The organism is Methylocystis echinoides (assembly GCF_040687965.1).
Classification (GTDB): Bacteria; Pseudomonadota; Alphaproteobacteria; order Rhizobiales; family Beijerinckiaceae; genus Methylocystis; species Methylocystis echinoides_A.
Genome location: NZ_CP156084.1, coordinates 3216041 through 3271636, shown reverse-complemented (window position 1 = coordinate 3271636; position 55596 = coordinate 3216041). Strand labels below are relative to the sequence as shown.

General features: G+C 66.6%; 54 protein-coding genes and 1 pseudogene (2 of these 55 only partly in view). 26 read left to right on the top strand and 29 right to left on the bottom strand.

Features of this window, described 5'->3' with window-relative positions:
* Nucleotides 1–859 carry the 5' end (the start) of an ABC transporter transmembrane domain-containing protein gene (locus RVU70_RS16005; protein ID WP_363348048.1) on the bottom strand. It extends 956 nt beyond the left edge of the window, so 859 of the gene's 1815 nt are visible here — the first part of the coding sequence; it begins with the start codon at nt 857–859; the stop codon falls past the left edge of the window.
* A 380-nt stretch (nt 860–1239) separates the two neighbouring features.
* Here RVU70_RS16005 and RVU70_RS16000 point away from each other — a divergent pair, with 380 nt between their 5' ends.
* Nucleotides 1240–1407 (top strand): hypothetical protein, encoded by a 168-nt coding sequence (locus RVU70_RS16000; protein ID WP_363348046.1) that lies wholly within the window; start codon nt 1240–1242, stop codon nt 1405–1407.
* 170 nt (nt 1408–1577) lie between these two features.
* Here the strand turns inward: RVU70_RS16000 and RVU70_RS15995 are convergent, their stop codons facing one another.
* The 3 genes from RVU70_RS15995 to RVU70_RS15985 form a co-directional block, all read right to left on the bottom strand.
* Nucleotides 1578–3236 carry an acyl-CoA synthetase gene (locus tag RVU70_RS15995; RefSeq protein ID WP_363348044.1) on the bottom strand — a complete coding sequence of 553 codons (1659 nt, stop codon included), beginning with the start codon at nt 3234–3236 and terminating at the stop codon, nt 1578–1580.
* A 94-nt stretch (nt 3237–3330) separates the two neighbouring features.
* On the bottom strand, nt 3331–4047 hold the full coding sequence (locus RVU70_RS15990) for a cell cycle transcriptional regulator TrcR (RefSeq protein WP_363348042.1): 717 nt from the start codon (nt 4045–4047) through the stop codon (nt 3331–3333).
* Between the two features lie 204 nt (nt 4048–4251).
* Nucleotides 4252–5328, bottom strand: a complete 1077-nt coding sequence (locus RVU70_RS15985) for a hypothetical protein (protein ID WP_363348040.1) — start codon at nt 5326–5328, stop codon at nt 4252–4254.
* Nucleotides 5329–5483: 155 nt separating this feature from the next.
* Between RVU70_RS15985 and purM the strand changes: the two genes are divergently transcribed.
* The 3 genes from purM (at nt 5484) to RVU70_RS15970 (ending at nt 7987) form a co-directional block, all read left to right on the top strand.
* The gene (gene purM / locus RVU70_RS15980; RefSeq protein WP_363348038.1) at nt 5484–6548 is read left to right on the top strand and encodes a phosphoribosylformylglycinamidine cyclo-ligase; all 1065 of its coding nucleotides are present in this window, start codon (nt 5484–5486) and stop codon (nt 6546–6548) included.
* Nucleotides 6549–6618: 70 nt separating this feature from the next.
* Complete coding sequence (purN, locus tag RVU70_RS15975; RefSeq protein WP_363348036.1) at nt 6619–7284, top strand: phosphoribosylglycinamide formyltransferase; 666 nt, start codon at nt 6619–6621, stop codon at nt 7282–7284.
* A complete protein-coding gene (locus RVU70_RS15970) occupies nt 7277–7987 on the top strand; it encodes a glutathione S-transferase family protein (protein ID WP_363348034.1) in 711 nt (236 codons plus the stop codon). The genes purN and RVU70_RS15970 overlap by 8 nt, the downstream gene beginning before the upstream one ends.
* Nucleotides 7988–8104: 117 nt before the next feature.
* Here RVU70_RS15970 and ndk read toward each other — a convergent pair whose 3' ends face one another.
* Together ndk and tpiA are read right to left on the bottom strand one after the other, a co-directional pair.
* Nucleotides 8105–8527 (bottom strand): nucleoside-diphosphate kinase, encoded by a 423-nt coding sequence (gene ndk / locus RVU70_RS15965; protein WP_281927358.1) that lies wholly within the window; start codon nt 8525–8527, stop codon nt 8105–8107.
* Between the two features lie 92 nt (nt 8528–8619).
* Nucleotides 8620–9393, bottom strand: coding sequence for a triose-phosphate isomerase (gene tpiA / locus RVU70_RS15960; protein ID WP_363348032.1), 774 nt, complete (start codon nt 9391–9393; stop codon nt 8620–8622).
* 468 nt (nt 9394–9861) lie between these two features.
* Between tpiA and RVU70_RS15955 the strand changes: the two are divergent.
* Nucleotides 9862–10157, top strand: a pseudogene (locus RVU70_RS15955) (arsenic resistance protein); the annotation flags it as partial.
* Here RVU70_RS15955 and RVU70_RS15950 read toward each other — a convergent pair.
* Both RVU70_RS15950 and ppk2 read right to left on the bottom strand, forming a co-directional pair.
* Nucleotides 10151–10522: a hypothetical protein gene (locus RVU70_RS15950; RefSeq protein ID WP_363348030.1), complete on the bottom strand. Its 372-nt coding sequence runs from the start codon at nt 10520–10522 to the stop codon at nt 10151–10153. The pseudogene RVU70_RS15955 and the gene RVU70_RS15950 sit on opposite strands and share 7 nt — an antisense overlap.
* A gap of 363 nt (nt 10523–10885) precedes the next feature.
* Nucleotides 10886–11899 (bottom strand): polyphosphate kinase 2, encoded by a 1014-nt coding sequence (gene ppk2 / locus RVU70_RS15945; RefSeq protein WP_363348028.1) that lies wholly within the window; start codon nt 11897–11899, stop codon nt 10886–10888.
* Between the two features lie 222 nt (nt 11900–12121).
* On the opposite strand from ppk2, the gene RVU70_RS15940 reads away from it, so the two are divergent.
* Genes RVU70_RS15940 through RVU70_RS15930 form a run of 3 tightly spaced genes read left to right on the top strand, consistent with a single transcriptional unit; the run spans nt 12122 to nt 16128 of the window.
* A complete protein-coding gene (locus tag RVU70_RS15940; protein WP_363348026.1) occupies nt 12122–14026 on the top strand; it encodes a SurA N-terminal domain-containing protein in 1905 nt (634 codons plus the stop codon).
* Nucleotides 14023–15558 carry an anthranilate synthase component I gene (gene trpE / locus RVU70_RS15935; protein ID WP_363348024.1) on the top strand — a complete coding sequence of 512 codons (1536 nt, stop codon included), beginning with the start codon at nt 14023–14025 and terminating at the stop codon, nt 15556–15558. The genes RVU70_RS15940 and trpE overlap by 4 nt, the downstream gene beginning before the upstream one ends.
* 54 nt (nt 15559–15612) lie before the next feature.
* Nucleotides 15613–16128, top strand: coding sequence for a DUF6163 family protein (locus tag RVU70_RS15930; protein ID WP_363348022.1), 516 nt, complete (start codon nt 15613–15615; stop codon nt 16126–16128).
* 61 nt (nt 16129–16189) lie between these two features.
* Here RVU70_RS15930 and RVU70_RS15925 read toward each other — a convergent pair whose 3' ends face one another.
* Nucleotides 16190–17197 (bottom strand): bifunctional nicotinamide-nucleotide adenylyltransferase/Nudix hydroxylase, encoded by a 1008-nt coding sequence (locus tag RVU70_RS15925; RefSeq protein ID WP_363348020.1) that lies wholly within the window; start codon nt 17195–17197, stop codon nt 16190–16192.
* A 266-nt stretch (nt 17198–17463) separates the two neighbouring features.
* Here RVU70_RS15925 and ldtR point away from each other — a divergent pair, with 266 nt between their 5' ends.
* The 9 genes from ldtR (at nt 17464) to RVU70_RS15880 (ending at nt 25484) form a co-directional block, all read left to right on the top strand.
* Nucleotides 17464–17973, top strand: a complete 510-nt coding sequence (gene ldtR / locus RVU70_RS15920; protein WP_363351369.1) for a transcriptional regulator LdtR — start codon at nt 17464–17466, stop codon at nt 17971–17973.
* A gap of 153 nt (nt 17974–18126) precedes the next feature.
* On the top strand, nt 18127–19230 hold the full coding sequence (locus RVU70_RS15915) for a site-2 protease family protein (protein WP_363348018.1): 1104 nt from the start codon (nt 18127–18129) through the stop codon (nt 19228–19230).
* 83 nt (nt 19231–19313) lie between these two features.
* Nucleotides 19314–19928, top strand: a complete 615-nt coding sequence (locus tag RVU70_RS15910; RefSeq protein ID WP_363348016.1) for an aminodeoxychorismate/anthranilate synthase component II — start codon at nt 19314–19316, stop codon at nt 19926–19928.
* 9 nt (nt 19929–19937) lie between these two features.
* A complete protein-coding gene (gene trpD / locus RVU70_RS15905; RefSeq protein ID WP_363348014.1) occupies nt 19938–20957 on the top strand; it encodes an anthranilate phosphoribosyltransferase in 1020 nt (339 codons plus the stop codon).
* A gap of 139 nt (nt 20958–21096) precedes the next feature.
* On the top strand, nt 21097–21888 hold the full coding sequence (gene trpC / locus RVU70_RS15900; RefSeq protein WP_363348012.1) for an indole-3-glycerol phosphate synthase TrpC: 792 nt from the start codon (nt 21097–21099) through the stop codon (nt 21886–21888).
* Between the two features lie 28 nt (nt 21889–21916).
* Nucleotides 21917–22399 (top strand): cyclic pyranopterin monophosphate synthase MoaC, encoded by a 483-nt coding sequence (gene moaC, locus RVU70_RS15895; RefSeq protein WP_363348010.1) that lies wholly within the window; start codon nt 21917–21919, stop codon nt 22397–22399.
* A 210-nt stretch (nt 22400–22609) separates the two neighbouring features.
* The gene (glp, locus tag RVU70_RS15890; RefSeq protein ID WP_363348008.1) at nt 22610–23827 is read left to right on the top strand and encodes a gephyrin-like molybdotransferase Glp; all 1218 of its coding nucleotides are present in this window, start codon (nt 22610–22612) and stop codon (nt 23825–23827) included.
* Nucleotides 23828–23953: 126 nt separating this feature from the next.
* Nucleotides 23954–24652, top strand: coding sequence for a phosphatidylserine decarboxylase (locus tag RVU70_RS15885; protein WP_363348005.1), 699 nt, complete (start codon nt 23954–23956; stop codon nt 24650–24652).
* A gap of 13 nt (nt 24653–24665) precedes the next feature.
* Entirely contained in the window at nt 24666–25484 is an 819-nt protein-coding gene (locus RVU70_RS15880) for a phosphatidylcholine/phosphatidylserine synthase (protein WP_363348003.1), read from the top strand.
* A gap of 6 nt (nt 25485–25490) precedes the next feature.
* Here RVU70_RS15880 and RVU70_RS15875 read toward each other — a convergent pair whose 3' ends face one another.
* The 3 genes from RVU70_RS15875 to RVU70_RS15865 form a co-directional block, all read right to left on the bottom strand.
* Nucleotides 25491–25883: a type II toxin-antitoxin system VapC family toxin gene (locus RVU70_RS15875; protein ID WP_363348002.1), complete on the bottom strand. Its 393-nt coding sequence runs from the start codon at nt 25881–25883 to the stop codon at nt 25491–25493.
* The gene (locus RVU70_RS15870; protein WP_363348000.1) at nt 25883–26095 is read right to left on the bottom strand and encodes an AbrB/MazE/SpoVT family DNA-binding domain-containing protein; all 213 of its coding nucleotides are present in this window, start codon (nt 26093–26095) and stop codon (nt 25883–25885) included. The genes RVU70_RS15875 and RVU70_RS15870 overlap by 1 nt, the downstream gene beginning before the upstream one ends.
* A 74-nt stretch (nt 26096–26169) precedes the next feature.
* Nucleotides 26170–27366 (bottom strand): alpha/beta hydrolase, encoded by a 1197-nt coding sequence (locus tag RVU70_RS15865; RefSeq protein WP_363347998.1) that lies wholly within the window; start codon nt 27364–27366, stop codon nt 26170–26172.
* Between the two features lie 213 nt (nt 27367–27579).
* Between RVU70_RS15865 and pqqB the strand changes: the two genes are divergently transcribed.
* From pqqB to pqqE, 3 genes are all read left to right on the top strand, one after another.
* On the top strand, nt 27580–28509 hold the full coding sequence (pqqB, locus tag RVU70_RS15860; protein WP_363347996.1) for a pyrroloquinoline quinone biosynthesis protein PqqB: 930 nt from the start codon (nt 27580–27582) through the stop codon (nt 28507–28509).
* Nucleotides 28506–29261: a pyrroloquinoline-quinone synthase PqqC gene (pqqC, locus tag RVU70_RS15855; protein WP_363347994.1), complete on the top strand. Its 756-nt coding sequence runs from the start codon at nt 28506–28508 to the stop codon at nt 29259–29261. Before pqqB ends, pqqC begins: the two co-directional genes overlap by 4 nt.
* Before the next feature lie 142 nt (nt 29262–29403).
* Complete coding sequence (pqqE, locus tag RVU70_RS15850) at nt 29404–30861, top strand: pyrroloquinoline quinone biosynthesis protein PqqE (RefSeq protein WP_363347992.1); 1458 nt, start codon at nt 29404–29406, stop codon at nt 30859–30861.
* A 184-nt stretch (nt 30862–31045) separates the two neighbouring features.
* Here pqqE and RVU70_RS15845 read toward each other — a convergent pair whose 3' ends face one another.
* On the bottom strand, nt 31046–36514 hold the full coding sequence (locus RVU70_RS15845) for a GH36-type glycosyl hydrolase domain-containing protein (RefSeq protein ID WP_363347990.1): 5469 nt from the start codon (nt 36512–36514) through the stop codon (nt 31046–31048).
* 214 nt (nt 36515–36728) lie between these two features.
* On the opposite strand from RVU70_RS15845, the gene RVU70_RS15840 reads away from it, so the two are divergent.
* The gene (locus tag RVU70_RS15840; protein ID WP_363351368.1) at nt 36729–37436 is read left to right on the top strand and encodes a hypothetical protein; all 708 of its coding nucleotides are present in this window, start codon (nt 36729–36731) and stop codon (nt 37434–37436) included.
* Here the strand turns inward: RVU70_RS15840 and RVU70_RS15835 are convergent.
* A complete protein-coding gene (locus RVU70_RS15835) occupies nt 37421–38317 on the bottom strand; it encodes a metallophosphoesterase (protein ID WP_363347988.1) in 897 nt (298 codons plus the stop codon). The genes RVU70_RS15840 and RVU70_RS15835 overlap by 16 nt on opposite strands.
* An 82-nt stretch (nt 38318–38399) precedes the next feature.
* On the opposite strand from RVU70_RS15835, the gene RVU70_RS15830 reads away from it, so the two are divergent.
* Both RVU70_RS15830 and RVU70_RS15825 read left to right on the top strand, forming a co-directional pair.
* A complete protein-coding gene (locus RVU70_RS15830; protein WP_405044817.1) occupies nt 38400–38897 on the top strand; it encodes an NUDIX domain-containing protein in 498 nt (165 codons plus the stop codon).
* Nucleotides 38898–38923: 26 nt separating this feature from the next.
* Nucleotides 38924–39400, top strand: a complete 477-nt coding sequence (locus RVU70_RS15825; protein ID WP_363347986.1) for a hypothetical protein — start codon at nt 38924–38926, stop codon at nt 39398–39400.
* Here RVU70_RS15825 and RVU70_RS15820 read toward each other — a convergent pair.
* The gene (locus RVU70_RS15820) at nt 39369–39968 is read right to left on the bottom strand and encodes a GNAT family N-acetyltransferase (RefSeq protein WP_363347984.1); all 600 of its coding nucleotides are present in this window, start codon (nt 39966–39968) and stop codon (nt 39369–39371) included. The two genes, RVU70_RS15825 and RVU70_RS15820, sit on opposite strands and share 32 nt — an antisense overlap.
* Before the next feature lie 59 nt (nt 39969–40027).
* Here RVU70_RS15820 and RVU70_RS15815 point away from each other — a divergent pair, with 59 nt between their 5' ends.
* The gene (locus RVU70_RS15815) at nt 40028–40525 is read left to right on the top strand and encodes an N-acetyltransferase (RefSeq protein ID WP_363347982.1); all 498 of its coding nucleotides are present in this window, start codon (nt 40028–40030) and stop codon (nt 40523–40525) included.
* 2 nt (nt 40526–40527) lie between these two features.
* Nucleotides 40528–41661: a cell division protein ZapE gene (zapE, locus tag RVU70_RS15810; protein ID WP_363347980.1), complete on the top strand. Its 1134-nt coding sequence runs from the start codon at nt 40528–40530 to the stop codon at nt 41659–41661.
* A gap of 19 nt (nt 41662–41680) precedes the next feature.
* On the opposite strand, the gene RVU70_RS15805 is transcribed toward zapE, so the two are convergent.
* The 4 genes from RVU70_RS15805 to surE all read right to left on the bottom strand — a co-directional run bounded on the left by RVU70_RS15805 (nt 41681) and on the right by surE (nt 45302).
* Complete coding sequence (locus RVU70_RS15805; protein ID WP_363347978.1) at nt 41681–41974, bottom strand: hypothetical protein; 294 nt, start codon at nt 41972–41974, stop codon at nt 41681–41683.
* 149 nt (nt 41975–42123) lie between these two features.
* Complete coding sequence (locus RVU70_RS15800; protein ID WP_363347976.1) at nt 42124–43650, bottom strand: LysM peptidoglycan-binding domain-containing M23 family metallopeptidase; 1527 nt, start codon at nt 43648–43650, stop codon at nt 42124–42126.
* 201 nt (nt 43651–43851) lie between these two features.
* Nucleotides 43852–44532, bottom strand: a complete 681-nt coding sequence (locus tag RVU70_RS15795) for an rRNA adenine N-6-methyltransferase family protein (protein WP_363347974.1) — start codon at nt 44530–44532, stop codon at nt 43852–43854.
* Nucleotides 44529–45302, bottom strand: a complete 774-nt coding sequence (surE, locus tag RVU70_RS15790; RefSeq protein ID WP_363347972.1) for a 5'/3'-nucleotidase SurE — start codon at nt 45300–45302, stop codon at nt 44529–44531. The genes RVU70_RS15795 and surE overlap by 4 nt, the downstream gene beginning before the upstream one ends.
* A gap of 130 nt (nt 45303–45432) precedes the next feature.
* Between surE and RVU70_RS15785 the strand changes: the two genes are divergently transcribed.
* Nucleotides 45433–45720 (top strand): hypothetical protein, encoded by a 288-nt coding sequence (locus RVU70_RS15785; RefSeq protein ID WP_363347970.1) that lies wholly within the window; start codon nt 45433–45435, stop codon nt 45718–45720.
* Between the two features lie 57 nt (nt 45721–45777).
* Here RVU70_RS15785 and serS read toward each other — a convergent pair whose 3' ends face one another.
* The 10 genes from serS to argS all read right to left on the bottom strand — a co-directional run.
* The gene (serS, locus tag RVU70_RS15780; RefSeq protein ID WP_363347968.1) at nt 45778–47118 is read right to left on the bottom strand and encodes a serine--tRNA ligase; all 1341 of its coding nucleotides are present in this window, start codon (nt 47116–47118) and stop codon (nt 45778–45780) included.
* 318 nt (nt 47119–47436) lie between these two features.
* Nucleotides 47437–48225, bottom strand: a complete 789-nt coding sequence (tatC, locus tag RVU70_RS15775) for a twin-arginine translocase subunit TatC (protein ID WP_363347966.1) — start codon at nt 48223–48225, stop codon at nt 47437–47439.
* The gene (locus RVU70_RS15770) at nt 48222–48758 is read right to left on the bottom strand and encodes a preprotein translocase subunit TatA (protein WP_363347964.1); all 537 of its coding nucleotides are present in this window, start codon (nt 48756–48758) and stop codon (nt 48222–48224) included. Before RVU70_RS15770 ends, tatC begins: the two co-directional genes overlap by 4 nt.
* A 96-nt stretch (nt 48759–48854) precedes the next feature.
* Entirely contained in the window at nt 48855–49085 is a 231-nt protein-coding gene (locus RVU70_RS15765; RefSeq protein WP_363347962.1) for a twin-arginine translocase TatA/TatE family subunit, read from the bottom strand.
* A gap of 144 nt (nt 49086–49229) precedes the next feature.
* Nucleotides 49230–49982 (bottom strand): SMC-Scp complex subunit ScpB, encoded by a 753-nt coding sequence (gene scpB, locus RVU70_RS15760; protein WP_363347960.1) that lies wholly within the window; start codon nt 49980–49982, stop codon nt 49230–49232.
* Nucleotides 49983–49997: 15 nt separating this feature from the next.
* Entirely contained in the window at nt 49998–50807 is an 810-nt protein-coding gene (locus tag RVU70_RS15755; RefSeq protein WP_363347958.1) for a ScpA family protein, read from the bottom strand.
* Between the two features lie 140 nt (nt 50808–50947).
* Entirely contained in the window at nt 50948–51541 is a 594-nt protein-coding gene (locus RVU70_RS15750; protein WP_363347956.1) for a Uma2 family endonuclease, read from the bottom strand.
* 9 nt (nt 51542–51550) lie between these two features.
* Entirely contained in the window at nt 51551–52555 is a 1005-nt protein-coding gene (nagZ, locus tag RVU70_RS15745) for a beta-N-acetylhexosaminidase (RefSeq protein WP_363347954.1), read from the bottom strand.
* Between the two features lie 104 nt (nt 52556–52659).
* Nucleotides 52660–54051, bottom strand: a complete 1392-nt coding sequence (locus RVU70_RS15740; protein WP_363347952.1) for an SPOR domain-containing protein — start codon at nt 54049–54051, stop codon at nt 52660–52662.
* 80 nt (nt 54052–54131) lie between these two features.
* Nucleotides 54132–55596, bottom strand: the 3' portion of a protein-coding gene (argS, locus tag RVU70_RS15735) for an arginine--tRNA ligase (protein ID WP_363347950.1). 317 nt of this gene lie beyond the right edge of the window; 1465 of the gene's 1782 nt are visible here — the last part of the coding sequence; the start codon falls outside the window, past its right edge; its stop codon occupies nt 54132–54134.

Here is a 55596-nt window from a genome sequence, read left to right as displayed (position 1 = left end):
CGTCCTGCGCGCCGAGCCAGAGAACGGCGACAATGCTGGTGAAGACGACGAGAATGACGCCCGCCGTCACGAAGGCGCGCATCAGCGTCGCCGCCTGCGCGGCCTCATAGGCGGTCTCCACTGCGCGGCGGAACCGGGAGACGGTCGAGGCCTGCGCGCCATTGGCCTGCATGGCGCGCACGGCGGACAGGTTCTCGCCGGCATAGGCGGCCGCCTGGGCGAGCATGTCCTGGGCATGTTTCGAGCGCCGCCGCACGCTGCGTCCCGAAGCAATGAGCGGCAATACGATCACCGGGATCGCCGCCAGCGCCAGTCCCGCGAGCTTCGGGCTCGTCGCGAACATCATCACAACGGCCCCGATGAACATGAAAATGTTGCGCAAGGCGACCGACGCCGAAGAGCCGAAGGCGGATTTCAGCAGCGTCGTGTCGGCGGTCAGGCGGGACAAAAGCTCGCCGGTCTTGGCCGTGTCGAAAAAGGCGGCGTCGAGCGCGGTGAGATGCTTGAAGAGATCGGCGCGCAGGTCGGCGACCACGCGCTCGCCGAGCGTCATCACGAAATAGTAGCGCGTGGCGGAAGCCAGCGCGAGGGTCGCGGCGACGCCGATCATCGCGCCGAAATAGGCGTTCACTGTCCCCGCGCTGTCGGCGGTGAAGCCATGGTCGATCATGCCGCGCACGGCCGCGGGCAAGGTCAACGTCGCCCCCGCCGCGACGATGAGCGCCGCGAAGGCGAGCGCGATCGTCTGCTTGTATCGCAATGCGTAGGGCAGCAGCGGGCGCAGCGGCGCGAGAATCGCGCTGAAGCGTCGCGAATCGGAAGAGGGGGTCGAAGCGGCGGCGGATTGGGTCTCTGTCATAGGCCGTCCCTATAGCGCCCGCCGGGAATGAAAACGACTCTCAGTTTTCACGGCGCCCAGGGCGGCCCCGCTCCGTCCGCCGATGTCCTCGCGCTCTCGGTTCAGCGCCGCCCGGCGCGAACTTTGTGCGGCGGCGACAAAATTTTTTTCCGCCGCCGCGACAGATTTTGCGCTCCACAGCCTCGCAGAGGCAGTTTTTTCAGGGTGTTACGATCTGCGACATGTTGTCGCGGAAAAATGCGCTCCTGGCTGGACAGCGGCGAAACTTATGATACCTTTTGCCTGCGTCGAAATGACGCGTCCGCCGCACGGTGGGGGGCAAAGCGCTAGAAAAACAGAAAATAAGGCGCGGCTCTGGGAACGAAAGAGGAGTGACGAAAATGGCTGACAAAGAACTCGAAATCACGACGAACACCTACATCTTCGCTGGCGTCGGCGCCGTTCTCCTTGGCGGCCTCGCGGCTGCTGCGCTCGGCGGTCTGCCGAACACCATCGCGGCCGCCGTCGTCGGCGCGCTCGCGGGCGGCTGCCTGGGCCTGTTCTTCTAAATCGACAATTCGGCGGAACGCGGGTCTGGCCGCCAGCGTATCGCTAGTCGACACCAGCCAGCAGTCGCGACAGCGGTTGCTGGCTGTGCTGTTTTCAACAGAGCTTTAAAGTAGCCATTTTCAAGAAGCGCGCTTTCCGGACTTAGGCCTCGGGAAGCGCTTTTCATTTCTTACAGGCTCGCCGTCGACGCCCCGCCCGGCCACATCTCGCGCGCGCGATTGCGCAAAATATATTTCTGGATCTTGCCCGTGGAGGTCTTCGGCAGCGGCCCGAAGACGACATGGCGCGGGCATTTGAAATGCGCCAGATGGGTGCGCGACCAGGCGATGATCTCCTCGGCCGTCGCGCTCTCCCCGTCCCTCAACTCGACGAAGGCGCAAGGCGTCTCGCCCCATTTGTCGTCCGGCGCGGCGACGACCGCGGCGGCGCTCACCTTGGGATGCTTGAAGAGAATATCCTCCACCTCGATCGAGGAAATATTCTCGCCGCCGGAGATGATGATGTCCTTGGAGCGGTCCTTGAGCTGGATATAGCCGTCGGGATGCATCACGCCGAGATCGCCCGAGTGGAACCAGCCGCCGTGAAAGGCTTTCTCTGACGCGGATTTGTTCTTGAGATAGCCCTTCATCACAATATTGCCGCGAAACATCACCTCGCCCATGGTGGCGCCGTCGCGCGGCACGGGCTGCATGGTTTCCGGATCAATGACGTCGAGGTCCTCGAGGACGCTGTAGCGAACCCCCTGCCGGGCTTTCATTTTCGCCTGCGCAGCCGCCTCGAGATCGTCCCAGCGCTCCTGCCATTCGTTCACGGCCGCCGGACCATAGGTTTCGGTCAGGCCGTAAAGATGGGTGACGTCGAAGCCCGCGGCCCGCATCGCCGCGAGAACCGCCTGCGGCGGCGGCGCGGCGGCGGTGAAGAATCGCACCGTCTGTTTCAACGGCTTCTTCTCGGGGTCGGTGGCGTTGAGCAGCGTCGACATGACGATCGGCGCGCCGCAGAGATGGGTCACGCCATGCTCCGCCATGAGCTCGTACATATGGCCGGCGCGCACTTGGCGCAGGCAGACATGCGTGCCGGCGGAGACGGAAAGCGACCAGGGGAAGCACCAGCCATTGCAGTGGAACATCGGCAGCGTCCACAGATAGACGGGATGCCGGCCCATGTCGCCGGTGAGAATATTGCCGAGCGCCAGCAGATAAGCGCCGCGATGGTGATAGACGACGCCCTTGGGGTCGCCCGTGGTGCCCGACGTGTAATTGAGCGAGATGGCGTCCCATTCGTCGCGCGGCGGCGCCCAGGCGTAATCGGGATCGCCGCCGAGCAGAAAATCCTCGTAATCGATCGAACCGAGCCGCTCGCCCGAACCTTTGTATTCCGGGTCGTCGTAGTCGATGATGAGCGGCTTCGACTTGGTAAGCGCCAGCGCCTCGCGCATGAGGTCTGCGAACTCGCGATCGACAATCAGCGCCTTGGCTTCGGCGTGGTCGATCGTGAAGGCGAGGATCGGCGCATCGAGACGTGTGTTGAGCGTGTTCAGCACCGCCCCGACCATGGGGACGCCATAATGGCATTCGAGCATCGCCGGCGTGTTGGCCAACATCACGGACACGGTGTCGCCGCGCCCGATCCCGCCTTTCTCCAGCGCGCCGGCGAGGCGTCGGCTGCGTGCATAAAAGTCACGATAGGTGCGCCGCAAGCCGCCGTGGATGATCGCGATCCGGTCGGGGAAGACCGCCGCCGCGCGGGCGAGAAAGGTCAGCGGCGTCAGGGGCTGGAAATTGGCCGGATTGCGGTCGAGATCGCGATCATAGGCGGATGCGGACATCAAGGAAGACTCCAAAAGCGCAAGCAAGCGGATCGTCGCTTGCAGGATATATGCAATTTTCCGCTTGTCTGCCGCTTGCCGGCCGCCTCTGGCCTCATTCGCCGAAATCGACGTCCTTGAGACGGCCGAAGACGCGGTCGGCATCGAAATTGTCCTCGTCCTCCGCCGGGCGCACGGGCGTCGTCGGCTTGCCGAAGACGTCTTCGGTCGTGGTCGGCTCGCGATGGCCCGTGGTGACGGCGGCGGGCACGAGCGTCTGGCCATGATCCTCGACGACCGCCGGCCGGTCCTTGGCGGCGCGGTTGACCTCGAAGTCCAGGTCGATCTGCGAACAGAGGCCGAGCGTCACCGGGTCCATCGGCGTGAGCGCGGCGGAGTTCCAGTGGGTGCGCTCGCGGATCGCCTTCAAGGTCGCCTTGGTAGTGCCGACGAGGCGCATGATCTGCGCGTCCTTGAGCTCGGGATGGTTGCGGACGAGCCACAAGATGGCGTTGGGCCGGTCCTGGCGGCGCGACAGCGGCGTGTAACGCGGGCCCCGCGCCTTCTTGACCTCCGGCACGACGACCTTGGAGACCGAGAGCTTGAGCTGATGGCGCGTGTCGCGTTCGCCGCGGGCGATTTCCTCGCGGGTAAGCTGGCCCGAGGTGATCGGGTCATGGCCACGAATGCCGGCCGCGACCTCGCCGTCGGCGATGCCCTTCACCTCCAGCGGGTGCAGTTTGCAGAACTCGGCGATCTGATCGAACGTCAGCGAGGTGTTTTCGACGAGCCAGACTGCCGTCGCCTTCGGCATCAAGGGGGCGTTGCTCATCTTGAAGAATCTCCTTGGGTGCGGGCATGGGGGGAGCGTCCGGCGCCGCGCCTTTTCGGCGGCGGCGACCCCATTAGGCTCGACCGTCCATGATGGGAATGACCGCAATATAGCCGCTGGACGTCCAAATCGCAATCATTTGCTCAGGTGCGCGCTTGCGCCTTACGCAGACTTCTTCCCTTTTGCGGATGGGAAGGGGCGCCGTCAGCCCCTTTGTTCCCGCGCATGGGCGGGCCGCAGGCCCTGAAGATGCTCCGGCAAAAGCTCCCGCAGGGCGCCGCCGAGCGCCGGGCCGTATTTGTGGAACATCAGCCCAAAGGCGATGAGCGCCACGCCGACGCCCGAGAGCGCGAACGGAAACAGGATCGAATCCTTGAAGACGTCGGCCGAGAGATAGCCGAGATACATCGTGACCCCGATGGCCCCGAACACGGCGTAGGCGCGGCGCATCAGGAAAATCGACAGGAAGATGAGCCCGACGTTGATGCCGCAATAAAGCGCCTTGCCCAATTCGCCGCCGCTGTGCTGCGCGGTGAGCCCGCCCCAGAAGGCCAGGAGCCCGCCAAGGTGCAGCCAAAAGGCGAAGTCGCCGTTCTTCCACTTCTTCAGATCGATCAGCCAGGCGAGAGCGATGACAATCAGCCCGAAAAACATGCTGACGGTCGCGCGCTGATCCCAGGTGAACTCCTCTACCCGCATCAGCCAGGGCGTCAGATCCATCGACATGAACCACAGGCAAAAGGCGATGATCATGGTAAGGAACGGAAACGGGAAGAACAGCAGCGCGGCCGAGGCCGCCGCGATCGTGCCGACCTCCATCGGCAGCCAGCTCGACTTGATCCAGATGTAAAAGTCTCGATAGCCGCCGGGCGCGTCGATGGGGCTGTGGCCAAGAATCGACTGCAGCGCGTAAATGCCGAGCGGAGCCATGCCGACCGCGCAGGTGACGAGCAGCCCGCCCGGCGTGCGCAGACCCCGCCGCCAGAGAATGGCGCCGGCGAGCAGGAACAGGGCGGCATAGATCACGGCCGTCGCCAGTAAGGCGCCGTCGCCCCAGAGGCCGAAGGCCATGGTCGAGAACATGCCCATGGCGCCAAGCACGATCAGCGCCCCTGCATACCAAAGCACGTGAACGAAATCGTAGCGCGGCGACTGATCCGCCGGAGCGGGCGCGGCGGGGCGCGCGGCCAAAAACGTCGCAAGCCGCTCGTAGGTCGCGGCGTCGATGACGCCGGCGTCGCGCGCGGCCGCGAGATCGTCAATGCGTGAACGTGGTGACATATCGTCCCTCCTCCATCGCGCTGAACGGTAGGCGCGGCGGCGCAGCAAATCTTTGTGCAAACGCACAGAAGCTAGCCGATCGCGGCTCATTTGACAGCGGGGTTCGCATTGCCCATTAACCCCGAGCGGGCGGGAGGGCCCGACGGGACAGCGCCATGCAAGAAAAAGCCAGAGGGCTCAGTTACTCAGACGCGGGCGTCGATATCGACGCCGGCAATCGCCTCGTCGACATGATCCGCCCGTTTGTGCGCGCCACGCGCCGCGCCGGCGCCGATGGCGAGATCGGCGGATTCGGCGGCGTCTTCGATCTCAAGGCGGCGGGCTTTTCTGATCCGCTGCTCGTGGCCGCAAACGACGGCGTCGGCACAAAGGTGAAGATTGCGATCGAATCGGGCCTGCACGGCACAGTGGGCGTCGATCTCGTCGCCATGTGCGTCAACGACCTCATCGTGCAGGGCGCCGAGCCGCTTTTCTTTCTCGACTATTACGCAACCGGAAAGCTCGACCCGAAGGTCGCGGCCGCAGTCGTCAAGGGCGTCTCCGACGGCTGCGTCCAAGCGGGTTGCGCGCTCCTCGGCGGCGAGACGGCGGAAATGCCGGGCCTTTATGCGCGAAACGATTTCGATCTCGCGGGCTTCGCCGTCGGCGCGGTCGATCGTCGGGCGCTGCTGCCGCGCCCCGTGCTGCCGGGCGACGTCGCCTTCGGTCTGCCCTCCTCCGGCCTGCACTCGAACGGCTTCTCGCTCGTGCGCAAAGTCGTGAAAGACATGGGCCTCTCCTGGAACGCGACCGCGCCTTACGCGCCGGAGATGACGCTCGCCCGCGCGCTGCTGGAGCCGACGCGGATTTATGTGAAGCCGCTGCTCGCGGCGCTGAAGCGTACGCCGCATATTCGCGCCATGGCGCACATCACCGGCGGCGGCTTTCCAGAAAATCTGCCGCGCGTCCTGCCCAAGGGCGTCGGCGTCGCGCTCGATCTCTCGACCTTCGCTGTCCCGCGCGTCTTCAAATGGCTCGCCAAGACCGGCGAGATCGAGGCGAGCGAAATGCTGCGCACCTTCAACTGCGGCGTCGGCATGGTCGTGTTCGCGTCGCGCGAGGGCGCAGACGAGGCGGAGAAGGTTCTCCGCGACGTTGGCGAGCATCCGGTGCGGATCGGCCAAGCCATCGACGCGAGCGAGGGCGAACGCGTCTTGATGCAAGGGGCGTTGGGGCTTTAAGGCGCCCTTCCCTCATGAGCGGCCCCTCTCCCCTTGCGGGAGAGGGAAGGCGCCGTGGAGCTGCAATGCAATGACCCGCCTGCGCACCGCCATTCTCATTTCCGGCCGCGGCTCCAATATGGACGAGCTGATCGCCGCGGCGCGCGCGCCGGAGTTTCCGGCGCAGATCGCGCTCGTGCTCTCCAACCGTCCGGACGCGCCGGGTCTCGCCAAGGCGAAAGCCGCCGGGATCGCTGTCGCGGCCGTGGATCACAAGATCTATGCCGGCCGCGAGGAGTTCGAGCGTTCGCTTCAAATCGTCCTCGAGACCTATCGCATCGACTTCCTCTGTCTCGCTGGCTTCATGCGCCTGTTCACGCCCTGGTTCATCAGCCAGTGGCGCGGGCGGATTCTCAATATTCACCCTGCCCTGCTGCCGGCTTATCGCGGCCTGCACACGCATGAGCGCGCCCTTGCCGACGGCGTGAAGATCCATGGCTGCACGGTGCATTTCGTCGTGCCGGAAATGGACGAGGGCCCCATCGTCGCGCAGGCGGCCGTGCCGGTGCTCGATGGCGACGACGCCGAGACCCTCGGCGCGCGCGTTCTCGCACAGGAGCATGTGATCTATCCGCTGGCGCTGCGCCTCGTGGCGTCGGGCGCCGTGCGCGTCGAGGGCAACCGCGTGCTCGGCGCGCTGGCGGAAAGCGACGCGCGTCTCGTCGCGCCGGCGGGCGACGGGGTCACGAATGGTTAGACTCTACGGCTTCGGCCCCGCGCCCGGCCTGCCGGATCTCTCGCCTTTCGTCATCAAGGCGATGACGCTCCTGAGAATCGCCGGCGTCGGCTTCGCGGTGGATACGACCGGCTTTCGTCGCGCGCCCAAGGGCAAGCTCCCATACATTGACGACGACGGCGTGATTATCGCGGATTCGACCTTTATCCGCTTGCATCTCGAAAAGACCCGCGGGATCGATTTCGACGCAGGCCTGTCGCCGCTCGAACGGGCGCAGGCCGTAGCGATCGAGAAGCTTTGCGAGGATCACCTGATGTGGATCATCGCGCTGCATCGCTGGAAGGATGACGATAATTTCGCGCACGGTCCCGGCCCGGTCTTCGACCGACTTCTGCCGGCGCCGGCGCGCGCGATCGGCAAATGGGCGATCCGGCGGGGTCTGTTGTGGCGGTTCTGGCAGCAGGGCGTCGCCCGGTTCAGCGCGTCGGAGCTCGCCCTTCTCGGCGCCCGCGACGTCGAGGCGCTGGCGACGCTCCTTGGCGACAAACCGTTCCTCTTCGGCGAGCGGCCCTGCGCCGCCGACGCCTCCGCCTTCGGCATGCTCGCGGTGCTCATGGATCCGGCGACCAATTCGCCGACGCGCGACGCGGCGCTCTCGAAGCCGAACCTTGTCGCCTATCGCGACAGGATAATGGGGCGGTATTTTGAAGAAGCGCAGACGTAATGCGCTGCGCCATGGGGCGCTTTGTGGGCGTCGCCTCCTCGCAATGACGAGAAGACCGTCATTGCGAGCGAAGCGAGGTCATCCAGCGCCGGGTATAGGACACCGCGGCGCTGCAAATCAGCCGACGATCTCGTTGCCGGAGAAGAACTGCGCAATTTCGATCGCCGCCGTCTCCGGCGCGTCGGAGCCATGCACGGAGTTCTCGCCGACCGACAGCGCGTGCTCCTTGCGGATCGTGCCCGGCGCGGCGTTGGCCGGATTGGTGGCGCCCATGACTTCGCGATAGCGCGCGATCGCGTTCTCGCCCTCGAGCACCTGCACGACGACCGGCTCGGAGATCATGAAGTCGACGAGTTCGCCGAAGAAGGGACGCTCCTTATGCACCGCATAGAAGGTCTCGGCCTGCTCGCGGGTCATGCGGATGCGCTTCTGCGCCACGATGCGCAGGCCCGCGCCCTCGATGAGGGCGTTAATGGCGCCAGTGAGGTTGCGCTTGGTCGCGTCGGGCTTGAGGATGGAAAAAGTGCGTTCGATCGCCATGAGAGCGCATCGCCTCGTCTAGTTGGAGTGCTGGAAAGATAAGCGCCGCGCTTATAACGGCGGCGCCGCAAGGCGGCAAGCCTTGCCTGTCCTCACGCCGAAAGCGCGCCGATCAAGCGATAGGCGTCGGCGATCGCCACGAAGTCCTTGGCGGTGAGGCTGGCGCCGCCGACCAGCGCGCCGTCGACATTGGCGATACTCATCAGCTCTTGGGCGTTGGCCGGCTTCACGGAGCCGCCGTAGAGAATGCGCACGTTCACGCTCTTGCCGCCGCCGAGCCGCTGCTCGATCCGTTCGCGTGCGAAGGCGTGCATCTGGGCGACGTCGGCGGGCGTTGGCGTCAGCCCCGTGCCGATCGCCCAGACCGGCTCATAGGCGACGACGATCGTGTCCGGCGCGTCGGCGGGCAGCGAGCCGTCGATCTGCGCCCCCACGACGGCGAGGGCGTCGCCGGCTTCGCGCTCGGCGCGGGTCTCGCCGACGCAGACAATCGGCGTGAGCCCGGCCCGCAGCGCCGCCGCAGCCTTGGCCTGCACAATGGCGTCGGTCTCGCCATGGTCGGCCCGCCGCTCGCTGTGGCCCACGATGACATAGGACGCGCCGGCGTCCTTGAGCATTTCGGCGGAAATGTCGCCCGTATGCGCGCCGCTGGCGTCGACATGGCAATCCTGGCCGCCCAGCCCGATCCCCAAGCGCGTCGCGACCTCGACCGCCATGGCGACGAGCGTCGCGGGCGGGCAGACGATCAGCTCGACCCGCGCCTTCAGCGCCACATCATAGGCTCCACCCATGGCCGCGACCTCGGCGAGGGATGCGAGCGACCCGTTCATTTTCCAGTTACCGGCGACGAGCGGGCGGCGAGTCATGGGCGCGAATCCTCTGATCGTTCGATTTAGGTAACAGAAGATCGCGGACTCGCAATGCGGCCAGCAGGCGCAGCGTCATGGACCTGTATATATTCCTATATAATGGGAGGTAGAAATGCAGAAGCCGCCGGCCGCCGCCATCCAGCCGAAGGCTTCGCCTCGAAAGGTCGGGACATTTTCAGCGAGCCGGGCCCCCCGCAGAGTTACCGTCTGCGGCAATGCCGCTGGCGAGGCCTTTCCGACCCGATTGGAAGCAAGCTCTCCGCGACATCTTCAAACGCTGGAGCCGCAGTCCTCGTCCTTCGAGACGCCGCCTGCGGCGGCTCCTCAGGATGAGGACTGCTTGTCAATTTGCTTTTAGAAGATTTGGCAATGCAAGGACCCTCATCCTGAGGAGCGTGCGAAGCACGCGTCTCGAAGGACGAGGGGCCGGTCTCGTCCGCTCATGCGCACTGGGGCGTCGATGTCAACGCGGCGCTGGCCGAGGGGCTCAACCGCTTGTGCGGCGCGCGCGCCATTGCGTCGCCGGCCCCTCTGCGCTTATGGGGCCAGCAACTTTTTCAAAGTCGCGGTCGCGGCCGCGATCGGCCTGTTCGGGTTCGACTCCGGAGCGGCGCTGGCGACCGTCGTCGGCGTTCTGATCGTTCCCGGTCATGCTCAGCGTCTGCTGGATCGTAAATTGGAGCAAGGGCTGGTGTGAAGCCGGCGCGCTACGCGAAACCCAAACCGCGCCGCCGCCTGCCCTTGAGCCGTCCGATCAGTAGCCGCAGAGGCGATAGCCGAGGCTCGCGAGCTGCACGCCCGTAAGCTTGAGCAGCGGGCCCGGAACCATGCCGCGCGTGGCGCGCACGTGGTTCATGAAGATGCGGCGCAGCGGCGGTTTGTAGGCCGAGGCGAACACGGCGGTCATCTGCGGATCGACGACGCCGCTGTTGGGACCGCCGACCCACGGCGCATGGAAGCCGAAAACGGCGCCCGGGTGCACGCAGCTGTTACGCGCGCCGAGGTAGAGCGTGCAGGAGGAGTCGCACTCGACCGGACCAATGCGCACCGGCTCGCCACGGGACTGGGCCGCAGACAGACGCGCGACGTAAGGTTCAACGCGTCCACCATAGTCATGACGGACCACATCGAAAGCATTGGCGGGCGCAGAAATGAGTACACACGTCATCATTCCTGCGAGACCAAAAGATCGCAGCATGGAGGTTCCTTTATGAGGCGCTTGGCGTTGCGTACGTCGCCGCATTTATACTTGAAGCTCCGCGGGCCAAGCGCTCGCCCCGGAGCCGTTGCCGCCGGTCTATTCATTCCCGTACAGCGTCAGCGTCTCGATTGATACGCGAGGAGCGCCTGCGCGGCAAGTAGCCTATTGATTTTGAACGTAGTTTCGATGAAAAAATTTTGCTCGGAGGCCTTGAAGCGGCGAGATCTTGCGCATACCCCGACAAAAGTGAGGCGCGCTGGCGGCGCGCCTCGACCTCAGCGGCGCCTACTACCCGCGCTTGCGCTTTTTCTCGAGATCCATCGTCAGCGACCTGCCGACGATGTGCTCGCTGCGGCCGATGACATGCGCGCTGGCTCCCACGATCAGCGGGTCGGGGCCGCGCACGACGCTGTGGTCCTTGTTGGGATAATCGAGGCTCGACAGGAAGTGCTGCATGCAATTCAGGCGCGCGCGCTTCTTGTCGTCGGACTTGATCACGACCCAGGGCGAATCCGCTGTGTCGGTGAAGAAGAACATCGCCTCCTTCGCCTCGGTGTAATCGTCCCATTTATCCATGGAGGCTCGATCGATGGGCGACAGCTTCCACTGTTTCAGCGGATCGGTCTGCCGCGCCTTGAAGCGGCGCATCTGCTCCTCGCGCGTCACGGAAAACCAGTATTTGTAGAGTCTGACGCCAGAGCTTACGAACATGCGCTCGAGATCGGGACACTGGCGCATGAAGTCGAGATATTCGTTCGGCGTGCAAAAGTTCATGACGCGTTCGACGCCGGCGCGGTTGTACCAGCTGCGGTCGAAGAAGACGATCTCGCCGCCCGCCGGCAGGTGCTGGATGTAACGCTGAAAATACCACTGGGTGCGCTCGCGCTCGGTGGGCTTCTCCAACGCGACGACGCGGGCGCCGCGCGGGTTGAGATGCTCCATGAACCGCTTGATCGTGCCGCCCTTGCCGGCGGCGTCGCGGCCCTCGAACAGCACGACGATGCGCTGGCCGGCCTCCTTGACCCAGTTCTGGGCCTTGAGCAACTCGACCTGCAAGGCGGCCATATGGTCGAGGTAGACCTTGTTCGACAGTCGCGTCTTGTAGGGAAACTCGCCCGTCTCGAAGGCGTGGCGGATCGCCTCCGAATCGGCGCGCAGCCGGCGGACGTCCTCTCGCTGCGGCGCAGGCTCGACCGCGGCGCGCGCCGGAGCGGCGTCCTGCGGTTCCGCTTCGACCGCGCCGGCGGCTTGTTCGAGCGCTGTGACGGAATCGGCGGCGATCTCGTTTCTGGTTTCGTCCATTCTCATCCCATTGCTGAAAAGCGCATCGGGCTTCGGCCCACGCCTGGCGCCGCGCGACGGATGCGAGACTGGCGGCCCAGGCTCGGCCTTGCAATGTCGCAAATCGACGCGCGGGCGCGGATATGCGCGCGGCTCATTGCCACGGCCCGCGCCCCTCCCTATAGTCCGCCGCCAAATCGGGGCCGCACGCCCCCAAAAATCGGAAATAAGGGAACCGGAAAAATGCTCGAGGGCCTGCGCGTCGCATCGCAGAACTGGATCGGCCGCGCCATCATGGCGGTTGTGATGGGCGTCATCGTGATCAGTTTCGCGATCTGGGGCGTCGGAGACGTCTTCCGCGGCTTCACGGCGCAGCGCCTCGCCCGAGTGGGCGCCGGCGAGGTGACGGTCGACCAGTTCCGCACCGCCTTCCAGAACGATCTGCGCCGCGTGCAGCAGAAAATGCGCCGCGCCGTCACCGCCGAGGAGGCCCATCGCGCCGGCATGGACCTGCAGGTCTTGGAGCGCCTGATCACCGACGTCGCCCTCGACCAGAAGGCGCGCAACCTCGGCCTCGCCTCCAGCGACGAGACGACCCAGCGCATCATCGCCAACGAGAAGGCGTTCCAGACGAACGGCGCCTTCGACGCGGACAAGTTCAAGGCCATCGCCCGCGACGCCGGCTACACCGAGCGCGGCTTCCTCGCCGACCAGAAGGCCGCCTATCTTCGCAAGGCCTTGACCGACATCGTCATCGCCGGCGTCGAGCCGCCGAAGCTGATGGTCGAGGCCATTCATCGCTTCCGCAACGAGGCCCGTTCGGTCGACTATTTCGTCCTGCCTGTCTCCGCCGCCGGCGACGCTCAGAAGCCGAGCGAGGAGGAGCTGAAGAAATATTTCCAGGACCGCGAGCAGACGTTCCGCGCCAAGGAATATCGCAAGCTCACGGTCGTTGAGGCGAGCCCCTCCACCATCGCCAAGGTCGCCGACGTCTCCGACGACGACGCGCGCAAGCTTTATGACGACGTCAAAGGCAAGCGCTATGGGACGCCCGAGAAGCGCGAGGTGCGCCAGCTCGTCTTCAAGTCCGACGCGGAAGCGCAGGACGCCGTCGCCAAGCTCAAGGGCGGCGCGGACATCGACGCGCTCGCCGCCGAGCTGAAGCGCAATCCCAAGGACGTCGATCTGGGCCTCGTCGAGAAGCGCGACTTTGGCGACGCCAAGGTCGGCGACGCCGTCTTCGCCTTGCCGCAGCCGGGCGTCGCGGAGCCGGTGACGACCGCCTTCGGCACGGTCATCTCCGTTGTGAAGAAGATTTCGCCTGCGGTGACCACCAAGACCTTCGACCAGGCGAAGACCGAGCTCAAGGCCGAGATCGCGACGCAGCGCGCCGGCCCGCAGGTCAGCAAGCTGCACGATGCGATCGAGGATCAGCGCGCCGCCGGCAAGACGCTGGCCGAAGCCGCCGCCGCGGCGGGCGTCCAGACCCGCGTGATCGACGGCGTCGACGACGCGGGGCGCGGCAAGGACGGAAAGGCGATCGAGGTTCCCGCCGGCGCCGACCTCTTGAAGGCGGCCTTCGCTTCCGACATCGGCGTGGACAATGAAACCGTCGCGACGCGCGACGGCGGCCATGTCTGGTTCGAGGTGAACGCCATCGAGCCCGCCCGCCAGAAGACGTTCGAAGAGGTGAAAGACTCGGTCGCCGAAACCATGCGCGCGGAAAACGCCCAGAAGGCGCTCTCCGCCAAAGCGGACGAGATCGTGGCCAAGATCAAGGGCGGGCAGTCCATCGAGGACGCCGCCAAGGCGCTCAAACTCGAGGTGAAGCGCGCAACCGAGGTGAAGCGCGCGCAGCGGCCCGACTTCACGGTCAACACCATCGTGCAGTTCTTCGACGTTCCGCCCGGCGGCGCGGGCTCCGCCACGGTCGACAACGGCCGGCTGATCTTCGTCGTGAAGGACGCGCAGACGCCGCCCTTCGACCCGAACTCCGTTGAATCCAAGATCATCGCCGACCAGCTCAAGCCAGCCGTGCAGAACGATCTCCTCGAGCAATATGTCGGCGGCCTCGAAAAGGCGCTCAACGTCGAGATCAATCAGAAGGCGCTCGAAGCCGCCGTCGGAGTGGGCAAGGAAGAACAGTGACAGGCGCCGTGTTCGAGCCCGACTTCGGGGCTTTCGCCGCCGATTACGACGCCGGACGTCCGAGGCTCGTCGTGACGCGCCTCGTCGGCGATCTGGAGACGCCGGTCTCCGCTTATCTGAAACTCTCGCGCGAGCGCGCCGGCTCGACCTTCCTGCTCGAATCGGTCGAGGGCGGCGCCGCGCGGGGGCGCTACTCGATGATCGGCCTCGACCCGGACGTGATCTTCCGCGCGGTGGGCGACCGGGCCGAAATCAACCGCGACGCGCTCGCGGACGCCAACGCCTTTGCGCCCTGTGGCGTGGCGCCGCTCGCGGCGCTGCGCCAGCTCATCGCGGAATCCGCCATCCCGGCCGCCGCGCCGCAGTCGCCGCCAATGGCCGCCGGCGTCTTCGGCTATCTCGGCTACGACATGGTGCGCCAGATGGAGCGGCTGGCGCCCGCCAAGGACGACAAGATCGGCGTTCCGGACGCGCTGTTCATCCGCCCGACCGTCATGGTCGTCTTCGATACTGTCCGCGATGAAATCTCCATCGTGACCCCGGTGCGCCCGCGCGCGGGCGTCGCCGCCAAGGCCGCCTATGAGGCGGCGCTGGCGCGTCTCGACAGGGTCGTCGCGACGCTGGAGGCGCCGCTCGAACATCGCGACGCCGGCTGCGATCCCGCGCTCCTCGCCGAAGAGCCGGTTTCCAACACGCCGAAGTCCCGTTTCCTCGAGATGGTGGAGCGGGCGAAGGAATATATCCGCGCGGGCGATATTTTTCAGGTCGTGCTCTCGCAGCGTTTCACCGCGCCTTTCGCGCTGCCCGCCTTCGCGCTCTATCGCGCGCTGCGCCGCGTCAATCCCGCGCCGTTCCTCTGCTTCCTCGACTTCGGCGCGTTTCAGATCGTCTGCTCGAGCCCGGAAATTCTCGTGCGAGTCGCCGAAGGCAAGGTCACCATCCGACCGATCGCCGGCACGCGCTGGCGCAGCGAGAACAAGGTCGAGGACGAGCGGCTCGCCGCCGAACTTCTCGCCGACGAGAAAGAGCGCGCCGAGCATCTCATGCTGCTGGATCTCGGCCGCAACGACGTCGGCCGCGTCGCGAAAACCGGGACGGTGCGCGTCACCGACAGTTTTACGATCGAGCGCTACAGCCACGTCATGCATATCGTCTCGAATGTCGAAGGCGAGTTGGACGAGAGCCGTTTCGACTGCATCGACGCGCTCGCGGCGGGCTTTCCCGCCGGCACGGTCTCCGGCGCGCCCAAGGTGCGGGCCATGGAGATCATCGACGAACTCGAGACCGACAAGCGCGGCATTTACGGCGGCTGCATCGGCTATTTCGGCTCTGCGGGACAGATGGACACCTGCATCGTGTTGCGCACGGCGATCGTCAAAGACGGCAAGATGCATGTGCAGGCCGGCGCGGGCGTCGTCTATGATAGCGAGCCCGAATATGAAAACCGCGAGTGCGCGAACAAGGCGAAGGCGTTGTTCCGCGCCGCCGAGGAAGCCGTCCGCTTCGCCGCCCGCGCGCGCCGGGGGCAATGATTTGGGGTTTGATCGAGCCGGAGGCCCGCGTCCGGCTCCGCCAAAGGACCGTTGATGGCCGATCCCAGCATCTATGACGACGGCGACGATCCTTATCGTCCGATCCGGGTCGGCGATCCCGGCCCCGCGGGCGACGCGGCCAAATGGGGCATGCTGCTGTCGCGCTTCATGCGCATCGTCGCGCTGTTCTGGCTGATGCAGGGCTTAATGCACTGGCGCATCGTGCTCATGGCCAAACAGTCGATCTTCGACACGATGCCGCAAAACGCCGCCTTCGCGGTGATTTTTTTCGCGGTGCTCGATCTCGTCGCCGGCGTCGGCCTCTGGCTCGCGACGCCCTGGGGCGGCGTGCTCTGGCTGCTCATCGCCAGCGCGCAGATCTTTCTCACCCTGAGCATGCCGGGCTTTTTCGTCGGCGGCTATTGGCTGATCGGCGTCAATGCGCTTCTCATCATCATGTATTTCGGCCTGACCTTCGAGGCTGGCCAGGACGTCGACGCGCCGCGTCTGCGGGAGCGCCGACGCCGCAGAGAGGCGCGCGCCCGCCCCGCCCCGCGTCAGGAAGGCTGACGCTCAGTCGCCCTGCCCTCTCCCCGCAGGCGGGGGAGCGGGAAAGTCCGCGCGCTCAGCTTCAATCGAGACCAAGAAAATGTTCGAGGATGAAGAAGTGATCCTCGAACATGCGCGATCGCATGCCGCTGATTTCATGCATCGGGACCCAGCGTGCGCAAGCTGCGTCGTCGCCGCCTTGAACCTCCGGCAGATCTCCCGACGGAAAGTCGAAGAAGAAGGCGTGGGTGATCGTGCGCCCGCGCAGCGACCGCTGCGGGTCGTCGAACACGACCGCGTCGCGCAGATGGCCGAGCAGCGCCGAGGTTGAAACCTCGATCATCGTCTCTTCGCGCAATTCGCGGATCGCCGCGTCGCGCACTGTTTCGTGCGGCTCGACGAAGCCGCCCGGCAGCGCCCACAGCCCACGCCCCGGATCATGCCGGCGTTCGACGAGCAGCACATGGCCCGAATGTGCGACGACGGCGTCGACCGTGACGAAGATCGTCGGAAACGGCGCCTGGGCCCAAGCCCCGCGTTCCGCCTGGATGATGCGATATTCTTCGCGCAGACGCGCAAAGGCGCCGGAACGGCAGAATGTCGAGATCATGTCGAAGACCGCCTCCGGCGTATGGTCTTCGATCAAGCGCAGGCCGCTGTCTGAATCTGCAAAGAGCGCTTCGCAAATTGCTTCAGCCGAAGGCGCCGGCGGCAGATCGATCACAATCTGCGCCCATTGCGGAAACGCACGGGCGTCGTGCGCCGCGCAAAAGAGCGCGACGGATTGTGCGTCGCCTGCGACGCGCGCCACCTGCGCCTGCGTTTCGGCGCGCCAGCGGTGCGCATTGTAGAGATGGTCGCGCAGCGGCAGCGTCGTGACGCGCGACGCCGCCGGCCCGAGCGCGGCCGCGATCATCTCGGCGCGCTCCGCATAGCTCCACGGTTGCTTGGGCGTGCGCGCGGCGTCAGAGGAGCCGACGAGCGCAAGCGCGCGATGGGCCTGCGCGAGCGCATGCTCGAGAAGGACGCAATGCGAGTTCTGCACGGGTTGGAAGCGCGCGACGACAACCGCGAGATCGTATTTCGCCACTCTTGCTCCCTTCTGTTTCCGCAAAGATTAATAAAAGCCCAGCGGCTTCTTAACAGTCGCCCGCGAATCCTTAGCGATCCAGCGCATTACGCCAAACTTGCCGCTTTCGGTTCAACTTTGATTCACCCAAAGCCCGCAAGTCTGGGTAAACGCGCGATTCAGGCTGTTATTTAAACTCAAGTTCATTCGTGAGCAGATAATTTGACCTCATCAAGCAAGACATGCGCGACGCAACGAAAACGATGGAGAAAAGGATGAGCGCCGTTATGAAGACCGCCCAGCCCGCCAGAAACGAAGCCGCCGCCGACCGCGCGGGCGAGGTGAGGCCGGTCTATCTTGAGGCGCTCACCCTCGTCGAGCGTCTGCATCGTCGCCTGCTCGACGTCATCAAGGACGAGTTCGACCGCCGCGACCGCGGCGACGTCAACGCTGTGCAGGCGCTCCTGCTCTACAATATCGGCGACAAGGAGCTGACCGCGAGCGAACTGCGCACGCGCGGCTATTATCTGGGCTCCAACGTCTCCTACAACGTCAAGAAGCTCGTCGACACGGGCTATCTGCACCATGCTCGCTCGCGCCTCGACCGCCGCTCCGTGCGCATCAGCCTCACCCCCAAAGGCAAGGAAGTCCACGACATTGTCGCGCAGCTCTACGACAAGCACGCCAAGACGATCGAGCAGATCGGCGGCGTCTCTCCCGAGGAGTTCCGCTCCCTGAACCAGTCGCTCACCCGTCTCGAGCGCTTCTGGACGGACCAGATTCGCTTCCGTCTCTGAAAAAACCGCTTCCTTTTCTTTGTCGTAAACTTCGCCGGCGACGCCTCGGGCTTCGCCGGCCTTTTCTTTTCAACGCCCTGATTCAGCTGCTCTGGCGCAACAGCCGGCGACGCCCTATGTCTTGACGACTTGTTTACGCTGCGGGGTTTCCGGATGCGCTGGTCCTTTACGCTTGGCACGTTCAGGGGAACGGCCGTGCGCATTCACATCACTCTCCTGCTTTTCCTGGCCTGGATCGCCATGGCCGCCTTTCAACGCGGCGGCGCAGAGGCGGCGGGCCAGAGCGTCCTGTTTATCTCCGCGGTGTTCGCCTGCGTGGTTCTGCATGAATTCGGCCACATCCTCATGGCGCGCCAGTTCGGCATCGCCTCGCCCGAGGTGACGCTGCTCCCCATCGGCGGCGTCGCCGATATGGAATCGATGCCGCAGAAGCCCTGGCAGGAGTTGCTGGTCGCCATCGCCGGCCCGGCCGTCAACATTGTCATCGCGGCCGTCCTGCTCGGGGTCTCGGGCGCGTTCAACCTCGGCGAGGCGGCGCAGATCGCCAACCCGTCGGTCAGTCTCTGGGAGCGGTTGGCCGCCACCAATATTTTCCTGGCCGTCTTCAACCTCATCCCGGCGTTCCCCATGGACGGCGGGCGGGTGCTGCGGGCCGCGCTCGCCATGTGGCTAGGCCAGTCAAAAGCCACGAACATTGCGGCCTATATCGGCCAGGCTTTCGCCTTCCTTCTCGGATTTGCGGGCCTCTTCGGCAATCCGATGCTGCTTTTCATCGCAATCTTCGTCTATATCGCCGCCGCGGGCGAAGCGCAGATGACGACCATGGCGGAAGCCGCGCGCGGCATACCGGCGGTCGACGCGATGGAGACCCGCATCGCCGCCATCGGGCGCGGGGCCACCGTCAGCGAGGCCGTTGAGATCCTGCTCGCGACCTCCCAGGAGGATTTCCCCCTTGTCGACGCGCTCAACCGGCCCGTCGGTCTGCTGTCGCGCGCCGAAATCGTCGACGCCCTGCGCGCCTCCGATCCTGGCGCGCCGGTCGCTCCCTTCGCCAGCAAGACGCTCGCGACCATTGGCGCGCATGAAAATGTCGAGGCCGCGCTGACCTCGCTCAACGCCGGGGCCCCCGTCGGCGTGGTGGATCGCGACGGGCGGCTCGTCGGCCTGCTGACGCGGCAGTCGCTCGGGGAGATCATGATGATCCGCGACGCGCGGCCCGATTGGCGCCTCCCGCACCGCCAGATCGCGTCGCAATAGACGCGGGCCGCGCGAGGTTGCCTAACGCGGCCCCGGGGCCTATTGGGGTTTCAAAGCATCGCCGCGAACGCGCCGGAAGAACCATGTCCAATATCACGCTGATCGACAATTACGACAGCTTCACCTTCAACCTGGTCCATTACTTCGGCCAGCTGGGGGCGACTGTCACCGTGCATCGCAATGACGCGGTTTCCGTCGCGGAAGTGCTCGCCGGCGGGCCGGACGCCATCGTGCTGTCGCCCGGCCCCTGCACCCCGCACGAGGCCGGCGTCTGCATGGAGCTGATCGCCGCCGCCGCCGAGACGGTCCCGATCTTCGGCGTCTGCCTGGGCCACCAGTCGATCGGCGAAGTTTTCGGCGGCGAGGTCATCCGGGCGCCCATGCCGATCCACGGCAAGATGGCGACCATCCTCCATCAGGGCGACGCGGTGTTTCGCGGCATTGAGGGGCCTTTCCAGGCGACCCGCTATCACTCGCTCGTCGTCAAGCGTGAGACCCTGCCCGACTGCCTGCGCGTCACCGCCGAGACGCCGGACGGGCTGATCATGGCGCTGTCCCACAACGCGCTGCCGACCCATGGGGTGCAGTTCCACCCGGAGAGCATCACCTCGCAGCACGGACACAAGATCCTGCGCAATTTCCTCGATCTCGCGCAGGAATGGAACGAGGCCCGCCGGGGCCGGGCGAAGGTGGCTTAAGGCCGCCGAATGCAGGATTTCAAACCCTATATCGCCGCTCTCGCCGAAGGCGCACCGCTCGCCCGCGAGGAGGCCCGAGCCGCCTTTGCGCTGATCTTCGACGGCGCGGCGACGCCGGCGCAGCTCGGCGCCTTTCTCATGGGCCTGCGCCTGCGCGGCGAGACGGTCGAGGAGATCATTGGCGCGGCGGAGGCCATGCGCGCCGTCATGACGGCCGTCGAAGCGCCGCCCGGCGCGATCGACATCGTCGGCACGGGCGGCGACGGCGCCGGCACCTACAATATTTCGACGCTCGCCGCCATCATCGCCGCCGCCTGCGGCGCGGTCGTCGCCAAGCATGGCGGCAAGGCCTCGTCCTCGCGCTCCGGCGCCTCGGACGTATTGGGCGAATTGGGCGTTAAGGTCGGAATCCCTCCCGCGGCCGCGGCGGACTGTCTGCGCAAGGCGGGCCTGTGTTTCATGGCGGGACCGACGCATCACCCGGCGCTGCGCCACGCCGCGCCGGTTCGCGCCGAACTCGGCGTGCGCACGATCTTCAATCTCTTGGGGCCGCTGTGCAATCCGGCGCGGGTCGAGCGCCAGACCATCGGCGTCTATTCCCGCGACTGGCTGGAGCCGCTCGCCCGCGTCCTGCACGAGCTCGGCGCGCGCCGGGTCTGGCTGCTCCACGGCGCGGACGGGCTCGACGAAGCGACCACGACCGGGGTCACTCATGTCGTGTCTTTGACCGACGGCGCGATCCACGCCTTCGACATTACGCCGGAAGACGCCGGCCTGCGCCGCGCCACTGCGCAGGAGCTCGTCGGGGGCGACCCGGCTCATAACGCCCGGGCCTTGCGCGCGGTGCTCGAGGGCGAAAAGAACGCCTATCGCGACATCGCGATGCTCAACGCGGCGGTTGCTCTCGTCGTCGCCGAGCGCGCCGCCGATCTGCGCGACGGCGCCGCGCTCGCGGCGCAGGCGCTGGACTCGGGCGCGGCGGCGGCGACGCTCGAGGCGCTCGTCGAGCATTCCAACGCTGCAGGGTGACCCCCGCCACAACCTCCCCCCGCTCTGCGGGAAGGCGCGGTCTACCGCGACTTTCTACGGGATAGGATTGCAGACGGCGATCGGCTATGCAGGTAATGAATCAGCGAGGCGCGCCGGCGCCTCCTTCGGGCCTGAAGACATGACCGATATTCTCGACCGTATCGAAGCCTATAAGCGCACCGAGATTTCCGAGGCGAAGGTGCGGATGCCGCTCGCGGCGCTCGAGCGCAAGGTGCGCGACCACGACCCGCCGCGCGGCTTTGTGCATGCGATCGAGGAAAAGCTCAATCAGCGCCGCATCGCCCTGATCGCCGAAATCAAGAAGGCCAGCCCGTCGAAAGGCGTCATTCGCGACCATTTCGACCCGCCGAAACTCGCCAGAGCCTATGAAAAGGCCGGCGCCGCCTGTCTGTCGGTCTTAACCGACGGCCCCTCCTTCAAGGGCAAGCTCGAAGACCTCGAGGCTGCGCGCAAGGCGACGCACCTTCCGGCGATCCGCAAGGATTTCCTGTTCGATCCCTATCAGGTCTTCGAGGCGCGCGCCTTTGGCGCCGACTGCATCCTCATCATCATGGCCGCCGTCAGCAACGAAGAGGCCAAGGCGCTCAACACCGCCGCCCACGACCTGCGGATGGACGTGCTGGTTGAAGTCCACGACGAGCGCGAACTCGATCGCGCGCTGGCTCTGGAAACGCGGCTGATCGGCATCAACAACCGCAATTTGCATGATTTCAAGGTGTCGCTCGAGGTGAGCGAGAAACTCGCGGAGAAAGTGCCGCGCGACAAGATCATCGTCGCCGAAAGCGGCATCGCGACGCATGACGACTGCCTGCGGCTGGAGAAGTCGCACATCTTCACCTTCCTTGTCGGCGAAAGCCTCATGCGGCAGGACGATGTCGAGGCGGCGGCTCGCAAGCTTTTGCACGGATGAGAACCCCCGCCGTCAACGCCGCTGAATCATGACCAAATTGACGCATCTCACCGCAACGGGCGACGCCCATATGGTCGACGTCTCGGCCAAGGCGGAGACGAAGCGCGTGGCGCGGGCGCGGGGACGCGTGGTCATGGCGCCGGAGACCCTGGCGCTCGCCGTCGCCGGGCAGGCCAAGAAGGGCGACGTCTTCGGCGTCGCGCGCATCGCCGCCATCATGGCCGCGAAAAAGACGAGCGACCTCATCCCGCTTTGCCATCCCCTGCCTCTCTCCAGCGTGTCGGTGGAGATCGCGGCGGACGAGTCGCTGCCCGGCTTGCGGGTTGAGGCGGAGGCGACCGTCGCCGGCAAGACGGGAGTCGAGATGGAGGCGCTGACCGCGGTCTCCGTGGCCTGTCTGACGATCTACGACATGCTGAAGGCCGCCGACCGCGCCATGCGAATCGAGGGCGTCGAGCTCGTTGAAAAGCAGGGCGGCAAGAGCGGCCATTGGCGACGCGACGACAGTTGAATGGAGAAGGGCGCCGCCCGCTCTCCCTCTCCCCGCGCGCGGGGAGAGGGTTGGGGTGAGGGGCGAGGGCATGGATGCGCACGGGTTCGGCGCAGGACCATTGCGACAAGTCGCAGCCGTGCGCTTCGACCCCAGGCCCCTCACCCTGCCCTCTCCCCGCAGGCGGGGAGAGGGTTTTGCGCCCCGAACGCGCGCGAAAGGAAGGAAAGCATGGCGGACAACAAACTCCTTTCTGTCGACGAGGCCCTGGCGCGCGTCCTTTCGGACGCCGCGCGGCTGGGGGAAGAGGAGGTTGGGCTTGCAAAGGCCCGCGGCCGCACGCTCTCACGTGATCTCGTCGCCAAACGCACGCAGCCGCCGGTCGACGTCTCGGCGATGGATGGATACGCCGTCCGCGCCGCCGATCTCGCCGCCGGGCCGCTGCGGCTCGTCGGCGAAAGCGCCGCCGGCCATGGCTATGGGGCTCCGCTGCAAGCCGGCGAGGCGGTGCGCATCTTCACCGGCGCGCCGACGCCGCAAGGCGCCGACGCGATCCTCCTGCAGGAGGACGCCGAGGTCGCGGACGGCCTGGTGAAGGCCAAGGAAGCGGCGAGGCCGGGCCAGCACATTCGCGCCGCGGGCCTCGATTTTCGCATGGGCGCCGCGGGTCTTTGCGCCGGCGTGCGGCTCGGGCCAGCAGAGCTCGCCCTTGCGGCCGCCATGAATCACGCCCGACTGCCCGTGTCGCGGCGGCCGCGGGTGGCGATCATCGCCTCGGGCGACGAGCTCGTGGCCCCGGGCGCCGAGCCCGGCCCCGCGCAGATCATCGCCTGCAACGGTTTCGCCGTGGCCGCGATCGCCGAGGAGGCGGGCGCGGAAGTTGTCGACCTCGGCATTTTCCGCGACGATCTCGCCGAGCTCGAGCGCGGCATTGGACTCGCCCGCGAGTCGCAAGCCGACGTGCTGGTGACGCTCGGCGGCGCCTCGGTCGGCGACCGCGATCTGCTGCGCCCGGCGCTGGCGCGCCAGGGCATGACGCTCGATTTCTGGAAGATCGCCATGCGGCCGGGAAAGCCCTTGATCTCTGGCCGCCTCGGCGACGCGCATATTCTCGGATTGCCGGGCAATCCGGTGGCGTCGATCGTCTGCGCGCTCGTGTTCCTGGCGCCTCTCGTTCGCGCCCTGCAGGGCGATCCAAACGCCGCCGCCGACCAGACCGAGGCGGCGATCGCCGGCGCCGACCTTCCCGCCAACAAAGGCCGGCGCGATTATATGCGGGCGCGGCTCGCCCGGGACGACGCCGGCCGCCTCGTCGCGAGGCCGCAGCCCCTGCAGGATTCCTCGCTCCTCACCGAACTCGCGCAATCGCAGGCGCTGCTCATTCGCGAGCCGGGCGAGCCGCCGCTCGCCGCCGGATCGCCCTGCCGCATCCGCCGCCTGCCGGGGTGACCTCAGTCTCTCCCGTTATGGGGGTAATTTCCAAAGGTCGTCCGCCCGTGACTTTGCCGGCGCAAAATGGCAAAGAGGCGCGACGAAGCGCTGTGTCAGAACGAGCGCCACGGAGCTATCAGCCGCATGTCCGTCATCGATTCCGTCCGCAAAATCCTCGTGCCGATTCATCCCGAGGGCTATGTTTTCATCGCGGGCTTCGCCGTCGCCGCCTTCGTGCTCGACTGGATCTCGCCGACGCTCGGCTGGATCGGCTTCATTGCCACGGCCTGGTGCGTCTATTTCTTCCGCGATCCGCCGCGCGTCACGCCGCTGAGGGAGGGGCTCGTCGTCTCTCCGGCCGACGGCGTCGTCTGCTCGATCGGATTCTTCCTGCCGCCGCCGGAGCTCGGCATGGGCGCCGAGCCGCTGCAGCGCGTCTCAGTGTTCATGAGCGTCTTCGACTGCCATGTGAACCGCATGCCGACGACCGGCCGCGTCACGAAGATCGCCTACAAGCCCGGCATCTTCATCAACGCCGACCTCGACAAGGCGAGCGAGGACAATGAGCGCAACGGCCTCGTCATCGAGACGCCGCGCGGGCGCTTCGGCGTCGTGCAAATCGCCGGTCTCGTCGCGCGCCGCATCGTCTGCTTCGTCAAGGAAGGCGAAAGCCTCGGCGTCGGCGACCGCTTCGGCCTGATCCGCTTCGGCTCGCGCGTCGATGTCTACATGCCGTCATCCGCGCGCCCCATGGTGGCGGTCGGAACGCGCGCCGTCGCCGGCGAGACCGTGCTCGCGGATATGACGGCCGAGACGGCGGCGCTCACCTTCAAGACCGGCTGAGGGTCCAAAACAGATGAACGACAATCCCGAGCTGTCGGCCTCCGAGCTGCGGCGGCTGCGCTTTCGCAACATTCCGCTGCGCGTGGTGCTGCCGAATCTCGTGACGCTGCTCGCGCTGTGCATGGGCCTGACCGCGATCCGCTATGCGATCGAGGAGGATTTCGTCAAAGCCGTCACCGCCATCATGGCGGCCGCGGTGCTCGACGGCCTCGACGGCCGCCTGGCGCGCGCGATCAAAGGCACCTCGCGCTTCGGCGCCGAGCTCGACTCGCTTGCCGACTTCGTCGATTTCGCCGTGGCGCCGGGGCTGCTGCTCTATCTGTGGAGCCTGCACGAGATCAAGGGCCTCGGCTGGTTCGCCGTCCTCGCCTTCGCCATCGCCGGCGCGCTGCGCCTCGCGCGCTTCAACGTGATGATCGAAGACCCGAGCAAACCGGCGTGGCACGCCGAGTTTTTCGTCGGCATGCCGGCTCCCGCGGGCGCGGTCACGGTGCTGCTGCCGCTCTATCTGCATTTCTCGGCGCTGGAGCTGCCAGCCTCCAAGGCGCTGACCCCCTTCTACATCGCCTATGTCCTCGCCATCGCCTTTCTCATGGCGAGCCGCATTCCGCACTTCTCCGGCAAACGCATCGGCCGCATCCCGCGCGATCTCGTCATCCCGGTGCTGTTCGGCGTCGGCGTGACGGCGCTGCTGCTGGCGATCTATCCGATGGAAGTGCTCGCCGTGGTGAGCGTCGCCTTCCTGGCGGCGATCCCGGTGAGCGTGAAGCGGTATAATGCGCTGGCGAAGGCGGAAGGCGAGAAGGGGGAGGTGGAAGGCGCGGAAGGCTAGGCCAACTCAGGAAGGTCGGTCTGATCCCGTCTTTGAGAAATAAAGAACGCCGGGCAAGTCCCTAAAGTGCGCGTCACAGGTGAGCACGTCGGCGCCGAACGCCAACGCGCTCGCATACACGATCGCATCGGCGGTCGCCAGCTTGTGGAGCGCTGCGAGTTCTGCCGCCGAAAGGGCAATTTTCGTATCGAGCGGCGCGACGACACACAGCTCTGTGAACGCGATGACCTGATCCGCTTTTTCTTCCCCCGCTTCGCGCCCCAGCCATTTCGCGAGTTCGAGCTGAACAATGGTCGGCACGAGCCACTCTTCCTGCTCCGGCAGTCGCGCGATGAGGCTCTCTCCTGTCTCGGAGCCAATCAACCACTCGATCCATGCCGACGTATCCACAAGCCGCATCAAACGCGGTCTTTTCGATCGCGATAGTCACCGGCTTTGGCTCCCCTGGCGATCCCCGAGAGCTGGTCGCGTGTTGGGACGGGCACGATGAGAAGGCCCGCGCCCTTGGGAATGAAAGCGAACCGCTGGCCGGCTTTCCAATTCCGGGCCTCGCGGACGCCCTTAGGGATCGAGATTTGGAACTTCGCCGAGAGCGTCGCGGTGTCAGCCATTTTCTTACACTTCAAGAAACGATCGCGCGCCGTAAAAGTAACAGTCCTTGGCAATCTTTCAAACCCGCGGACGACTACCGCCCCGCCACCGGCGGCAGCGGCGACGTCTCCACCTTCTGGCTGGCGGCCGGCGGCGGCGTTTGCGCCGTTCCTCCATCGACCTGATCCCCCCGGAAATCCGGGATGGCCATTTGGTCCGCGTCCTGTGCGCGCGGCGCGGCGATATGCGCGCCGATCTTGCGCACCACGTCGGGCGCCTCGGCGAAGGCGCCGTGACCGATGAAATCCGTCGAGAAGGACGAGATGTCGTGCACGGCGACGCCGAGCCGATCGAGCTCGGCCTTGTCCTCGGGCTTTTCCGGGTCCATCGCGCCGAGCCTCGGCCGCGCGCCGGCGATGCGCGACGACAGCGACAAAGCGCGGTCGTTGTTCGCGACGAAGATCGACACATGGCGCGGATCGATCCGCCCCAATTGCTGGCGGAAGACATTGAGGTCGATGTCGGGATTGGCCAGCATCACCTCGCCCAGGCGCCCGTCGAGATCGGGATGGCCGGAGATGGCGGCGTCGCGCAGCGTCTCCATGGTGAGCCACGCGCCCATGGAATGAGCGAGCACGTGCACGCGGCCGAGACCCGGCGTTTTGGCGAGCGACAGCAGCACTTTCTCGAGCGCGTCGCGCGAGACCGTCGCCGCCTCCTTGTCGGATTCGTAATTGAACAGTCCGCCGCGCGAATTCCAGGCGAAGAGCGCCGGCACGCCGGAGAAGCCGCCGTCGGCGACGATCTGAGCGAGGCGGAATCGGGCCTCGTCAAGGCTGGTGTTAAAGCCGTGCACGTAAAGGAGAACGTCGCGCGAGCTGCCGACGCGGCCCGACACATGGGCCGCAAGCTCGCCGTAGAATTCCTCTTCGTCCATGTTGCGTTTGGCGAGGACCGTAAAATGCCGGCTTTTGTCGGCGCCGCCGAAACTCGGCTTTTCCACCGCGCCGGGCCGATGGTTCTGCGGCACGCCGATGGCGGTCAGCGAGAAATGCGCGCGGCCGTCGTCGGCCGCCCCCTCGCCGCGGCGGGTCGACGCCACGAAGAGCGGCACGCGGCTCGGCTCGCCCTGTGGGCCGGAGACGAGCGAAACGGCGTTGTTCATATGGCCGTCGATCGCGCGCATGCTTTCCGAGGCGCACCCCGTGAGAAGCGCCGCGGCGAGTAGGGCCGTCAATGTCAATGAAGCCTTGCGCAAATAGCGGATCCAGCGCGGCCGGGGATTCTTCATGAGTGATCGAGTGCGCGCCCGGCCGGACCCTGTTTTCGCGCGAGAAGGCGACGAAACTGGGGCGCAGCCGGTAACGCAGCTGCAGCATTGTCGCCCATCCCGGTTAACTGCAGGCAAATTTGCCGCACTTGCGCCGTCGCGCCGAGGGTGCATAGTGCGCGCAAAAGAAAACAACGGGGAGAAGGCGCTCGTTAACGAGCGGCCGGAAACGCGATGCGGATCAGGATTTTGGGCTCGGGCGCCGGCGGCGGCTTCCCGCAATGGAACTGCAATTGCGCTAATTGCCGCGCCGTGCGCGCAGGCGCCCCCGGTTTCTCGCCCCGCACCCAGTCGTCGCTCGCAGTGAGCGCTGACGATCGGAGCTGGGTTCTCCTCAACGCCTCGCCGGATTTGCGCGAGCAGATCGCCGCCGCCCCGCAGCTCGCGCCCGCGGAGGGCGATCCCGTCCGCGCGAGCCCCATCAAGGCGGTCGCGCTCACCAATGGCGACGTCGACCATGTCGCTGGCCTGCTCAATCTACGCGAGGCTCAGCCCTTCACTATCTACGCCGCCGGACGCGTGCTGCAGGCGCTGGGCGCCAATCCGATCTTCACCATTCTGCAGACGCCGCTCGTGCCGCGCATCGAACTGCCGATGGACGAGACGATCCCGCTCAAGGGCGCGGGCGTCGATCTCGGCCTCGCGATCCGCGCGTTCCCCGTGCCCGGCAAGATTGCGCTTTATCTCGAAGATAAAAACGCGCCCAATTTCGGCACCAGCGCCGGCGACACGCTCGGCCTCGAGATCATCGAGACCAAGACGGGCAAGTCTTTCTTCTACGTTCCGGGCTGCGCGAGGGTCGATGCGCCGCTGGCCGCGCGCCTGAAAAACGCGGCGCTCGTTTTCTTCGACGGAACGCTGTTTCACGAAAACGAGATGATCGAACAGGGGCTCCTCGGCAAGACAGGTTCTCGCATGGGCCATGTGAACATGAGCGGCGACGACGGCTCGATCGCGGCCTTCGCGCCGCTCGGCGTCGCGCGCAAAATCTACGTGCACATCAACAATTCGAATCCGGTCCTCGACGCCGGCTCCAAGGAAAACGCGGCCGTGCGCGCCGCGGGCTGGGAAGTCGGCGCGGACGGCATGGAGGTGACGCTATGAATCAGATCGTGACCGACTGGCGCGACGCCGCGCCGCTCTCCAGAGTTGATTTCGAAGCGGCGATCCGCAACGTCGGGGTCGAGCGCTATCACGACAAGCACGAATTTCATAAGCTGCTGCATGGCGGCAAGCTCAAAAAGCCTCAGGTCGCCGCCTGGGCCTTGAACCGCTACTGCTATCAGGAGGCCGTGCCGCGCAAGGACGCCGCCTTCATGAGCCGCGTGCACGACCGCGAATTGCGTCGCGAGTGGATTCACCGCATTCATGATCACGACGGCCTCGGCGAGGAAGCGGGGGGCATTGAACGCTGGCTGGTGCTCACCGACGCGCTCGGCTTCCCGCGCGATTATGTGACCTCGCGGCGCGGCGCCCTGCCCGCCACCAAATTCGCGGTCGAAGCCTATGTGCGCTTCGTCGTCGAGCAGCCGCTGGTCGTGGCGGTGGCGTCGTCGCTCACCGAGCTGTTCGCGCCCTCCATCCATCGCGAGCGCATCGTCGGCATGCTCGAGAATTACGACTTCGTCGACGACCATGTGATGGCCTATTTCAAGCGCCGCCTCAGCCAGGCGCCGCGCGACTCCGACTTCGCGCTCGCCTATGTGCTCGACAACGCCCGAACGCGCGAGGAGCAGGAAGCCTGCGTCGCGGCCGTCCGCTTCAAATGCGACGTCTTGTGGGCGCAGCTCGACGCCTTACATCACGCTTACGTCACGCCCGGGCTGATCCCGCCGGGGGCCTGGCGGCCGGAATGACGCCTCCGCAACCGTCCCCCGACTTGCGGGAGATGGAGGGGAGCCTGGTCTTCATCCACGCCGCGCGTGAGCGCCCCCTCTCCCGCGAAGCGGGCGAGGGACAGGGAGGGGGCCAGCAGCCCCGACAAGAGCCGAACGCAAAATGACGACACGCTACATCATCGGCCCGGACTCCCGCCCCGCCTTCACGCGCTATGCGCGCCTGCATGAAGACCGCGCGCGCGGCCGCACGGTTATTCTTGCCCCCGAACGGGCCTATGAGCTCGACGCCATCGGGCTGATCGTGCTCGAGGCCATCGACGGCGAAACCCGCCTAGCCGACCTTTGCGCGAAGCTCGCGCAGCAGTATTCGGCGCCGCTCGACGTGATCACGCGGGACGTGAGCAATCTGCTTCAGGGCCTCGCCGACAAGCGCCTGCTGCGCGACGGCGTCGATCCCTTCTCGGCCCCGAAGCTCTCGGCCTTCGCTTCGTCCATCGGACCCTTCGCGGGCGGCCCCGCCGGACTTCTCGCCGAGCTGACGCATCGGTGCCCGTTGCAATGTCCCTATTGCTCCAATCCGCTGGACCTCGAAAAGTCGAACGTCGAAATGACCGCCTCGGAATGGGGCGAGACGTTTCGTCAGGCCGCGTCGATCGGCGCGTTGCAACTGCATCTTTCCGGCGGCGAGCCGACCGTGCGGCGCGATCTCGAAGAAATCCTGGCGCAGGCCGTGGAGGCGGGGCTTTACACTAATCTCGTGACTTCCGCGGTGCTGCTGACGCGTGAGCGGCTCGAGCGTCTGGCTGAAATCGGCCTCGACCATGTGCAGGTGTCGATTCAGGACATCGTCCCCGAGAGCGCCGACCGCATCTCCGCCTATGACGGCGGCGTGCCGAAGAAGCGCGACGTCGCGCGCTGGACGCGCGAATTGGGCATGGGCCTCACCATCAATGCGCCGATGCATCGCCAGAACATCGCGCATCTGCCGCAGATCATCGATTTCGCGGTGGAGGTGGACGCGCAGCGCATCGAGATTGCGCATATCCAGTATTACGCCTGGGCGCAGGTCAATCGCGCGGCGCTGATCCCGACGCGCGAGACCTTCATGGAGACGGTGGGCGTTGTCGAAGAGGCGAAGAAGCGGCTTCAGGGCGTCCTGAATTTCGACTTCGTCATCCACGACCATTACGCCACGCGGCCCAAGCAGTGCACAGGCGGCTGGGGCCGCTCGATCATGGCGGTGACGCCCTCCGGCAAGGCCCTGCCCTGCCACGCCGCGCAGACGCTGCCGGGCCTGACTTTCGACGACGTGCGCGCGCGGCCGCTCGGCGACATCTGGCGCCATGGCGCGGCCTTCAACGCCTATCGCGGCGCGGACTGGATGAAAGAGCCCTGCCGCTCCTGCGACCGCCGGGAGATTGATTACGGCGGCTGCCGCTGCCAGGCCTTCGCGGTGACCGGCGACGCGGCGGCGACCGACCCGGCTTGTCATCTCTCGCCCGACCACGCCCGTTTCGCCGCCTTCGCCGAAACGGAATCAACGGCGCCGGCGCCCGACTTCATCTACCGCCGCTACGGCGGCGCGCCGCAGAAGGCCGCGGAAAAAGAGCCGGCCTGACGCGCGCCACGCGGTCTCGGCGTGGATGCCCGCGACACGCGCGGGCATGCGGCCGAAGTCGCGATGACAGCGCGACTCCACCCGAACTTTTGAGCCCGTCATGGCCGGTTTGACCCGGCCATCCACGAAGCCGGGAGGGGCCTCGCCGCGCTGATTGTAAACAGCTCGTTCGCCTCTGTTCGCGTTAAGTCCTGAGCTTGTTCTGGGCGGTGAAGCTCTTGCCTCGGTAAGTAACGCATTCGAGGCGCAGATCGCCCTTGGGTTCGAAAGCGTCGGGCCGGGGCTTCAATTCGCCGTTCTCGAATTCCAGCCCGAGCATGGCGTAGGCGGCGGAAAGCATGCGGGCGGCGGCGCCCGTGTACCAGTCCCAGCCGCCGCGGCCCTCATAGCCCTCGCCCTCATAGACATCCGCCGGCTGCTGATGCGGGGGCAGGCCGTAGACATCCGCCTCGGCGGGCGTTCTGAGCTTCGAGATCGGCGAGATGGCGATCCAGACCTCGAAGGCCTCGCGGAACAATTCCGTCGCAGCCTGCAGGTCGCCTGCGGCCTGCGCCTGCGCCCCGAGCTTCGCCAGCGCGTCCACGAACCAGGAGACGCCATGCGAATATTGCCCGCCGTTTTCGCGGACGCCCGGCGGATATTCGGCGCTGCGTCCCGGATAGGGATCGGAATGTTCGTTGAAGGGCGGCGTCACGAGCAGCACCCGATTGGAGCGGCCGAGCATCGCAAGCGCCTTCTCGATCGCCTCGCGGCCGCGTGCAGGATCGACGGCGTTGGAGAGCGTCGGCCAATGCGCCGTCATGGCGCTCATCGGCGCGAGCTCGCGGCCGTCGTCGGCGAAGTCGCGCACATAGCGGTCGCCGCGCCAGCATTCGGCGAGCGCCGCGCGCAGTTTCTCGGCCCGCTCTCGATAGCGGTCGGCGCGCGCCTTGTCGCCTTTCGCCTCGAAGATCGGCGCGATGTCGACAAGGACGCCGTGCAGGAAGAAGCCGAGCCAGACGCTCTCTCCCCGCCCTTCGACGCCGACGAGATGCATGCCGTCGTCCCAGTCGCCGGAGCCGACCAGCGGCAGTCCATGCGCGCCGAAGCGGTCGAGCGAATAATCGATCGCGCGGGCGCAATGGCCGAGCAGCGTGTCCTTGTCCCGCGATTTGAGCGGCACCGTCACGTCGCCCTCCTGATCCTTGGGCACCGGATTGGCTTCGAGGAAGGTCTCGACGGCGTCGAGGATGCCGGCGTCGCCAGTGCCCTTCACATAGCGGATCGTCACATACGGCAGCCAGAGATGCGGATCGGACGAATGGGTGCGATCTGCCAGTCCCGTGCCGCCGCTCGCCGAGCGGTGCCACCATTTGGCGGCGTCGCCTTCGAGATATTGATGCCGCGCGTGCAGAAGAATCTGCGCGCGAGCGCGTTCCGGCGCGAGATGAATGAGCGGAATGACGTCCTGCAACTGGTCGCGATAGCCCGTTGCGCCGGAGCGCTGCGCCGGGCCCGTGCGGCCCCAGAGCCGCGACGCGAGCAATTGATAAGGCAGCCAGTCGTTGACGAGGCGATCGACGTCGGGGCGGTTGGTCTTGATTCGCAGCACCGAGAGCTGATCGTTCCAGGCCTCGACGCTCGCCTCGAGCTGACGCCGCGCAAAAGCGGGGTCGCGCGCCATTTTGGCGAGCCGCTTGGCCTCCTCCATCGTCGTGGTCTGGCCGAGCGCGACGACGACGACCGCCTCCTCGCCGGCCGCCACGTCGATCGCGCCGCAGAAGGCCGCGACCTTGCGCTGGTGCTCCGGCGCGCCAGCGTCGGGGTGGCCGTGCTCGACCATGTAAGGCAGATAAGGGTTGCGGCTTTCATGGCCCAGGAAGCGGCGCCGCGAGGTCTCGGCGAACTCCGCGTTGATGGAGGTCGAAACGAAGGCCCAGCCGTTGACGAAATGGTTGCGCGGATTGCGGAAGTAGATCGACTGCAGATCGTCGTCGATGACCGATTGTATGTCGCCCAGGCTTTCCGTCGGCGTCTCGGCCAGCACCACTTCCATCGCCGGCACGATCTGCAGGAGCCGCTCGTGCACCGTCTTGTTGCGGATTTTGAGCAGGCGAAACTCGATCGGCTCGGTCGGACTGACGAAGACGGTCATCTCCAGTTCGAGGTGATCGCGCTCGGCGCGGAAGATCGCCGAACCCGGCGCATAGGTCACCTCGTAGCGCGCGTCGCGGCGGCGCAGCGGCACGAAGGTCGGGCTGTGGGCGTCGGCGCGGGCGAGGTCGTAGACGTAAATCATCTGCCCCGCGGGCGACATGCGGCCTTCGCCGAGACGGAACGGCGTGAAGCTGTTCAAGCGCGAATTCACCGAGAAGGAGAAAATGTCCCCGTCATTGGTGAGCACGCAGCCATGCCCCAATTCATTGGCGATGACATGCGCGAAGGGCCGCGGCGTGCCCGGGGCAAGGGTCAGACTGCGGCCGTCCGGAGAGAAGGCGAAGCGATGCTGCTTGGGCGCCGGCGGCATGACCAGCGCGCGTCGCCGCGACAGGGCGCGGTCGAGAATTTCGGGGGCGACGGGCGGAACGCCAAGATGGCGCGCGACCGAGTCGGTGGCGCGCCCCATGTCGCGCGCCCAGCCGTCGATGATGATGAGCTCCGCGCTGCCGTCGGGCGGCAGGTCGATCTCGACGCGGAGGCTGGCGCAAGGCTGGAAGCCGTAGAGCAGGCCCTCGTCGTCGGGGCTGCGCGGCGCGTCGCCGAGCCCGAGGAGACTGTCGGGCGCATTGGTCGGCCCCATGCCGTAGAAGCGCGACTTCACGTCCTCATAGCCGACGATGGTCATTTTGGTGTCGGCTCCCGCGCCGATGGCGTGGAAGCCGACCTCGGGCGACAGCCGGCGATCGACTGTCCGGCGCGCGCCGCCCTTGAGCAGGCGGTTCTGGGCGAAGATCGCGTTCAGCGACTTCACGTACCATGTGCCGATGTGGATGGCGTTGTAGGGCGGATCGCGCACCTCGACGCTCGTTTCGTTGAGCACCCATTCGCGCAGCGAGGCGAGGGTGAGCCTTCGCGGGCGCGCCTCCAGATTGACGATCTTGAGCCGCTTGATCTCGACGGCCTCGTCCGGCGCGAGAGAGACGCGCGATTCAACCGCAAAGCCGTTCTGCTCCGCCATGTAGAAGAGGCAGTTTTCGTCCGCGTCGACGAGCTTGCCGCACGGGACCCCGCAACGGGTCGGCGCGTCGCCGACTGACCACAGCCCGCCGCCCTGCTCCCGCAGAAATAGAAAGCGGCCGCGCGGATGGGCGTGATCCAGCGGCTGGCGCGTGAGATCGATCGCCGGGCCGCCGCGCGCGACGCCCTCGATGCGGATCGCGCCCTGCCCGTCCTCGAACCATTCGCTGGTCATGAGGCCGTTGGTGAGCTTGAGCGGCCGCGAACCCGGCACGCCGCCGGCGCCGGTGATGCCTTCGATTGGGATTTTCTGGGCCTGCGCCAGACGCCCGAGCAGGAACAGCACGAGGCCGAGCGCGACGAGGCCGGCGTAAGCGAGATAGCCGCCGACGAGATAGGTGTAGGACGGCGGCCGCGTGACGCTCATCTGCTCGGCGGCGCTCCACGCCTTGTCCCATTCGGCGCCCCGCGGGATGTAGAAGGGCAGCAGCAGCGGCGCCCAGGTGCCGAACCGGCGGATGCCCTCGGGAATCGCGCGGCTCACTTGCTCCTTGCCGAGGAAACGCGCCGCCGATTCGTCCGCCGCGTCGCCGCCGACGAAGGAGAGATTGACGAGCGTCGCGACGCGCAGGCCCATGTGATCGAACCAGATCAGCACGCGCAGCACGTCATAGGCGAGAAGCGCCGTGAAAATATCCAGGCTCCAGGCGCGGAAGTCGTTGTCCGGCAGGATGTAGCTCATCCATGTCGCGACGCCCGTGCGGATCAGGCCGTCCTGATTGTACCAGGCCGGGTCCGGCGTGGCCTTGAGGAAGGAGTAGATGACCGGCGCCATCCACAGGCCCCAGCGCAACACGCGCACCGCATTCTCGATGAGCATGTCCAGCCCTTCCCAGCTTGCGAGCTGACGCAGCGGCTGAAGGCTGCGCTTCACCAACGCGGTGAGGAAGAACAGGTTGATCGAGAACAGCGGCGCGGCGAAGACCCATTGGATCACGCCGGAGAAGGACTCGTTGTAAATGAGGCGCACGCCGCCATCGACGGGACCGAGATTGGTGGCGCCCCACTTCGAGAACAGCGGACGGACGATGTAGTCGTTGATCGGCCTGCCGTCGGCGGCGTAGTCGAGCGAGATATAGGCGAAGAATTTTCGCACCACGGTGCCGAGTTGGTCCGTGTCGAAATACCAGGCGATCGCGCCGGCGACGAGCGCGCCGAGCAGCGCGCCCAGCGTATAGACGCGCCAGCTTCGGAAATGCTGCCGGCGCACGCGCAACAAGGCGTGGAAATCGAAGGCGAGATCGACCCCCGCATAGGCGAGCGCCCCCACGAGGGCGCCGTAAAGGAAACGATTGCTCCCGCTCGCCGCCGGCAGATCGAGCATCAGCGCAATGCCGACCGCCGCGCCTGCGACGGCGCCGCGGGCGTAATTGGCCGGGCGCACATAGGCTTCCTCGACCCGGCCGCTGAACGGCGGCGTCGAATCGGTGCTTTCGACGATGGCGCGCGCCAGCGGATAGGTCAGCGCGCCGATGATCGCCGCGCTGAGCGGGGCCGAAAGCACGACGAACGACGCCGCGGCGGGCGAGGACACGACGAGGCCGACCGCCAGCAGCAGCGCCATGAAGACGAAGCCATAGACCGCGCCCTTCTCGGCGCCCGTTTTCCAGTCGTGATAAACCACGATGGAAAGCGAGGGCGTCGCGCGAAAAAGGCCCGCGATCGCCTGGGTCACCAGATAGGTTTGGCCCCAAAGGCCCGCCTGCGCCAACGCCGTCAGGAAAGCTGCGGCGAGGGCGGCGATCGGGGCCGGCAGAAAGGGCGTGACGAAGACCGGGGCGGCGGAGGCGATGAAAGGCGTGAGCGTCGCGAAGAAGGCCGAGACGAACAGCATGCCATGCGGGCGCCATTGCCGCGGCAGGAAGCGCCCGAGCGCCAGCGGCACGCCGATGACCACGGCTTCATTGAGCAGGAAGAGGATGAGCGTGCGCCCGGCGATCTTCGCGACAAAATCGGGCGCCGGCAGGCCCAGGAACAACGCAGCGCCGATCTGAGTGACCGGCGGCGAGCCGAGCGCGACCAGCAGACTGAACAGGAAGGGCGTGAGGAAAAGCGCGACGCGCAGCGGCATGCGCGAGCGCGCCGTGAGGACGAGGACGCCCGCGATATAGAGGATGGTCGCCGTTCCGGCGCCGACCGGCGAGAAGCGGAACAGTTGCTCGATCGTCTCGGGCGCGCGCCACAAAACCCAGGAGCGGTCGCAGAGCGCCGCGAAGACGCCGACGGCAGCGAAATCGACGGCAAAATTCACCGATTGGCGGCCGCTCTCGCTCGATGGGCGCAAGAGATAGAGCGCCGCGCCGGCGAAAAAGCCAGCGACCAGAATATGCTCGGGGCCGCCCGAAGCCTCCAGCGCCGCGACCGCCGCGAAGACGAGACCAAAAAGGATGCGCTCGAAGAGCGCGCCGCCGGCATCCGATTCGGCTTGCGCAGCCATAGGGGGTCCTCCGGGCGTCCGTTTCGCCGGCGCCATTTTTCGTTCCTGCCGGAATCGCCGGCAGCCTAGCTGATTCCCTAGCCTTGGCGTGGGGGAAAAGTAAGACCCCCGGCAAGGCTTTGTCCTTGCCGAGCTTCGCATCCGGGACCTGTACCGGTATAGTAACGAAAGCGTTAATTCCGCGCGCCGTCCGAGGGCGAAGCGAGTGAGCGACATGGAAGAGCCTGTGCCCGCCCCGACCGATGGCCCCCGCCCGTCCCTGCTGAGAAAGGCTGCGAGCGAGCGCCTCTCGGTCGCCGCCGCGGCCGAGGAAGTTTCCGGCCGGCACGACCCCGCCAAGGCTGCGCCCGAGCAGCGCATGGCCAACCTCACCGTGGCGCTGCGCCGCGCCCGCATCGAGAACGCCGAACATTCGGCCGCCCTCGCCGATTTGCGCGCGGCCGAAATCGTCAGGCTGGAACTCCTCGCCGACGCCCTCGCGCCAGTCCTCGCGCAAATTCCCCCAGACGTCGACATATTCGACGTCGCCGTCTCGCCGGGCGAAAGACCGCGGCTCTTTCTCGACCAGATCGGTTTCGTCGAGATGGACCGCGACCGGCGCTCCTATCGCTTCCTGCAGGACACGCGGCATGGCCGCATCACGCTGTGCGAAAGCGCCGATATCGACGAGATCGTCGACGCCGCCACCCATTACATCGCCCACCGTCTGATCGAGCGCGAGAAGGCGCTGGCGATCGATTACGCCAGCGGCGGCGCCGCCAAGGTCGTGCGCGAGGCGGCCCCGGAGAAGAAGGCCGTCCCCACCCGCGACAAGGCGTTCGCGGCTTTTCTGTTCGTCATCGAATTTTTGGGCTCGGCGGCTTTTTTCGGGCTGCTGGCGATCATCGGTCTGTGGGCCTACCGGACTTATTTTCCGGCCTGACCCAGTTCCTCGGCGCCTGCTTCGACGACCTCGCCCGCCTCGTTGAGGACGCGGCGACGCAAAGTGACGCGCGCCCCCTCGCCGGCGCCCTCGATGGCGTAGAGGTTATATTCCGCCGCCGGATAATGGCCGCCGGGGCGCGCCGAAGCGGAGGCGACGCCGACGACGGGCGTCTGACCCTGCCGACCATCGATATAGGCGACGCTCGGCTTGTGGTTATGGCCATGCACGACCAGCTCCGCGCCGTGTCGCGCGATGACCGCCTCGAAGGCGGCCGCGTCGTCGAGACCGCGCAGCACGCGCGCGCCGCCGACATGCGGCGGATGGTGCAGGAAAACGACCCGCGCCAGCCCCTCGGCTTTCGTCTGATCGAGCAGCCGGCCGAGCGCCGCAAGCTGAGTCTCGCCGAGCCGGCCGGAAGCCACGAAGGGCGCAGTGGGCACGCCCGAATCGAGGCCGATCAGCGCCACGCCGGCGCGCCGGCGCAGGAAGGGAAAGCCCGCCGCCCCGGTCTCGCTCACGGTCCAGGGCTCGAAGACCTCGTGCACGAGCTTCGTCGCATCGGCCACATAGGCGTCGTGATTGCCTGGCGTGAAGCTCACCGCCTCGGAGCCCCCGAGCGTGGCGAGCCAGTCCTTGGCGAGCGCAATCTCCGCCGGCAGGCCGATATTGACGATGTCGCCCGTCATGAGCACATGATCCGGCCGCTGCGCCTGCATGTCCGAGACGAGCGTCGCCAGCACCCCCATGTCGTGCTGGCCGGCGCGCTTGTAGAGCCAGTTGACATAGCCGGTGACGCGCTTGCCGAGCAATTCGGCGAGATTGGGCCGCGGGATCGGACCGATATGCGCGTCGGAGAGATGGGCGAGGAGAAAGCTCAAGGATCGTCCTTCGTTGGCGAGATAGTCCTAGAGCCTTCCCGCGCCATTTGCCATAGTCGCGATTGTGAGAGAGGAGCCTTCCGTGACGACGACGCTGCAAAAGCCGCGCGCGGCGCATGCCGTTCACAGGAAGATCGTCTCGAAACTCATCACCTTCGGAGGCCTCTTCAACCGCGCCATGACGCTCGGCGTTCGCGGCCTCGTGATCGACGCGGAGGAGCGCGTGCTGCTCGTGCGCCACACGTATGTGCCGGGCTTCTATCTGCCGGGCGGCGGCGTCGAGCGCGGCGAGACGATGCTTCAGGCCCTCGCCCGCGAACTTCAGGAGGAAGGCGGCGTGCATCTTTTGGGCGCGCCGGCGCTTCACGGCGTCTATCTCAACCGCCGCGTCTCGGCCCGCGACCATGTCGCGCTCTATGTCGTGCGCCACTTCCATCACGAGGGTCCGCGCGCCCCGGACCGCGAGATTGCCGAGGCCGCCTTCTTCCCGCTCGCCTCTCTGCCGCCGGACGCGACCCCCGCGACGCGCGCCCGCATTGCCGAGGTTCTGGATGGCGAGCCCGTCTCGCCTTATTGGTGAGCTGTAACTTTTCCGAGGACTTTCCGATGAAGCTCTATCTCGCCGCGCTCGCTTTGACGCTGGCCGGCGGCGCGGCGTTGGCGCAAAGCGACGCCCACCATATGCTCGACGCGATCTTTCAGCTCTTCGACGAGGACCGCGACGGCGTCATCACCACCGCCGAAGCCAATCGCGTCATCGACAGGACCTTCGCCGAGATGGACCCGAAAAAGACCGGCGCCATCAAGCCCGAGGCGTGGATGCGCTTCAGCTTTGGCCTCGCCGATCTCGCCGCGGATCAGGGCCGCTCGGACGCCTATGACAAGGCCAAATACGAAATCTTCAAACGCTGGGACCGCCGCCACGCGGGCGCCTTGACCCTCGAGGACTATCGCGCCGGCGTGCTCGGCGACGCGCGGAAGGGCATGGCCGGCAAGCCCAAGGAAGGCGAGGAGCTGAAAATCGACCTTGCCGCCTTCAAGCGCGCGCCTTTCATGCGCCGGCTTCTGAAGAGCCTCCACTGAAAGCGAGCGGGCGCAAGTCCCTCCAGCCATACGCCATATCCGCCAGAACGAGCCCGTAAATCTCCCACACGCCCTCGACGCCCGTCGGCGTGGCGCCATGCGCCTCGTAAAAGCGCCGCGCATGGGCGGCGTCCCGGAAGACCCAGAGCCCGGCGCTGTTCAAGCCTTGCGCGAGAAGATGCTCCGCCATGGCGCCGAGCAGTCGCCGCCCCGCCCCGCGCCGCTGGACCCTGCGCAACAGATAGAGCGACGTGATCTCCCCCGAGAACCCCAGCGGCAGCAGCTTCTCGGAGCGCTGGCGCCGGCAATAGCCGAAACCCGCGGCGTCGCCGGTTTCATCCAGCGCCAGAAAGGTCGCCGCGGCCGGATCGTCGTCAGAGAGATATCCGCGCCAGCGTTCGGTCCATTCCAACGCGTCGAGCGCGGCGAGAGTCTCGGCCGGCATCATCTGCGCATAGGTCTCGCGCCAGCTCGCGATATGGATTTGCGCAATGGCCCGCGCGTCCTCGACCCCTGCCCGTCTGATCCCGATGGTCATGCGGGAGAGCTTGGCGCCGCGCGCCGGCAAGTTCAATGCGCCAAGGTTTTGCCCTCTGCGCCGCGCGTGTTATGGGCTCGCTCAGGCTCATGATCGACCTTGTCATCAAATTCTTCCCCATGACCGCCGCCGACGAGGCGCAGATCGAGAAACTCGACGAGCGCGCCTTCGGCCCCGGTCGCTACGCCCGCACCGCCTATCGGCTGCGCGAGGGCGTCGCGCCCGATCTGTCCTTGTCCTTCGTGGCGCGCGTCGGCACGCTGCTCGTCGGCGCCAACCGCATGACGGGCGTTCTCATCGGATCGACGCCCGCGATGCTGCTCGGCCCGCTCACGGTCGAACCCGCTTTTCGCTCGCAAGGTGTGGGGGAGAAGCTCGTCAATCATTCGCTGGAGGCCGCCCGCACGGCGGGCCACGGGCTGGTGCTCCTCGTCGGCGATCTGGATTATTATGCGCGGCTCGGCTTCGACCGCGTGCCGCGCGGCAAGATCACCATGCCGGGGCCGGTCGATCCGGATCGAATCCTTTATTGCGAACTGCGGCCCGGCGCCTTCGAGGCCGCGAGCGGCCAGATGCGGCGCGCGTGATCATGACGCGCCCCCTCGTCGAGCGCTACGACGCTCTCGTTATCGAACGCGGCCTCCACCCCGACGCCTCGCAACGCGCCGCGGTGAAGAAGCTGCAGGCGCTCGTCGACGCGCTCGCCAAAGGCCAGGCGCCGAGCGCGCCGCTGCCGCGCGTGCTGCGCGCCTTTTTCTGGCAGGAGGAGCGGCCGCGCGGCCTCTATCTCTGGGGACCGGTCGGTCGCGGCAAGACCATGTTGATGAACCTCTTCTTCGACATGGCGCCTGTAGAGAAGAAGCGCCGCGCGCATTTCCATGGCTTCATGGCCGACGTGCACGAAAGACTGCACCGGATGCGCAGGCAGTCGGCCGCCGGGCTCGCCGATCCGGTGACGCGCGTCGCAACCGAGATCGCCCATGAAACGCAGCTTCTCTGCTTCGACGAATTCGCAGTCACCGACATCGCCGACGCAACCATTCTCGCGCGGCTGTTCACGACGCTCTTTGCTGAAAATGTCGTGGTGGTCGCGACGTCCAATGTCGAACCGTCGCGGCTCTATGACGGCGGCCGCAACCGCGATCTCTTCCTTCCCTTCATCGCGCTGTTGCAGGAGCGCATGGACGTGCTGCGCCTCGCCGCGCCGATCGACTATCGGGGTCGGCAAGATTGCGCGGGCGAGGTTTATTTCACGCCCTCCGACGAGCGCGCCCATGCGGCGATGGACGCGCTGTTTCTCTCGCTCACCGGCGCAAAACGCGGCGCGCCGGCCACGCTGGAACTGAAGCGGCGCGCCGTCTTCGTCCCGCAGACAGCGGGCCGCGTGGCGCGTCTGGGCTTCGACGATCTTTGCGGCCGTCCGCTCGCCGCCTCGGATTATCTCGCGCTGGCGCAACGCTTTGACGCCATCATGCTGGATGACGTGCCGATCCTCGCGCCCGAGCAGCGCAACGAGGCGCGTCGGCTGATCATGCTCATCGACGTGCTCTACGAGGCGCATGCGCTGCTCGCCATTTCGGCGGCGGCGGAGCCCGAATGCCTCTACGAGGCGCCCGAGGGCCCGGAGGCGCGGGAATTCCAGCGCGCGGCGTCGCGGCTCGCTGAAATGCGCTCCCGCTATTACCTCGAACGCTGCGCCGTAGGCAAAGCGCTGGCGACGTAGCGCCCTCTCCTCGAGCGGCTTACGGCTTCGACATGCACTCCTTGATGTCGCTTTCCTTTTTCATCTGCTCGAAGCGGTCTGTGCAATAGCGCTCGAGGTCCGGCCTGAGCTTGGGATCTCCTGCTGCGGCGCGCATGCCCATGGCGCCGTCGAGCAATTCCTTCTGCGCGGCGTGGACCTGTTTGGGCGAAAGCAGCGACGAGCAGGCCTCGTAGCGCTTCAGCAGCGCGTCGCATTGCGGAATGCCGGTCGGGTCGACGGCGAAGGCGGGCGTGGCGGCAAGGACGAAAAGGCAGGCGAGACGGTATTTCACGGGCGTTTTGTCCCTTGTTGGTTCTTAAGGCTTCGCCGCCTCCTATAGCGCATCCGCGGATAAAATAAGAGGCGGCGGGCCTTTCCTGGGACCCGCCGCCCTGCTCCGAACGTCAGTGTCTCGCGAACGCCGGAGATTCCTTCTCCGGCTCAGAGCCCGGCGAGATAGCTCGTCGGATCGACCGGGGTCGCGCCCTTGCGCAGTTCGAAGTGCAATTGCGGGGAGCCGACATTGCCGCTCTGCCCGGACTTCGCAATCGTCTGGCCGCGCTTCACCGTATCGCCGCGCTTCACCTCCAGCTCGCCATTGTGGGCGTAGGCGGTGACATAGCCGTTGGGGTGACGGATCAGCACCAGATTGCCATAACCCTTGAGCTCGCTGCCAGCGTAGGCGACCTGCCCACCCTCGGCGGCCTTGACCGGCGTGCCTTCGGGCACGGCGATGTTGATGCCGTCGTTGCCGCCGGTCGAGAAGCCCTGAATGATGCGGCCGCGCGCCGGCCAGCGGAATTCGGGGCGGTCGGGATCGGACGTCGAGACCTTGGTCGCCTCTTCGGCCGCCGGCGGGACAGAGGCGGTGGTCGTCGTCTTGTCGATGGAGCGCGCCGCGGGAGCGGCCTCGGCCGGCTTCTCGGCGGCGGCGACCTTTGCCGGCTTCTCGGCCGCGGCGACCTTGGCCTGCTTCTCTGTGGCCGCGACCTTGGCCTGTTTCTCGGCCTGCGCCGCGGCGGCGGCTTCCTCGGCCTTCGCCTGGCGCTCGGCTTTGGCGGCCTTGGCGGCCTCGGCCTCGGCGAGCTTGGCTTCCTTCGCAGCCTTCGCGGCTTCAGCCTTCGCCACGGCGTCAGCCTTCGACTTCGCGGCCTCGACCTTCGCCAGCTTGGCCTTTTCGGCGGCGAGCTTCGCCTCGGCGGCCTTGGCCTCGGCGGCCTTCTTGGCCTCCGCCTGCCTGGCTTCCGCAAGCTTCTTCGCTTCGGCGGCCTTGTCGGCGGCGGCCTTGTCGGCCTCGGCCTTCTTGGCGCGCTTGGTCTCCTGCTCCTTGGCGAGCGCCTCGGCCTTCTTCGCCTTGAGCTCTTCCTCACGGGCGAGCTTCGCCTCGCGCTCGGCCTTAGCCTTCGCGGCCGCTTCCACCTTGGGATCGGGTTTCACGACGGGTTTCGCGGCGGCGACGGCTTTGGCCTCGGCGGCCCTGGCTGGCGCTACCGGCGCGGGGGCCGCCGACGCGACGGCGCCCGCGCGATAAACCGGGATGATGAGGCGGGCGCCCGGCTGCACCTGGGCGGCGTTGCTGTAGCCATTCGCGCGCAGCAGAGCGTCGGTGGGCACGCCGTAACGGGTCGCGAGCATGGCGGCCGTCTCGCCCGCGGCGACGGTGACGGGCGTGCCGCCGTCGGCGGTCCAATGCGAAGCCCCGGCGCCGCCGGTCGCTGCGGCCGGAGCGGAAGCGACGGGCGCGGGCGTGCGGGGCGCGGCCTGAGCGACGGGGGCCGGCGCCATCGCGCCCGGCAGCGGGCGGGATTCGACGCGGCCTGGCAGATTGGAAGGCTCCGGCGTCGCCGTGGCGGCGATAGAGCCGGTCGGCGCACGATCGACGCCGCGGGCGATCTTTGGCGCTGAGCCCGAGGAGAACGGATCGGAGAATGGATCGGAAAAGCGCGAGGCGTCGGAACAACCCGCCATCAGAGCGGCCGCTCCCGCAGCCATCATGAGCCGCACTGCGACTCGCGAAAAAGCAATATGACGCTCGATAAGCATGACGCGGCCCACTCGCACGCAACTTCAACACGCATGTTGTAGGCGATGGCCGGTTAAGGGAGCGTTTAAGATGAATCGTCCGCTTCGCGTTTTCGCGGCGCTGGCGGCAATTGAGCAACCATGCGTTTACAATGATTTCGCAAGGCCAAACGCTGCAACGCCAAGGCTGTGCGGCCCTAAATCGGTTTCGTGCAAGGCGCCGCGTTCATTGTAATCTAGCTTAATCAACCGTTGACGCGGACGCTTCTCGCCTGCCTTTTTCTCGCTCAAAACGTAAACGAGCGTCCCGTCGGGCGCGAGGCGGCTGAGAAGTTCTTTGGGCGGCGCGGCAAGCGCGGCCTGCAGAAGGATGCGGTCGAAGACGCCGAGCTCGGGATCTGGCGAAAGCCCATCGGCCTGGATCACCCGCACATTGTCGACGCCGAGCCCCTCGAGGCGTCGCGCCGCTTCGATGGCGAGCGTCGCGAAACGTTCGAGCGATACGACCTCCTTCGCCAGCTGGCCGAGAATCGCCGTCCCGTAGCCGGAGCCCGTCCCGATTTCCAACACGCGATGGCCCCGCCCCACGCGTAGCGCCTCGATGCGCCGGGCGATTCCCGCGGGGCGCGACATGGTCTGCCCGCAGCCCAGCGGCAGAGAGATGTTGCGATTGGCGAGATCGCGATAGCGGTACGGCACGAACTCTTCGCGCGCCACAGCCTCGATCGCGCGCATGACCGAAATGTCCCGCACGCCGGCCCGGCGCACCGCGAGGAGCAGCGCGGCGCGCTCCTCGACGCCGCCGCCGGCCGCCTCGTGATCGCTCACGACTCGGCCTCGAAAGCGGCGGCGAGCCGAGTCACCGAGGGATGGTCGGTAAGATCGAGCTGCAAGGGCGTGATCGAGATCTTGTGTTCGTCGACCGCCAGCAGATCCGTCCCCGGCCCGGGCGTGAAATTGCCGCGCTGGAAGGAAATCCAGTGATAGGGATTGCCGCGACCGTCTTTCCGGTCCTCGATTCTCATCAAATCGTTGCTGCGCCGGCCCTGCATGGTGACGGCGACGCCTTTGACCTCCTGCGGCGCGCAATTGGGGAAGTTGACGTTCATCAGCACGTTGCGCGGAATGCCAACGTCGAGAAGCTTTCGCACGACGGCGACGCCATGCGCCTCGGCGCATTCCCAGCGCACCACGCGGCGGCCGGCGAAGAAGTCGTAGACCTGCGACAGCGCGATGGCCGGAATGCCGAGGATCGTCGCCTCCATCGCGCCGGCGATGGTGCCCGAATAAGTGACGTCCTCGGCGATGTTCTGGCCGCTGTTGACCCCGGAAATGACGAGGTCCGGCGGATGGTCGAGCATGATCTTGCGCACGCCCATGATGACGCAATCCGTCGGCGTCCCTTTCAAGGCGAAATGACGCGGGGAGATTTCTCGCAGCCGCAGGGGATCGTTGAGCGAGAGCGAGTGCGCCACGCCCGACTGCTCGAACTCTGGCGCGATGACGAAGATGTCGTCCGTGAGCTGGCGCGCAATCCGCTCCGCGACGGCGAGGCCCTCGGCGTGGATGCCGTCGTCATTGGTGAGGAGAATGCGCATCAGGCTGACACCTCCGGCAGAGCGCCGCGGAGCGACATTGGGAGGCGGTCTTTCTGCACCGATTCGGCGACAGACCCCCAACGGCGCCCTACATCGGTTGGGGCGCTGGGCGATGCGGAGGGAGCTTGGAATGCCTTCAAACCTTACGCCTCTGTTCGTTGCTGCGGCGCTCGCCGCTTCGATCGGCGCCGCCGGCGCCTATCCCGCCACCGTCTCGGCCGCGATGCCCATGCATGCGCTTCCGTCGAGCGGCAGCCCGGTCGTCGCCGTCATCCCCGCTTCCGCGCCCATCGACGCCAACTCCTGCCGCTCCTGGTGCCGGGTCTCATATGGCGGCCTGGTGGGCTATGTCCAAGCGCCCTTCGTGGTCGCAGGGACGCCCGCGCCGGGTCATTACGGGTCCAGCCTGCCCTATTGACGCCTTGCGGCGACGGCGCACGTCAGGGCCGCGCCGACGCCGGCCCTGAACGGCCGCTCACCGCGCTGTTGGCGCAATGTGGGTGAGGCCGCTCATATACGGCCGCAACACGAGCGGCACCGTCACCGAGCCGTCCGCCTCCTGGTAATTTTCCAGGACGGCGACCAGGGCGCGGCCGACGGCGACGCCGGAGCCGTTGAGCGTATGCACATGGCGCGGCTTGCCGTCGGCGTCGCGATAACGCGCGCCCATGCGCCGCGCCTGGAAATCGCCGCAGACCGAGCAGGATGAAATTTCGCGATATTTGCCCTGCCCCGGCAGCCACACTTCGAGATCATAGGTTTTCTGCGAGGCGAAGCCCATGTCGCCGGTGCAGAGCGCGACCTTGCGGTAGGGCAGCTCCAGCGCCTGCAAGACCTTCTCGGCGCAGCCGGTCATGCGCTCGTGCTCCTCGAGCGACTGCTCGGGCGTCGTGATCGAGACGAGCTCCACCTTGTAGAACTGATGCTGGCGGATCATGCCGCGCGTATCCTTGCCAGCGGCGCCCGCTTCGGCGCGGAAGCAATAAGTGCCGGCGGTCATGCGCATCGGCAGCTGCGCCTCGTCGAGAATCGACTCGCGCACGAGATTGGTGAGCGGCACTTCGGCCGTGGGGATGAGCCAATAATCGGCTGTCGGCACGAGCGCTTCGCTCGCGTCGGGCTGGCCCGTCGCCACCTGGCGGCCAGCCGTCACCGAGAACTGGTCCTCGCGAAACTTGGGCAGTTGCGCCGTGCCGAACATCGCGTCGTCGCGCACGAGCAACGGCGGCGCGACCTCGACATAGCCGTGATCGGTCGTATGCAGATCGAGCATGAATTGCGCCAACGCGCGCTCGAGCCGCGCGAGCGGCCCCTTGTTGACGACGAAGCGCGCGCCCGAAAGCTTGGCGGCCGTTTCGAAGTCCATCAGTCCGAGCCCTTCGCCGATCTCGAAATGCTCTTTCGGCGTGAAGTCGAAGGCGCGCGGCGTGCCCCAGCGCGTCACTTCGACATTGTCGTTTTCGTCCTTGCCGTCGGGAACGCTGTCGAGCGGCGTATTGGGGATGCTGGCGAGCGCCGCGTCGAGCTCGGCGATGGCGTAGCGCTCCGACTCTTCAAGCTGGGGCCACGTCTCCTTGATTTGCGCGACCTCAGCCTTCAGCGCTTCGGCTTTGGCGCTGTCGCCCGCCTTCATCGCGGCGCCGATCTCCTTGGAGGCGGCGTTGCGGCGCTCCTGCGCCTTCTGCAATTCGGCGATCGCCGCGCGGCGGGCGTCGTCGAAGGCGAAGAGCTGCGCCGAAATCGGCTCCAGCCCGCGCCGCGCGCGGCCGCGGTCGAAGGTCTCGGCGTTGTCGCGAATCCATTTGATGTCGTACATGTCGGGCCACCGGCGCTCGAAGTCGAAAGGTCAATGCGTCATGCCGGCCTTGCGCCGGGCATCCACGCTGCGCCGCGAAGGCGGCATTCCGAGAGAGCGCCGCAGCATCTCGACGTGGGTGGCCGGGACAAGCCCGGCCATGACGGCGGGGCGTTCGGGCGCCTTTGTCTCGCAGCCGCGAAGGGGGGTCAAGCGGGCGCGTTGTCGCCGCGGCTGATGGTGAAGCGCCCGTGCCGGGCGTCCACGCCACGACGCGGACAAGATTGCCGCCGCGTCTCGGCGTAGGCGGCCGGGACAAGCCCGGCCAGGACGCCGGGGCTACTCCTGCGTCGCCGCGGCCGCCGCCGCCCGCTTCTTCTCGACCAGCCGCACCGAATAGATCGACGCCTCGTAGAGCAGCATGCCCGGCAGCGCGAGCGCAAGCTGGGAAAAGACATCGGGCGGCGTCAGAATTGCCGCGACGACGAAGACAATGACGATCGCATAGCGCCGTTTTTCGGCGAGAAACTGCGACGAAACGATTCCGACGTGACCGAGCAGCGTGAGAATCACCGGCATCTGGAAGACGACGCCGAAAGCCAGCACCAGCGTCATGATCAGCGACAGATATTCGGAGACGCGGGGCAAGAGTTCGATCTGCGCCCGCCCCGGCTCATTGGCCTGCTGCATGCCAATAAAGAAGCGCAGCAGATTGGGCATCACGAGGAAATAGACGACCAGCGCGCCGATCGCGAAGAAGACCGGCGTCGCGAAGAGATAGGGCCGGAAGGCTGCGCGCTCGTGGCGATACAGGCCCGGCGCGACGAAAGCGTAAAGCTGCGAGAAAACGATCGGACAGGAGAGGAAAGCCGCGGCGAACAGCGCGACCTTGATCTGCGTGAAGAAATATTCCTGCGGCGCCGTATAGATCAGCCGCGCCTCCGGCCCCGCCACCTGCGTATAGGGAATGACGAGGATATTGTAGATGTCCTTGGCGAAGAAGAAGGAGAGAATGAACATCGCCAGGAAAGCGAGCAGCGCCTTGATCAGGCGCTCGCGCAATTCCATCAGATGTTCGATGAGCGGCGCCTTGCTGGCCTCGATCTCCGCCTCGTCGGCCTCGTTCATGGCGCGGCCTTCTTTTCGGATTCGCCCCCAACCTCTATGCCCGCGCCACTGGCGCCCTCATGAGCGACCGCAGGTCGCGTCTCGAAGGATGCGGCCGGAGGGGCGTCGCCTTGCGCTTCCTTCGAGACGCCGCTGCGCGGCTCCTCAGGATGAGGCTTCGAGACGCCGCTGCGCGGCTCCTCAGGATGAGGCTTCGAGACGCCGCTGTGCGGCTCCTCAGGATGAGGCTTCCCGCCCTCCTCGACCGCCTGCGTGATCTGCTTGCGCGCCTCGGTCAACGGATCGAAGGCGCCTTCGAGCTTCACGCTGCTCATGATGTTGCGGTTGGTCTCCTCGAATTCCTTCTTGAGATCGGCAATTTCGGCCTCGCGCAGGGCGTCCATCAGCTGGCCCTGAAATTCAGCCGCCATGCGGCGCATGCGTCCCGTCGCCTGTCCGAGGGTGCGCAACACGCGCGGCAGATCCTTGGAGGGAATCGCGATGAGCGCGACAATGCCGATGACGATGAGTTTGCCGGCGTCGAAGTCGAACATTTCTCAATCCGGGACTGGGCGTGGCGCCGAGCCCATTCCTCCGTCTCCGGAGAGGGCCCGGGTGAGGGGAAGGCCGCTCGCGCTTCCGCCGCCCTCTTAGACCTTGTTGCCGTCCGGCGACTTGTCGGCCTCGATGGCGCGGCGCTCGACTGTCGTGTCAACTGGCTTCGCGGCCTCGGCCGTGTCGTCCTCGGCCATGCCCTTCTTGAAAGCCTTGATGCCCTTGGCGACGTCGCCCATCACGTCCGAGATTTTGAACTTCCCGCCGAACAGGATGAACACTACGCCGCCGACGATGATCCAATGCCAGATCGACAGACCGCCCATGGCGGGAACCTCCGAATGCGTGAAGGGCCGCGCGGCCCGAAGCTGACGGGGAACCTATGCGGCCCGCCACCCAAAAACAAGGCGAGACGACGCCGGCGGCGGGTTTTTCGGCCGATCCGCTCGCGCCCGCCTCGTGGGCGGCGTTTAGCCGTCGTCGTTGAGCGGTTCGGGGACCTCAGGGGCCTCCGGCTCCTCCGGGAAGTCCATTTCGAGGAGCTCAGGGGCCGCATCCTCCAGCGGCTCTTCGTCGTCGCGCAGCGCCGTGTCGTCCGAAGGCTGCGGGACGCCGAAGCCTTTTGGCAGGCGGCCGTCGAAGAGGCCCGCCGACTTGAGCTCGTCGAGGCCCGGCAGATCGCCGATCTGCTCCAGCCCGAAATGCATCAGGAACGCGTCGGTCGTGCCATAGGTGATCGGCCGGCCGGGCGCCTTGCGGCGGCCGCGCAAGCGGATCCAGCCGGTCTCCAGCAGCGTGTCGAGCGTGCCCTTGGAGATGGCGACGCCACGGATTTCCTCGATTTCGGCGCGGGTCGTCGGCTGGTGATAGGCGATGATGGCCAGCGTCTCCAGCGCGGCGCGGGAGAGTTTCTTTTCCTCCACCTGCTCGCGGGCCAGAATCCAGTTGAGGTCGGACGCCGTGCGAAAAAACCATTTCTTGCCGACGCGAGAGAGGTTGACGCCGCGGCCGGCGTAATGGGCGCGCAGGCGCTCGAGCGTCTGCTCGAGGCTGACGCCCTCGGCGATGCGGCGGGCCATCTCCGATTCGTCCAGCGGCTCGGCCGCAGCGAACAGCATCGCCTCGACGATTCGCTCAGCCTCGCGCAGCGCAACCTCGTTGCGCGCCAGCGCCTCGTCGCTGTTGACGTCGAAGAGTTCAACTTTTTCCGCGGGCTGCGCCAATGCGCGTCCTCCTGGTTAGAGCGCGGGGCCCGCCGCCGGCTCCGCCTGCGGCGCACGGCGGCGCACCCACAGCGGCGCGAAGGGCCGGTCCTGGCGAATGTCGAAATACCCTTCCCGCACCATCTCGAGCGAGGCCGAGAAGGAAGAGGCTCGAACCGTCCGCGCCGTCTGCATGTCAACGCAATATTGCAGCAGAAAATCGTCGAGAACGGTCCATTCGGCGGCGACGCCGGCGAGACGCTCCAGCGCCTCGCGCGCTTCGGCCAGCGACCAGACGGCGCGCTGTTTGAGCACGACACGCGACACGGCCGTCTTCTGCCGCTGCCGCGCATAGGCCGAGAGAAGATCGAAGAGGCTCGCCTGATAATTGGCTTGCGAGACGGTCTCCAGCCCCTCCGGCCCGCCCCGCAGGAACATGTCGCGGCCGAGTTGGGCGCGCTGGGTGAGCTTGTCCGCGGCGAGGCGAATGAGCTCCAGCCGGCGCAGCCGCTCGGCCAGCGCCGCCGCGAGATCGGCGGCCGAGGGCTCGTCGCCGGTCTTGGGCTGTTCGGGCAGCAGCAGCCGCGATTTGAGAAAGGCGAGCCAGGCCGCCATGACGAGATAATCAGCGGCAAGCTCCAGCCGCACGCGGCGCGCGGCCTCGATGAAGGCGAGATATTGCTCGGCCAGCGCCAGAATGGAGATACGGGCAAGATCGACCTTCTGGCGCCGCGCCAGCTCCAGAAGCAAATCGAGCGGCCCCTCGAATCCGTCGACGTCGACGAGAAAAGCCTCGCTTTCCGCGCGCGGTTCGTCGGACAGATCGAAGGAGAGTTCCTGGGCCATTGATTCTCCGGCGACTTGGGCAGTTTACCATTTATTCGCCCTGTCGGATCGGAGATTGTGCGGTTTGCAGCGGGCCCGCAAGCGCCGCGTGGCCATTGGACGCTTCATCCACAAGATAGAGGGGTGGAAAACCGCGTCTGCTACTCTCCGTAGAGGTCGCTGAGCGAAATCTCCAGGCCCGGCGGATCGAGAACAATCAAGCCGTCGCGGATGATCTTCGTCAGGATTGTCGTCCCCTGCCCGCGTGCGTGATGGAAGACGAGCCGCGAATCCGGCGAAACGATGAGATAATGGGCCACGCTCGGCAGCTTGAAATAGGCGGCAAGCTTGCGCAGCGCGTCATTCTTTCCGGTCGAGGGCGACAGCACTTCGACGACAACGACGGGGCTCTCGACGAAGATCGCGTCCGAAGGCAGCTCCGCCCCGCAATAGACCTGGGCGTCGGGTTCGAAAACCGTATCGGCCTCGATGCGCACAGCCATGCCGTCGGGAAGCGCGTAGCAAGGCAAGCTCTTGGCTCGAATCGCGTTGTGCAGGGCGAGATAGACCCGGCCCTTGATCTTCGCGTGAGCGGCCCGTTCGGACGCCTGGGCGAGAACCTCGCCGCCCACAAGCTCATAGCGTCCGGCCTGCGTCTGTGACCAGGCGAGAAATTCTTCGACGCTCATGCGCGTGTTCGGAAGGGCGGCGGCGGACATGCAGGAAGGATAGCGCGGCGAGATGAGGCGCGCCATCGCCTCGCGTTACGCCACCACGCCCATCGCCGCCCCGAATTCGGCGAGGCCCGCCGCCACATCGAACGGCTCAACCGCCCGCACGCAGTCGAGCGCCTTCTCGGCCCGCGCCAGCGACTTGCCGGCGAGAAGCGGCGCGCCCTCGGCGACCGGGGTCGCCTCGGCGAGATCGCCGTTGCAATGGAGAACGATGTCGCAACCCGCCGCGATGGCCCGCTCGGCGCGTTCGCGGAAAGAGCCGGTCAACGCCTTCATGGAGAGATCGTCTGTCATCAGCAGGCCGTCGAAGCCGATCAGGCCGCGGATGACGTCGTTGACGACAGTCTTCGACTGCGTCCCCGGCGCCGTCGGGTCGATCGCCGTGTAGACCACATGGGCGCTCATCGCCATGGGCAGATCGGCGTTGGCGGCAAAGGGCGGGAAGTCCACGGCTTCCAGCTCAGCGCGGCTCGCCTCCACCACGGGAAGCTCGAGATGGCTGTCGGCTCTGGCGCGGCCATGGCCGGGGATGTGTTTCATGACCGGCGCCACGCCGCCCGCCATCAGGCCCTCCGCCGCCGCTCGGCCGAGTTTCGCCGCGCGCGCCGGGTCGGCGCTATAGGCGCGGTCGCTGATGACGGCGTGCGAGCCCTCGGCCGGCACGTCGAGCACCGGCAGGCAATCCACATCGATCCCGACCTCGCGCAGGTCATGGGCCATCAGCCGCGCCCCGAGCCAGGCGAGGCGTTCGGCCACGGCGGCGGTCGCGCCGGCGGCCTCGAAGCGCGCGGCGCTCGGATAGGCGCGCCAGTTGGGCGCCGTGAGGCGCTGCACGCGCCCGCCTTCCTGATCGACCAGCACGGGCGCGCATCGGCCGAGCGCGCCGCGCGCCTCATCGGTCAGCCGCGCGACCTGCTCCCGGCTTTCGACGTTACGACGGAACAGGATCACGCCCCAGGGCGACGCCTCGCGCAGGAAGGCGCGCTCGTCGGCGTCGAGGGTGAGGCCCTTCAGGCCGCAGATGAAGGCGCGCATGGGCGTATCCGGCGTTGATCGTCATGGTGAGCCTTGCGACGCCCTCCAAAGGGGCCTTGCCGCCCCGGAGCGCGTCGCTGCTCTCGTCGCAATGGCGGGTGGCTTCAGTTCCCCGCAACGAAACAATTGCCGCCGCTGGCTTTCACCTTGTTGCAGACGGCGTTGGCGTTGTCCTTGCTCAGCCCGGCCGCACGGACGCGATAGACCATCTTGTCCCCGACCTTGGCGGGCTTGAAGGTGGCGCGCACGCCATATTTCTGGGAGACGCTCTTGAGGAGCGTGCGCGCCTCTTCCTCGCTGCCGGCGGCGCCGAACTGGACGGCGTAGGTCCCGCTCGAGGAAGCGCTCGGCGCAGCGGCGCCGCCGTCCTCCTCGCCGGCTGCCGGCGGCGGCTCGACGGCCGCGACCTTCGGCGCCGGCTTGGGCTTCGGCGCCTGCGCTGTCGTGGCGGGCTTGGTTTGCGGCTTGGGCGTGGCGCCCTTGGGGGCGGCGTCGACAGGCGGCGCCTCGACGTTTTCGACGGCGGCCGGCGGCAGGGGAACGTCGTCCGCGCGGCTGCCGTCGGGGCGCACCGTCACGGTCTTGACCTTGCGCGGCTGGGCGCCGAGCGGCGGCTCATGCGGCGCGTCCACCGGCCCGTCGCCGAGCGTGACGACCTTGGGCTGAACCGATGGGTCGACCGCCTGCTCCTGGCGAGTCACGACCTGTTTGACCGGGGTCGGCTCCTTTCGGTCGAGCACCGCGGCGCCCTGCTTACTGGGCGCGTCCTCGTCCGTCTCCGCAGCGGGCTTCACCTTGACCGGGCCTTCCGGCGCGGTAATGACAGCGATCTCCTTCGAGCCGCCGACGCCGTTACGGTGCAGGAAGCCCCAGGCGATGCTGATGACCGCGACGACGCCAATGGCGGCGGCGGCGTGCCAGGGCTTCAAGAAACGGCGAATGCCGCCGGGCGTTTGCTCGGAGTCGTCATCACCATAATCGAGATATTCGGAGTCATCCGCCCAGCCGCCCTCGGCGCCGCCGTGGTAGCCGTGGCCGTAATCCTCCTGGCCGTAGCCCGGCTCGGCGTAGCCGTGCTCCTGATGGGCCGGCTCCTGGTGCGGCGCATAATGCGCCTGCGCGCGACGCTCGTCCTCATAGTAGCGTCCCTCCGGCGCGACCTGCGGCGCGGCGTCATAGGACCCGCGCAAGGGCGCCTCCCATTGCGGCGGCGGCGCCGAAGGCTGGGGCGGCGGCGGAGCCGCGGGGCGCAGCGGCGGCGGCGGCGGGGCGACAGGCCGGACGGGAGGCGGCGGCGGCGTCGGCCGGGCCGCGGCGCGCGGATCGGGGAGAATCTTTCCCAGCGGGTCGGCCGCGTTCTCGCCCTGCATCAACCGGGCAAGTTCGCTCAACGGATCGGATGATTTCGGCGCCGGCGGCTTGGTTTCGCGGCTGCGCATGCGCCGCTCGAACTCGCTCAGGTCGATGGCGGGACCTCTGACGGACGATTCACGCATAAAACACCTCGATCGTCTTCCCGGGCTGGAGCAGGCTGCGAGCGCGTTCACGCATGTGACCGAGAGACAGAGGTCGCGCGTCAACGCATTTCGTCGGGGGCGCTCACGCCGAGAAGCCTCAGGCCCGACCCCAGGACAATGCTTAAGGTTAATACCAAAGCAACCCGGGCGCTCGTTAAATCTCTCTCGGTTGCATTAACAAAGCGTAATTGTGGCTGATCTTTGCCGCGGTTCCAATGCGCGTGGAAGACGCTCGACAGCTCGTGCAGGTAGAAAGCGACGCGATGCGGCTCATGGGCGGCCGCCGCCGCCTCGATCACCCGCGGATATTGCGCGATCATGCGCGCGAGCTGCGTCTCGCCCTCGTCACGGAGCAAATCAAGCCGCGCCGAAGCGAGCGCCTCGCGGGAGACGTCGAGATCGGGAAACGCCGCCAGCGCCTGCCGAAGCGCGGATTTCGCCCGCGCATGCGCGTATTGAACGTAAAAGACGGGATTGTCCTTCGACTGTTCGATGACCTTGGAGAGATCGAAGTCGAGCGGCGCGTCATTCTTGCGATAAAGCATCATGAAGCGCACGGCGTCGACGCCGACTTCGTCCACGACTTCGCGCAAGGTCACGAAATCGCCGGCGCGCTTGGACATTTTCACCGGCTCGCCGGCGCGCATCAGCTTCACGAGCTGACAGAGTTTCACGTCGAGCGTCGCCTTGCGGTCGGAAAGCGCGGCGACGGCGGCGCTCATGCGCTTCACATAGCCGCCATGGTCGGCGCCCCAGACGTCGACGAGCGTGTCGAAGCCGCGGTCGATCTTGTCCTTGTGATAGGCGATGTCGGCGGCGAAATAGGTCGGCGAGCCGTCCGATTTCTTCAGCGCGCGGTCGACGTCGTCGCCGAAGTCGGTGGACTTGAACAGGGTCTGCTCGCGGTCTTCCCAGTCGTCCGGAAGCTGCCCCTTGGGCGGCGGCAGGCGACCTTCATAGACGAGGCCTTTCTCCCGCAGCCAGTCGATCGCGGCGTCGATCTTCGACGGCCCCTGCGAACGATCATGCAACGTGCGCTCGGAGAAGAAGACGTCGTGGCCGATGTTCAACGCCGCGAGATCGGCGCGGATCATCGCCATCATGGCGTCGATGGCCTCGCTGCGCACGATCGGGAGCCAGTCGCTCTCCGGCTTGTCGACGAGCTCGCGGCCGTGCGCTGCGGCGAGCGCGGCGCCGACCGGCTTGAGATAATCGCCGGGGTAGAGGCCCTCGGGAATCGTAATCGTCTCGCCGAGCGCCTCGCGGTAGCGCAGGAAGGCCGAGCGCGCGAGGACGTCGACCTGGGCGCCGGCGTCGTTGATGTAATATTCGCGCGTCACCTCGCAGCCGGAGAAGTCCAGGAGATTGGCGAGAGCGTCGCCGAAGACGGCCCCGCGGCCGTGGCCGACATGCATCGGCCCGGTCGGATTGGCCGAGACATATTCGACGTTCACCCGTCCCTGCAGCGCGCCCGCCCTGCCCTTTTCGACGCGGCCGAAACTCTCCGGCCGGTTCAGCGCGGCG

Coding starts and splice junctions, on each gene's coding strand:
- RVU70_RS16000 (WP_363348046.1), top strand. CDS start 1,240: ATGGCTGACAAAGAACTCGAAATCACGACGAACACCTACATCTTCGCT.
- RVU70_RS15995 (WP_363348044.1), bottom strand. CDS start 3,236: ATGTCCGCATCCGCCTATGATCGCGATCTCGACCGCAATCCGGCCAAT.
- RVU70_RS15990 (WP_363348042.1), bottom strand. CDS start 4,047: ATGAGCAACGCCCCCTTGATGCCGAAGGCGACGGCAGTCTGGCTCGTC.
- RVU70_RS15985 (WP_363348040.1), bottom strand. CDS start 5,328: ATGTCACCACGTTCACGCATTGACGATCTCGCGGCCGCGCGCGACGCC.
- purM (WP_363348038.1), top strand. CDS start 5,484: ATGCAAGAAAAAGCCAGAGGGCTCAGTTACTCAGACGCGGGCGTCGAT.
- purN (WP_363348036.1), top strand. CDS start 6,619: ATGACCCGCCTGCGCACCGCCATTCTCATTTCCGGCCGCGGCTCCAAT.
- RVU70_RS15970 (WP_363348034.1), top strand. CDS start 7,277: ATGGTTAGACTCTACGGCTTCGGCCCCGCGCCCGGCCTGCCGGATCTC.
- ndk (WP_281927358.1), bottom strand. CDS start 8,527: ATGGCGATCGAACGCACTTTTTCCATCCTCAAGCCCGACGCGACCAAG.
- tpiA (WP_363348032.1), bottom strand. CDS start 9,393: ATGACTCGCCGCCCGCTCGTCGCCGGTAACTGGAAAATGAACGGGTCG.
- ppk2 (WP_363348028.1), bottom strand. CDS start 11,899: ATGGACGAAACCAGAAACGAGATCGCCGCCGATTCCGTCACAGCGCTC.
- RVU70_RS15940 (WP_363348026.1), top strand. CDS start 12,122: ATGCTCGAGGGCCTGCGCGTCGCATCGCAGAACTGGATCGGCCGCGCC.
- RVU70_RS15930 (WP_363348022.1), top strand. CDS start 15,613: ATGGCCGATCCCAGCATCTATGACGACGGCGACGATCCTTATCGTCCG.
- ldtR (WP_363351369.1), top strand. CDS start 17,464: ATGAAGACCGCCCAGCCCGCCAGAAACGAAGCCGCCGCCGACCGCGCG.
- RVU70_RS15915 (WP_363348018.1), top strand. CDS start 18,127: ATGCGCTGGTCCTTTACGCTTGGCACGTTCAGGGGAACGGCCGTGCGC.
- RVU70_RS15910 (WP_363348016.1), top strand. CDS start 19,314: ATGTCCAATATCACGCTGATCGACAATTACGACAGCTTCACCTTCAAC.
- trpD (WP_363348014.1), top strand. CDS start 19,938: ATGCAGGATTTCAAACCCTATATCGCCGCTCTCGCCGAAGGCGCACCG.
- trpC (WP_363348012.1), top strand. CDS start 21,097: ATGACCGATATTCTCGACCGTATCGAAGCCTATAAGCGCACCGAGATT.
- moaC (WP_363348010.1), top strand. CDS start 21,917: ATGACCAAATTGACGCATCTCACCGCAACGGGCGACGCCCATATGGTC.
- glp (WP_363348008.1), top strand. CDS start 22,610: ATGGCGGACAACAAACTCCTTTCTGTCGACGAGGCCCTGGCGCGCGTC.
- RVU70_RS15885 (WP_363348005.1), top strand. CDS start 23,954: ATGTCCGTCATCGATTCCGTCCGCAAAATCCTCGTGCCGATTCATCCC.
- RVU70_RS15880 (WP_363348003.1), top strand. CDS start 24,666: ATGAACGACAATCCCGAGCTGTCGGCCTCCGAGCTGCGGCGGCTGCGC.
- RVU70_RS15875 (WP_363348002.1), bottom strand. CDS start 25,883: ATGCGGCTTGTGGATACGTCGGCATGGATCGAGTGGTTGATTGGCTCC.
- RVU70_RS15870 (WP_363348000.1), bottom strand. CDS start 26,095: ATGGCTGACACCGCGACGCTCTCGGCGAAGTTCCAAATCTCGATCCCT.
- RVU70_RS15865 (WP_363347998.1), bottom strand. CDS start 27,366: ATGAAGAATCCCCGGCCGCGCTGGATCCGCTATTTGCGCAAGGCTTCA.
- pqqB (WP_363347996.1), top strand. CDS start 27,580: ATGCGGATCAGGATTTTGGGCTCGGGCGCCGGCGGCGGCTTCCCGCAA.
- pqqC (WP_363347994.1), top strand. CDS start 28,506: ATGAATCAGATCGTGACCGACTGGCGCGACGCCGCGCCGCTCTCCAGA.
- pqqE (WP_363347992.1), top strand. CDS start 29,404: ATGACGACACGCTACATCATCGGCCCGGACTCCCGCCCCGCCTTCACG.
- RVU70_RS15845 (WP_363347990.1), bottom strand. CDS start 36,514: ATGGCTGCGCAAGCCGAATCGGATGCCGGCGGCGCGCTCTTCGAGCGC.
- RVU70_RS15840 (WP_363351368.1), top strand. CDS start 36,729: ATGGAAGAGCCTGTGCCCGCCCCGACCGATGGCCCCCGCCCGTCCCTG.
- RVU70_RS15825 (WP_363347986.1), top strand. CDS start 38,924: ATGAAGCTCTATCTCGCCGCGCTCGCTTTGACGCTGGCCGGCGGCGCG.
- RVU70_RS15815 (WP_363347982.1), top strand. CDS start 40,028: ATGATCGACCTTGTCATCAAATTCTTCCCCATGACCGCCGCCGACGAG.
- zapE (WP_363347980.1), top strand. CDS start 40,528: ATGACGCGCCCCCTCGTCGAGCGCTACGACGCTCTCGTTATCGAACGC.
- RVU70_RS15800 (WP_363347976.1), bottom strand. CDS start 43,650: ATGGCGGGTTGTTCCGACGCCTCGCGCTTTTCCGATCCATTCTCCGAT.
- surE (WP_363347972.1), bottom strand. CDS start 45,302: ATGCGCATTCTCCTCACCAATGACGACGGCATCCACGCCGAGGGCCTC.
- RVU70_RS15785 (WP_363347970.1), top strand. CDS start 45,433: ATGCCTTCAAACCTTACGCCTCTGTTCGTTGCTGCGGCGCTCGCCGCT.
- serS (WP_363347968.1), bottom strand. CDS start 47,118: ATGTACGACATCAAATGGATTCGCGACAACGCCGAGACCTTCGACCGC.
- tatC (WP_363347966.1), bottom strand. CDS start 48,225: ATGAACGAGGCCGACGAGGCGGAGATCGAGGCCAGCAAGGCGCCGCTC.
- RVU70_RS15770 (WP_363347964.1), bottom strand. CDS start 48,758: ATGTTCGACTTCGACGCCGGCAAACTCATCGTCATCGGCATTGTCGCG.
- RVU70_RS15765 (WP_363347962.1), bottom strand. CDS start 49,085: ATGGGCGGTCTGTCGATCTGGCATTGGATCATCGTCGGCGGCGTAGTG.
- RVU70_RS15755 (WP_363347958.1), bottom strand. CDS start 50,807: ATGGCCCAGGAACTCTCCTTCGATCTGTCCGACGAACCGCGCGCGGAA.
- RVU70_RS15750 (WP_363347956.1), bottom strand. CDS start 51,541: ATGGCGCGCCTCATCTCGCCGCGCTATCCTTCCTGCATGTCCGCCGCC.
- nagZ (WP_363347954.1), bottom strand. CDS start 52,555: ATGCGCGCCTTCATCTGCGGCCTGAAGGGCCTCACCCTCGACGCCGAC.
- RVU70_RS15740 (WP_363347952.1), bottom strand. CDS start 54,051: ATGCGTGAATCGTCCGTCAGAGGTCCCGCCATCGACCTGAGCGAGTTC.